At 34.8% G+C, this 57,671-nt stretch carries 53 protein-coding genes (2 of these 53 running past the window's edge); 43 read left to right on the forward strand and 10 right to left on the reverse strand.

The annotated features are described in order from the left end of the window. The 12 genes from gap to AC3B6G_RS05070 form a co-directional block, all read left to right on the forward strand. Window positions 1-901, forward strand: partial view of a type I glyceraldehyde-3-phosphate dehydrogenase gene (gap, locus tag AC3B6G_RS05015; RefSeq protein ID WP_489849306.1) — the 3' portion only. 110 nt of this gene lie to the left of the window's left edge; only the last 901 of its 1,011 coding nucleotides appear in the window; the start codon falls outside the window, past its left edge; its stop codon occupies window positions 899-901. 154 nt (window positions 902-1,055) lie between these two features. After that, window positions 1,056-2,270 carry a phosphoglycerate kinase gene (locus tag AC3B6G_RS05020; protein ID WP_489849307.1) on the forward strand — a complete coding sequence of 405 codons (1,215 nt, stop codon included), beginning with the start codon at window positions 1,056-1,058 and terminating at the stop codon, window positions 2,268-2,270. Window positions 2,271-2,388: 118 nt separating this feature from the next. Further along, a complete protein-coding gene (gene tpiA / locus AC3B6G_RS05025) occupies window positions 2,389-3,144 on the forward strand; it encodes a triose-phosphate isomerase (protein ID WP_489849308.1) in 756 nt (251 codons plus the stop codon). A gap of 197 nt (window positions 3,145-3,341) precedes the next feature. Next, a complete protein-coding gene (gene eno / locus AC3B6G_RS05030) occupies window positions 3,342-4,661 on the forward strand; it encodes a phosphopyruvate hydratase (protein WP_489849309.1) in 1,320 nt (439 codons plus the stop codon). Between the two features lie 78 nt (window positions 4,662-4,739). Continuing rightward, on the forward strand, window positions 4,740-6,026 hold the full coding sequence (locus AC3B6G_RS05035; RefSeq protein WP_489849310.1) for a ClC family H(+)/Cl(-) exchange transporter: 1,287 nt from the start codon (window positions 4,740-4,742) through the stop codon (window positions 6,024-6,026). 76 nt (window positions 6,027-6,102) lie between these two features. Then, window positions 6,103-6,339 (forward strand): preprotein translocase subunit SecG, encoded by a 237-nt coding sequence (gene secG, locus AC3B6G_RS05040; RefSeq protein ID WP_489849311.1) that lies wholly within the window; start codon window positions 6,103-6,105, stop codon window positions 6,337-6,339. A gap of 120 nt (window positions 6,340-6,459) precedes the next feature. Beyond that, window positions 6,460-8,811 carry a ribonuclease R gene (gene rnr, locus AC3B6G_RS05045; protein ID WP_489849312.1) on the forward strand — a complete coding sequence of 784 codons (2,352 nt, stop codon included), beginning with the start codon at window positions 6,460-6,462 and terminating at the stop codon, window positions 8,809-8,811. A gap of 18 nt (window positions 8,812-8,829) precedes the next feature. Then, the gene (gene smpB, locus AC3B6G_RS05050; RefSeq protein WP_489849313.1) at window positions 8,830-9,303 is read left to right on the forward strand and encodes an SsrA-binding protein SmpB; all 474 of its coding nucleotides are present in this window, start codon (window positions 8,830-8,832) and stop codon (window positions 9,301-9,303) included. A 62-nt stretch (window positions 9,304-9,365) separates the two neighbouring features. Then, the gene (locus tag AC3B6G_RS05055) at window positions 9,366-10,061 is read left to right on the forward strand and encodes a uracil-DNA glycosylase (RefSeq protein WP_489849314.1); all 696 of its coding nucleotides are present in this window, start codon (window positions 9,366-9,368) and stop codon (window positions 10,059-10,061) included. Window positions 10,062-10,088: 27 nt separating this feature from the next. Next, window positions 10,089-11,084, forward strand: a complete 996-nt coding sequence (gene pta / locus AC3B6G_RS05060) for a phosphate acetyltransferase (protein WP_489849315.1) — start codon at window positions 10,089-10,091, stop codon at window positions 11,082-11,084. Continuing rightward, window positions 11,084-11,560, forward strand: coding sequence for a tRNA (adenosine(37)-N6)-threonylcarbamoyltransferase complex ATPase subunit type 1 TsaE (tsaE, locus tag AC3B6G_RS05065; RefSeq protein WP_489849316.1), 477 nt, complete (start codon window positions 11,084-11,086; stop codon window positions 11,558-11,560). The genes pta and tsaE overlap by 1 nt, the downstream gene beginning before the upstream one ends. Beyond that, window positions 11,553-12,068, forward strand: coding sequence for a GNAT family N-acetyltransferase (locus AC3B6G_RS05070; protein ID WP_489849317.1), 516 nt, complete (start codon window positions 11,553-11,555; stop codon window positions 12,066-12,068). The genes tsaE and AC3B6G_RS05070 overlap by 8 nt, the downstream gene beginning before the upstream one ends. Window positions 12,069-12,096: 28 nt before the next feature. On the opposite strand, the gene AC3B6G_RS05075 is transcribed toward AC3B6G_RS05070, so the two are convergent. Beyond that, window positions 12,097-12,630, reverse strand: a complete 534-nt coding sequence (locus AC3B6G_RS05075; protein WP_489849318.1) for a 3'-5' exonuclease — start codon at window positions 12,628-12,630, stop codon at window positions 12,097-12,099. Window positions 12,631-12,737: 107 nt separating this feature from the next. Between AC3B6G_RS05075 and murB the strand changes: the two genes are divergently transcribed. Both murB and AC3B6G_RS05085 read left to right on the forward strand, forming a co-directional pair. After that, window positions 12,738-13,640 (forward strand): UDP-N-acetylmuramate dehydrogenase, encoded by a 903-nt coding sequence (murB, locus tag AC3B6G_RS05080; protein WP_489849319.1) that lies wholly within the window; start codon window positions 12,738-12,740, stop codon window positions 13,638-13,640. Window positions 13,641-13,658: 18 nt separating this feature from the next. Beyond that, the gene (locus tag AC3B6G_RS05085; protein WP_489849320.1) at window positions 13,659-15,683 is read left to right on the forward strand and encodes a Na+/H+ antiporter; all 2,025 of its coding nucleotides are present in this window, start codon (window positions 13,659-13,661) and stop codon (window positions 15,681-15,683) included. Window positions 15,684-15,697: 14 nt separating this feature from the next. Here the strand turns inward: AC3B6G_RS05085 and AC3B6G_RS05090 are convergent, their stop codons facing one another. Further along, window positions 15,698-16,366, reverse strand: a complete 669-nt coding sequence (locus AC3B6G_RS05090; RefSeq protein ID WP_489849321.1) for a DUF1361 domain-containing protein — start codon at window positions 16,364-16,366, stop codon at window positions 15,698-15,700. A 135-nt stretch (window positions 16,367-16,501) separates the two neighbouring features. Between AC3B6G_RS05090 and cdaA the strand changes: the two genes are divergently transcribed. The 8 genes from cdaA to AC3B6G_RS05130 all read left to right on the forward strand — a co-directional run bounded on the left by cdaA (window position 16,502) and on the right by AC3B6G_RS05130 (window position 26,388). Continuing rightward, the gene (cdaA, locus tag AC3B6G_RS05095) at window positions 16,502-17,362 is read left to right on the forward strand and encodes a diadenylate cyclase CdaA (protein ID WP_489849322.1); all 861 of its coding nucleotides are present in this window, start codon (window positions 16,502-16,504) and stop codon (window positions 17,360-17,362) included. Then, window positions 17,352-18,317 (forward strand): CdaR family protein, encoded by a 966-nt coding sequence (locus tag AC3B6G_RS05100; protein WP_489849323.1) that lies wholly within the window; start codon window positions 17,352-17,354, stop codon window positions 18,315-18,317. The genes cdaA and AC3B6G_RS05100 overlap by 11 nt, the downstream gene beginning before the upstream one ends. 20 nt (window positions 18,318-18,337) lie before the next feature. Continuing rightward, entirely contained in the window at window positions 18,338-19,690 is a 1,353-nt protein-coding gene (glmM, locus tag AC3B6G_RS05105) for a phosphoglucosamine mutase (protein ID WP_489849324.1), read from the forward strand. Window positions 19,691-19,902: 212 nt separating this feature from the next. Next, entirely contained in the window at window positions 19,903-21,726 is a 1,824-nt protein-coding gene (gene glmS, locus AC3B6G_RS05110) for a glutamine--fructose-6-phosphate transaminase (isomerizing) (protein ID WP_489849325.1), read from the forward strand. Between the two features lie 322 nt (window positions 21,727-22,048). Further along, the gene (locus tag AC3B6G_RS05115) at window positions 22,049-23,518 is read left to right on the forward strand and encodes a glycoside hydrolase family 73 protein (protein ID WP_489849326.1); all 1,470 of its coding nucleotides are present in this window, start codon (window positions 22,049-22,051) and stop codon (window positions 23,516-23,518) included. Between the two features lie 80 nt (window positions 23,519-23,598). Further along, window positions 23,599-24,732, forward strand: coding sequence for an ABC transporter ATP-binding protein (locus AC3B6G_RS05120; RefSeq protein ID WP_489849327.1), 1,134 nt, complete (start codon window positions 23,599-23,601; stop codon window positions 24,730-24,732). A 20-nt stretch (window positions 24,733-24,752) separates the two neighbouring features. Then, the gene (locus AC3B6G_RS05125; RefSeq protein WP_489849328.1) at window positions 24,753-25,067 is read left to right on the forward strand and encodes a hypothetical protein; all 315 of its coding nucleotides are present in this window, start codon (window positions 24,753-24,755) and stop codon (window positions 25,065-25,067) included. Window positions 25,068-25,272: 205 nt separating this feature from the next. After that, window positions 25,273-26,388: a cation:proton antiporter gene (locus tag AC3B6G_RS05130; protein WP_489849575.1), complete on the forward strand. Its 1,116-nt coding sequence runs from the start codon at window positions 25,273-25,275 to the stop codon at window positions 26,386-26,388. A 27-nt stretch (window positions 26,389-26,415) separates the two neighbouring features. Here AC3B6G_RS05130 and AC3B6G_RS05135 read toward each other — a convergent pair whose 3' ends face one another. Continuing rightward, window positions 26,416-28,461, reverse strand: a complete 2,046-nt coding sequence (locus tag AC3B6G_RS05135) for a KUP/HAK/KT family potassium transporter (RefSeq protein ID WP_489849329.1) — start codon at window positions 28,459-28,461, stop codon at window positions 26,416-26,418. A 180-nt stretch (window positions 28,462-28,641) separates the two neighbouring features. Between AC3B6G_RS05135 and AC3B6G_RS05140 the strand changes: the two genes are divergently transcribed. From AC3B6G_RS05140 to AC3B6G_RS05165, 6 genes are all read left to right on the forward strand, one after another. Continuing rightward, window positions 28,642-29,748 carry an SLC13 family permease gene (locus AC3B6G_RS05140; RefSeq protein WP_489849330.1) on the forward strand — a complete coding sequence of 369 codons (1,107 nt, stop codon included), beginning with the start codon at window positions 28,642-28,644 and terminating at the stop codon, window positions 29,746-29,748. Window positions 29,749-29,807: 59 nt separating this feature from the next. Further along, on the forward strand, window positions 29,808-30,593 hold the full coding sequence (locus AC3B6G_RS05145; protein ID WP_489849331.1) for a glucose-1-dehydrogenase: 786 nt from the start codon (window positions 29,808-29,810) through the stop codon (window positions 30,591-30,593). 89 nt (window positions 30,594-30,682) lie between these two features. Then, complete coding sequence (locus AC3B6G_RS05150) at window positions 30,683-31,327, forward strand: HAD family hydrolase (protein WP_489849332.1); 645 nt, start codon at window positions 30,683-30,685, stop codon at window positions 31,325-31,327. 111 nt (window positions 31,328-31,438) lie between these two features. Next, window positions 31,439-31,879, forward strand: a complete 441-nt coding sequence (locus tag AC3B6G_RS05155; RefSeq protein WP_489849333.1) for a CopY/TcrY family copper transport repressor — start codon at window positions 31,439-31,441, stop codon at window positions 31,877-31,879. A gap of 12 nt (window positions 31,880-31,891) precedes the next feature. Beyond that, window positions 31,892-32,038 carry a hypothetical protein gene (locus AC3B6G_RS05160; protein WP_489849334.1) on the forward strand — a complete coding sequence of 49 codons (147 nt, stop codon included), beginning with the start codon at window positions 31,892-31,894 and terminating at the stop codon, window positions 32,036-32,038. Between the two features lie 54 nt (window positions 32,039-32,092). Further along, window positions 32,093-34,156, forward strand: a complete 2,064-nt coding sequence (locus tag AC3B6G_RS05165; protein WP_489849576.1) for a heavy metal translocating P-type ATPase — start codon at window positions 32,093-32,095, stop codon at window positions 34,154-34,156. Between the two features lie 87 nt (window positions 34,157-34,243). Here the strand turns inward: AC3B6G_RS05165 and AC3B6G_RS05170 are convergent, their stop codons facing one another. Further along, window positions 34,244-34,465: a hypothetical protein gene (locus AC3B6G_RS05170; RefSeq protein WP_489849335.1), complete on the reverse strand. Its 222-nt coding sequence runs from the start codon at window positions 34,463-34,465 to the stop codon at window positions 34,244-34,246. Window positions 34,466-34,518: 53 nt separating this feature from the next. Then, window positions 34,519-35,925, reverse strand: a complete 1,407-nt coding sequence (locus AC3B6G_RS05175; protein WP_489849336.1) for an MFS transporter — start codon at window positions 35,923-35,925, stop codon at window positions 34,519-34,521. A gap of 147 nt (window positions 35,926-36,072) precedes the next feature. Here AC3B6G_RS05175 and AC3B6G_RS05180 point away from each other — a divergent pair, with 147 nt between their 5' ends. From AC3B6G_RS05180 to AC3B6G_RS05200, 5 genes are read left to right on the forward strand one after another with little or no spacing between them, the layout of a single operon-like run. Further along, window positions 36,073-39,177, forward strand: coding sequence for a type I restriction endonuclease subunit R (locus tag AC3B6G_RS05180; RefSeq protein WP_489849337.1), 3,105 nt, complete (start codon window positions 36,073-36,075; stop codon window positions 39,175-39,177). 13 nt (window positions 39,178-39,190) lie between these two features. Continuing rightward, window positions 39,191-40,804: a type I restriction-modification system subunit M gene (locus AC3B6G_RS05185; protein ID WP_489849338.1), complete on the forward strand. Its 1,614-nt coding sequence runs from the start codon at window positions 39,191-39,193 to the stop codon at window positions 40,802-40,804. Next, window positions 40,804-42,009, forward strand: coding sequence for a restriction endonuclease subunit S (locus AC3B6G_RS05190; RefSeq protein WP_489849339.1), 1,206 nt, complete (start codon window positions 40,804-40,806; stop codon window positions 42,007-42,009). The genes AC3B6G_RS05185 and AC3B6G_RS05190 overlap by 1 nt, the downstream gene beginning before the upstream one ends. Window positions 42,010-42,024: 15 nt before the next feature. Further along, window positions 42,025-42,699, forward strand: a complete 675-nt coding sequence (locus AC3B6G_RS05195; protein ID WP_489849340.1) for a hypothetical protein — start codon at window positions 42,025-42,027, stop codon at window positions 42,697-42,699. 15 nt (window positions 42,700-42,714) lie between these two features. Further along, complete coding sequence (locus AC3B6G_RS05200) at window positions 42,715-43,563, forward strand: GIY-YIG nuclease family protein (RefSeq protein WP_489849341.1); 849 nt, start codon at window positions 42,715-42,717, stop codon at window positions 43,561-43,563. Between the two features lie 77 nt (window positions 43,564-43,640). On the opposite strand, the gene AC3B6G_RS05205 is transcribed toward AC3B6G_RS05200, so the two are convergent. Further along, window positions 43,641-44,330: a helix-turn-helix domain-containing protein gene (locus AC3B6G_RS05205; RefSeq protein WP_489849342.1), complete on the reverse strand. Its 690-nt coding sequence runs from the start codon at window positions 44,328-44,330 to the stop codon at window positions 43,641-43,643. A gap of 248 nt (window positions 44,331-44,578) precedes the next feature. Between AC3B6G_RS05205 and AC3B6G_RS05210 the strand changes: the two genes are divergently transcribed. From AC3B6G_RS05210 to AC3B6G_RS05220, 3 genes are all read left to right on the forward strand, one after another. Next, window positions 44,579-45,181, forward strand: coding sequence for a hypothetical protein (locus tag AC3B6G_RS05210; protein WP_489849343.1), 603 nt, complete (start codon window positions 44,579-44,581; stop codon window positions 45,179-45,181). 17 nt (window positions 45,182-45,198) lie between these two features. Next, a complete protein-coding gene (locus AC3B6G_RS05215; RefSeq protein ID WP_489849344.1) occupies window positions 45,199-45,714 on the forward strand; it encodes a hypothetical protein in 516 nt (171 codons plus the stop codon). Window positions 45,715-45,856: 142 nt separating this feature from the next. Beyond that, window positions 45,857-46,159 carry a CHY zinc finger protein gene (locus AC3B6G_RS05220; RefSeq protein WP_489849345.1) on the forward strand — a complete coding sequence of 101 codons (303 nt, stop codon included), beginning with the start codon at window positions 45,857-45,859 and terminating at the stop codon, window positions 46,157-46,159. A gap of 98 nt (window positions 46,160-46,257) precedes the next feature. On the opposite strand, the gene AC3B6G_RS05225 is transcribed toward AC3B6G_RS05220, so the two are convergent. Beyond that, the gene (locus AC3B6G_RS05225; RefSeq protein WP_489849346.1) at window positions 46,258-46,680 is read right to left on the reverse strand and encodes a MarR family winged helix-turn-helix transcriptional regulator; all 423 of its coding nucleotides are present in this window, start codon (window positions 46,678-46,680) and stop codon (window positions 46,258-46,260) included. A 142-nt stretch (window positions 46,681-46,822) separates the two neighbouring features. On the opposite strand from AC3B6G_RS05225, the gene alsS reads away from it, so the two are divergent. Then, window positions 46,823-48,499 carry an acetolactate synthase AlsS gene (gene alsS, locus AC3B6G_RS05230; protein WP_489849347.1) on the forward strand — a complete coding sequence of 559 codons (1,677 nt, stop codon included), beginning with the start codon at window positions 46,823-46,825 and terminating at the stop codon, window positions 48,497-48,499. 258 nt (window positions 48,500-48,757) lie between these two features. Beyond that, window positions 48,758-50,407, forward strand: coding sequence for a peptide ABC transporter substrate-binding protein (locus tag AC3B6G_RS05235; RefSeq protein ID WP_489849348.1), 1,650 nt, complete (start codon window positions 48,758-48,760; stop codon window positions 50,405-50,407). Between the two features lie 40 nt (window positions 50,408-50,447). Here AC3B6G_RS05235 and AC3B6G_RS05240 read toward each other — a convergent pair whose 3' ends face one another. Further along, window positions 50,448-51,428 carry a ketopantoate reductase family protein gene (locus AC3B6G_RS05240; protein ID WP_489849349.1) on the reverse strand — a complete coding sequence of 327 codons (981 nt, stop codon included), beginning with the start codon at window positions 51,426-51,428 and terminating at the stop codon, window positions 50,448-50,450. A 118-nt stretch (window positions 51,429-51,546) separates the two neighbouring features. Beyond that, window positions 51,547-52,101 carry a cysteine hydrolase family protein gene (locus tag AC3B6G_RS05245; protein WP_489849350.1) on the reverse strand — a complete coding sequence of 185 codons (555 nt, stop codon included), beginning with the start codon at window positions 52,099-52,101 and terminating at the stop codon, window positions 51,547-51,549. Between the two features lie 387 nt (window positions 52,102-52,488). On the opposite strand from AC3B6G_RS05245, the gene nrdD reads away from it, so the two are divergent. From nrdD to AC3B6G_RS05270, 5 genes are all read left to right on the forward strand, one after another. Next, window positions 52,489-54,627 carry an anaerobic ribonucleoside-triphosphate reductase gene (nrdD, locus tag AC3B6G_RS05250; protein ID WP_489849351.1) on the forward strand — a complete coding sequence of 713 codons (2,139 nt, stop codon included), beginning with the start codon at window positions 52,489-52,491 and terminating at the stop codon, window positions 54,625-54,627. Continuing rightward, window positions 54,620-55,201 (forward strand): anaerobic ribonucleoside-triphosphate reductase activating protein, encoded by a 582-nt coding sequence (gene nrdG / locus AC3B6G_RS05255; protein WP_489849352.1) that lies wholly within the window; start codon window positions 54,620-54,622, stop codon window positions 55,199-55,201. The genes nrdD and nrdG overlap by 8 nt, the downstream gene beginning before the upstream one ends. Window positions 55,202-55,331: 130 nt before the next feature. Further along, a complete protein-coding gene (locus tag AC3B6G_RS05260) occupies window positions 55,332-55,769 on the forward strand; it encodes a LytTR family DNA-binding domain-containing protein (RefSeq protein WP_489849353.1) in 438 nt (145 codons plus the stop codon). After that, complete coding sequence (locus AC3B6G_RS05265; protein ID WP_489849354.1) at window positions 55,766-56,203, forward strand: DUF3021 domain-containing protein; 438 nt, start codon at window positions 55,766-55,768, stop codon at window positions 56,201-56,203. Before AC3B6G_RS05260 ends, AC3B6G_RS05265 begins: the two co-directional genes overlap by 4 nt. 19 nt (window positions 56,204-56,222) lie before the next feature. Continuing rightward, complete coding sequence (locus tag AC3B6G_RS05270; RefSeq protein ID WP_489849355.1) at window positions 56,223-56,750, forward strand: GNAT family N-acetyltransferase; 528 nt, start codon at window positions 56,223-56,225, stop codon at window positions 56,748-56,750. Window positions 56,751-56,787: 37 nt separating this feature from the next. Here AC3B6G_RS05270 and lepA read toward each other — a convergent pair whose 3' ends face one another. Next, on the reverse strand, window positions 56,788-57,671 hold the 3' end of the coding sequence (lepA, locus tag AC3B6G_RS05275) for a translation elongation factor 4 (protein ID WP_489849356.1). Its footprint extends 904 nt past the window's final position; the window shows 884 of its 1,788 coding nt (coding positions 905-1,788); the start codon falls outside the window, past its right edge — the gene reads right to left on this strand; its stop codon occupies window positions 56,788-56,790.

The following is a 57,671-nucleotide window of genomic DNA, read 5'->3' on the forward strand; positions in this document are numbered from 1 at the left end:
AACTACTCCTGCAATGTTAGCATACTTATTGAAGTATGATTCTACACATGGCAAGTATCCTGGTGAAGTTTCTTCTACTGACAACGGTATCGTTGTTGATGGTAAGGAATACCCTGTATACGCTGAACCAGATGCTTCAAAGATTCCATGGGTTAAGAATGATGGCGTTGACTTCGTTCTTGAATGTACTGGATTCTACACTTCAAAAGAAAAGTCAGAAGCTCATATCAAGGCCGGTGTAAAGCGTGTCTTAGTTTCAGCACCTGCTGGTAATGATGTTAAGACTGTTGTTCCTAACGTTAACTTGGACACTCTTGACCATGATGACGTTATCGTTTCCGCTGGTTCATGTACCACTAGTTGTTTAGCACCTATGGCTTACTGGATCAACGAAAAGTACGGTATTAAGGTCGGTAGTATGGTTACTGCCCACTCATACACTGCTACTCAAGCAACTCTTGATGGTCCTGTAAGCAAGAAGGTTCAAAACAACCGTGCTGCTGCTATCAATATTATTCCTCACTCTTCTGGTGCTGCTAAGGCTATTGGTTTAGTTGTTCCTGAATTAAACGGTAAGTTAACTGGTTACGCTTTACGTGTACCTACTCCAGATGGTTCAGTAACTCAATTAGACTTTGTTCCTAAGACTAAGATCGATGCTGAAGAATTAAACGATTACTTAAGAAGCAAAGAAAACGATGCCTTTGGTTACACCGATGATGAAGTTGTATCAACTGATATCCGTGACGATACTCATGGTTCATTATTAGAAACTGCCTTCACTAAGGTTATTTCTGGTGATGATGACGAACAAATCGTTCGTGTATTAGCATGGTACGATAATGAATACGGATTCACATGTAACATGGTTCGTACTTTATTACACTTCGCTAAACTATAAAATAAAGTTTAAACAAACAGAAAAAAGATGGGTTTCTTTCCCATCTTTTTTTGTATCATAATTACTGATATGCAAGGTGTATGCTTTGAGAAATAATGCTAAATGTTGTATATTAGTATTGTATTCAAAACAAAAACTTAAGGGGGATTCTAAATTGGCTAAATTAACTATTTCTGATTTAGATTTAAAAGATAAAAAAGTTTTAATGCGTGTCGACTTTAATGTCCCAATTAAAGACGGCGTAATTGGTGATGACAACCGTATCGTGGCTGCATTACCTTCAATCAAGTATGTAATTGAACATGATGGTAAAGCCATCTTGTTCTCACACTTAGGTCGTGTTAAGACCGAAGATGATAAGAAAGAACTTTCACTTCGTCCAGTTGCTGAACGTCTTTCAAATCTTCTTAACAAGCCTGTTACTTTTGTTCCTACGAACGAAGGAAAACAATTTGAAGACGCTATTAACAACATGAGTGATGGCGAAGTATTATTAGCTGAAAACACTCGTTTCCAAGATGTTATTGATGGCAAATACGTTAAACGTGAATCCGGTAACGATCCTAAATTAGGTGAATACTGGGCTTCATTAGGTGATGTATTTATTAATGATGCTTTCGGTACTGCTCATCGTTCCCACGCTTCTAATGTCGGTATTGCTACTGCCATGGAAAAAGCTGGTAAGCCTGCCGCTGCTGGTTTCTTAATGGTTAAGGAAATCAAGTACTTAGGTAATGCTGTTGATAATCCTAAACGTCCATTCGTTGCTATCTTAGGTGGTGCCAAAGTTTCTGATAAGATTGGTGTTATTGACCACTTATTAGGTAAAGCTGATAAGATTATCATTGGTGGTGGAATGACTTATACATTCTACGCTGCTAAGGGTATCAAGATTGGAAACTCTCTTGTTGAAAAAGACAAGATCGATGTTGCTAAGGAAATCTTAGCAAAGGGTGGCGACAAGATCGTCTTACCTGTTGATAACGTATGTGCACCTAAGTTCGATAACGATGCTAAGTCAGAAGTTGTCGAAGGTGACATTCCTGATGGTGAAATGGCCTTAGATATTGGCCCTAAGTCAATTGCTGAATTTGAAAACGTTCTTAAGACTGCTAAGACAGTTGTATGGAATGGACCTATGGGTGTGTTCGAATTAAGCAACTTTGCTAAGGGTACCCTTTCAATTGGTCGTTACCTTGGTGAATTAACTGATGCTACTACCATTGTTGGTGGTGGTGATTCAACTGCTGCTGTTAAGAAGCTTGGTGTTGCTGATAAGTTAAGCCATGTTTCTACTGGTGGTGGAGCTTCACTTCAATATCTTGAAGGAAACGTATTACCTGGTATTGCTTCATTAAGCGACAAGTAATCCTTACAAATTAGATAAGAAATTGCCAATGATTAATTTCATTGGCTTTTTTGTTTTCCAAAGGTTTTGGTTTATAGTAAAATGGTAATATTAGTCCTGAAGGAAAGGATGACTTAAATTGCCAAAAAGAACGCCAATTATTGCTGCTAATTGGAAAATGAACATGACACCTAAAGATGTGGCACCTTATGTAAAAGATTTAACTACTAATTTACCAAATAAATTGGACCGAGAAGTTGTAATTGCTGCCTCACCTCTTTTCTTGGAGCAATTAGTCCAGTTAACGGAGGGGTCTTGCGTCGATGTTGCTGCAGAAGATTGTTATTTTAAAGACTCTGGAGCATATACAGGAGCGATTAGCCCCAAATGTTTATCTCAAATTGGAATTAGATATGTTCTAGCTGGTCATTCAGAACGGAAAATGTACTTTCATGAAACAGATGAAACATTAAATAAAAAGGTTCATGCAATTTTAAGAAACAAAATGACACCAATCGTTTGTTGTGATGAAACTTTAATTCGTTCACAAGTTAGTCACAAGGGTGAATGGGTCGTTAGTCCAGTTATTAGTGCTTTAAAGGGAATCTCCATTAAAGAAGCTGAACATATTGTGATGGCTTATGAACCTACATGGGCGATTGGAACTGGAGAAAGTGCTAGTGCGGATGAGGCTGAAGAAGGATGCCGATTAATTAGAGCAACCATTAGTCATTTATACTCTCAAGAAATTGCTGAACGTGTGAGGGTTCTTTATGGTGGTAGTGTTTCTGATGATAACGTAAATGATTTAATGAATCAGCCTGATATCGATGGAGTTTTAGTTGGAACAGCTAGTTTAAATCCCAACAGTTTTTTAAAACTAATTAATTATTGATAAAAATATGGGTGGTTTATGCTGTATGTATTGGTTTTAAAATTAAAAAATGGTATTATAAAATAGTATTAATAAATGGGTAGTGGACGGATCCATACATAATCACTTATGATTATAAACTTCCGTTTAGGAAGACCGTTCAAGATACGTTAACCTTGATTCCTAAGGTAACAACTTTATATTAAGGAGAGAATCATATGTCAATTATTTCCGATATTTATGCTCGCGAAGTCTTAGACTCTCGTGGTAACCCAACTGTTGAAGTTGAACTTTATACTGAAGCCGGCGCATTTGGCCGTGGAATCGTACCTTCTGGTGCATCTACTGGTGAACACGAAGCTGTCGAACTACGTGATGGTGACAAGAACCGTTACATGGGTAAAGGTGTTACTAAAGCTGTTGACAATGTTAACAACATTATTGCTAAAGAAATTGTTGGTTACGATGTAACTGATCAAATGGCAATTGATAAAGCAATGATTAAACTTGACGGTACTCCAAACAAGGGTAAGTTAGGTGCAAACGCTATTTTAGGTGTTTCCTTAGCTGCTGCTCGTGCCGCTGCTGACGAATTAGGTGTTCCATTATACAACTACATTGGTGGTTTCTACGGTCACGTATTACCAACTCCAATGATGAACGTTATCAATGGTGGAAAGCATGCTAACAACAAGGTTGATTTCCAAGAATTTATGATCATGCCTGTTGGTGCCAAGTCTGTTAAACAAGCTATTCGTATGGGTTCAGAAACATTCCATAACTTAAAGAACATCCTTAACGAACGTGGATACTCCACTGCCGTTGGTGATGAAGGTGGATTTGCTCCTGACTTAAAGAACAATGAAGAACCATTTGAAATTTTAATTGAAGCGATCAAACGTGCTGGTTACAAGCCAGGTAAGGATATTTCTATTGCCTTTGACTGTGCTTCATCTGAATTCTACGATCCAGAAACTAAGAAGTACAACTTAAAGGGTGACGGCAAGTCATACACTGCTAGTGAATTCGTTAAGTTACTTGAAAGCTTAGTAGACAAGTACCCAATCGTTTCAATCGAAGATCCTTTGGATGAAAACGAATGGGATGACTGGAAAGAAGCTACTGCTGAATTAGGTAAGAAAGTACAACTTGTTGGTGATGACTTGTTCGTTACTAACCCTAAGTTCTTAGCTAAGGGTATCAAGATGGGTGTTGCTAACTCAATCTTAATCAAGCTTAACCAAATCGGTACTTTAACTGAAACTGTTGAAGCTGTTGAAGAAGCTAAAGAAGCAGGTTACACTGCTATTGTTTCTCACCGTTCTGGTGAAACTGAAGATACCACTATTGCTGATTTAGTTGTTGCATTGAACGCTGGTCAAATTAAGACTGGTTCAATGAGTCGTGGTGAAAGAATTGCTAAGTACAATCAATTAATGAGAATTGAAGATCAACTTGGTGATGTTGCTCAATACAAGGGTATTCATTCATTCTACAACTTATCAGACCAAGCTCGTGAAAACATCATGAACAAGTAATTTAATTTTTACGGTTCTGAAAAGGGGCGAATCATTTGATTCGTCTTTTTTTGTACATATGTAAAGGATGGGTTGATTTTGCGACGTGAGAAAGTTTTAATTATTTTGAATGGAATAATGGCTGGACTGATGACAGGGGTCGTAGTTAGTAGTTTTCGCTTGATTATTAGTTGGATTTTAAAGGGAATGGTGATGTTATACTCCATTGCACAGCATAATTCATTGGTGTTATGTTTGATTTTATTTATTAATTTATCAATTGCCTTCATCGTTAGTAAATTAATGAAACAAGAAAAAAATATTAACGGATCTGGAATTCCACAAGTTGAAGGCCAATTAATGCAAAAAATGAATTATCGCTTTTGGCCAGTATTATGGCGAAAATTTATTGGGGGAAGTTTAGCGATTGGAAGTGGTTTGTTTCTTGGTCGGGAAGGACCTTCAATTCAATTAGGCTCAACAACTGCCCAAGCTGTTTCAGCCTTATTTCATCATAACGAAAGCCAAGAACGATTGTTGATTGCTGGGGGAGCAGCAGCTGGTTTGGCTGCCGCTTTCAATGCTCCAATTGCTAGTACATTTTTTGTTTTAGAAGAAATTTATCATCGTTTTGAAACCAAAACGATTTTTATCACGCTTTCAGCAGCATTAAGTGCTAATTTTATTTCAACGGTTATTTTTGGTCAAGTTCCCGTATTGCATATTTTATTACCGCATGCTTTGCCACTTTCTCAATATCCTCACTTAATTCTTCTTGGAATTGGGCTTGGATTATTAGGTCGCCTTTATCAATTTGTTACTTTGAATGTTGGTGATTGGTATCAACGTTATTGCTCCTTTTTAGGGCATTATAAGTTGGTATTACCATTACTTTTAATCATTCCAATTGGAATGTGGCTTCCCCAAACCTTAGGGGGCGGAAATGGTTTAATCATTTCAGTAGCAAATACAATTCCTGGATTATCGTTGTTATTATGTTACTTTTTGATTCGATTCGTATTTTCAGCTCTTTCTTATGGAACGGGAACGCCAGGTGGAATCTTCTTACCAATTTTGACGTTAGGAGCATTGATTGGTGGATTGTACGGCCAAATAATGGTAACGATTGGTTGGTTACCAAAAATGTTTGTAATTAATTTGATCGTATTTGCAATGGCTGGGTATTTTGGTTGCATTAGTAAATCACCATTCACGGCAATTTTGTTGATTACTGAGATGGTTGGAACGATAGAACATTTAATGCCAATGGCAATCGTGACATTGGTAGCATATTTAACCGTTGATTTCTTAAACGGACGTCCTATTTATTTAGTAATGATGGAAAAACTGTTAGTTAAAACACCAATTTCATCACATAATCAATAGTTGGATAAATCATGTTACTTATGCTAAAATAATCATATAGATTTCAGCCTTTATTAGCTATTTAGGAGGCATAATTGTGTATAACTTTTTAATGTTATTGTTAATAATCGACAGTATTTTAATTACGATTGCTGTCTTAATGCAACCGGCAAAAACAGATGATGCAATGTCATCATTGACCGGTGGTGCTGATGATTTATTTAAAGGTTCAAAGCCACGTGGGTTTGATGCATTCATGCAAAAAACAACGATGGTGTTAGGAGTATTCTTCTTTGCCATTGCGATGGCATTAGTTTGGATCTCATCTCATTAAAAATTCATTCCTCCGCTCTCATAACGGGGGAATTTTTTTATAAACGGGAATAACTGCAAGAAATGAATTTAATGTTAAAATATAACTATTGAATAAAATAAAGATTGACGAGGAATAAAGTTGGAAGATAAAAATTTAAAAACAGAAGTTGAAGGCGTTTTAAAACAATATCCAGATAGCCCGCTTACAGTTGAAGAAATTGCCGATGTTTTAGGGTATCACGGTTCAAATGCATTTACTCTAATCGTTCAAGAATTGGCTAAATTGGAACGAGAAGGAGTTGCAATCGTGACGGATGAAAGTAAGTTCCGTTTGCATCCTAACAAGGTTCAATTACAAGGGACATTTCATGCTAACCCTAAAGGATTTGGTTTTATTGATTACGATGAAACTGCCCCAGATGCATTTATTGCTCCTGATTACACTTTGAACGCAATGAATGGTGATACAGTTGAATTTAAGGTGATTGGACCTTCTCAGAGTGCTGATAAGGGTCCACAAGGTAAAATCACTAAGATTATTGAACATAACTATACCCAAGTTGTTGGGGAGTTCGAAAAAACTGGTGATGATCAGGGTTACTATGGTCAAATTAAATTAAAAGATAAAAAATTAACTGGGAAACAATTTTACGTTACCGATGTTGGCTTGAAACCAACGCCGGGTGAAGTCGTTACCGCAGAAATTACTGAGTATCCAAATGAAGAACATCCTGATGCGATGGTCGGAATTGCGAAGGAAGTTATCGGAAGTGTTGATGATCCAGGAATTGATATTCTTCAGATCGTCTATGCTCATGATATTCCAGCCCAATTTCCAGAAGATGTAATGCAAGAAGCAGATGCAATTCCTGATCACGTTTTAGATGAAGAATTAAAAGGGCGTGAAGACGTTACTGATCAAAATTTAGTAACGATTGATGGTGAAGAATCTAAGGATTTAGATGATGCCGTTACTGCCTGGAAGTTACCAAATGGGAACTATCATTTAGGAGTGCATATTGCTGATGTTAGTCATTATGTTAAGCAGGGAAGTTCTTTAGACAAGGAAGCTTATCGTCGAGGAACCTCTGTTTACTTAACTGATCGAGTAATCCCAATGTTACCTAGACGATTATCGAACGGGATTTGTTCCTTAAATGAGGGTGAACTTCGACTTTGTATGAGTTGTGAAATGGAAATTAATCCCCAAGGTCATATTATTAAACATCGGATTCATCCTAGTTTCATGCGTTCTAAAGCTCGAATGACTTATACTGCCGTTAACAACATTTTGGAATCTCATGATAAAAAAACGATGGATGAATATAAAGAATTAGTTCCCATGTTTGAAACAATGGGCGAATTACACAAGATTCTTTACAAGCATCGTAAACGACGTGGAGCAATCGACTTTGATGATAATGAAGCAAAGATTATCGTTGATAAAACTGGGCACCCAATTGATATTCAATTGAGAGTTCGGGGATTAGCTGAACGAATGATTGAATCATTTATGTTAGCAGCTAATGAAACAGTTGCTAAACATTACTTTGATAAGCATGTCCCATTCTTATATCGGGTTCACGAAACACCTGATGCTGATCGAGTAAAGAAATTCTTTGAATTCTTAACGGCATTTGGAATTGATGTTAAGGGTGATCCTAGTAAATTGAAGCCTAAGATGCTTCAAGGAGTTTTGAAAAAGGTTGCTGGGAAACCGGAAGAAGCAGTCGTTTCCGTTATGTTACTACGGAGTTTAAAGCAGGCTCGTTATGCTGATCAATCCCTTGGTCACTTTGGTTTAGCTGCTGAATTCTATACCCACTTTACGTCACCAATTCGACGTTATCCAGATACTATGGTTCACAGAATGATTCATTACTACGAAGACCATGGAATTAATAAAGAAAGTAAAGCTAAATTTGGTGGAATCCTTGAAGAAATTGGGACCCATACTTCTAAGTGTGAACGTCGTGCAATTGATGCTGAACGGGATACTGATTCCATGAAGAAAGCTGAATACATGGCTGATCATATTGGTGAAGAATACGATGCAACGGTTAGTTCTGTAATGAAGTTTGGAATGTTCATTGAATTACCAAATACGGTTGAGGGACTTGTTCATATTAGTCGGATGAAAGATGATTATTATGAATATGTTGAAAAATACCTGGCTTTAGTAGGACAAAGAACTCATCGGACTTATCGAATTGGTCAATCTGTGCGGGTTAAAGTTGTGGGGGCTAGTGCTGCGCAAAGTGAAGTTGATTTTGAAATTGTAAATCCCCAAGATGCACCTAAGAGTCGGTTATTACCAGATCATCCACGACATAATAATAATCGTCGTGGTGGTAGGAATGGTAATAAGGGTCGGAATGGAAATCGAAACACGAACCGAAACCATGGGCACCGTAATAATGGCAATCATAGCCACAGTACTAATAATAATAATCGTAATCACGGTCATTCTAATTCAAACTCTAAACGTTAATTGGAGGTGTGTTGATTTATGGCTAAAAAGAAAACGAAACCAAATAACGATAATTTAATGGCTCAAAATCGTAAAGCTCGTCATGACTATACGATTGAAGATACCATGGAAGCAGGAATGGTTCTTAAAGGAACTGAAATTAAGTCGATTCGTGCCCGCCGAGTGAATTTAAAAGATGGCTTCGTTCAAATTCGAAATAATGAGGCTTACATGGAAAATGTTCACATTAGTGAATATGCCGAAGGAAATCAGTTCAATCATGATCCATTAAGAAATCGGAAGTTGTTATTACACAAGAAACAAATTCGCCGACTTGCTGAGGCAACTCAGACTAAAGGGGTTACAATCGTACCTCTTAAGATTTATCTTAAAAATGGATTTGCAAAGGTTTTAATTGGGATTGCCAGAGGTAAACATCAATATGACAAGCGTGAAACATTAAAACGTCGTGATCAACAACGTCAAGTTGAGCGAGTTATGAAACACTTCTAAAAAGCGATCCTGATTAATTCAGAATCGTTTTTTAGAACTTTAAATTAAAAGAAGGTTTAGTGATGAAACAGTTCATTCATAATGATTGGTGGGACGTTTTAAAGCCAGAATTTGAAAAAGCTTACTATCAACAATTACGTGTTTTTTTGGTTGAAGAATATAACCATTATCAAATTCATCCAGCAATGGATCATATTTTTGAAGCTTTTCAATTGACTCCATTTAATAAAGTGAAGGTAGTAATTTTAGGACAAGATCCTTATCATGAACCAAATCAAGCACAAGGATTAAGCTTTTCAGTTCGTCCAGGCGTCAGAATTCCACCTTCTTTACGTAATATTTATAAGGAGCTTCAGTCAGATGTGGGAGCAACACCGGTGAATCATGGTAGTTTGGTTACTTGGGCTCAACAAGGAGTATTATTGTTGAATTCTGTACTAACCGTTCGAAATGGCGCTGCTAATTCACATAAGGGAAAGGGATGGGAACAGTTAACAGACGCTGCTATCCATGCTTTATCTGAACGTTCAGAACCAGTAGTATTTATTTTATGGGGACGCCAAGCCAGAAATAAAATTAGCTTAATTGATACTAACACTAATGTTGTTATACAATCAGCACATCCCAGTCCATTATCTGCTTATCATGGTTTTTTTGGTTCGCGACCATTTTCTAAAACTAATGAAGCACTAAAAGCAATGGGTGAAGAACCAATAAATTGGCAATTACCAGCGCATGCGCCTACAATAAATGAGTGAAAATATAATTGAAAAGGGGTATTTAAAATGGATTTATTCGAAACTTTAAAGGAACAAGTTAAGGGTCATGGATTAAAAATTGTTTTTCCAGAAGGTACCGATGAAAGAGTATTGACTGCTGCAATTAAACTATCCCAAGACGAAATTGTGCATCCCATTGTTCTGGGCCCTAGTAAAGATATTAAACAATTAGCAAACAAGATTTCAATGCCACTAGAAAAAATTCAACTAATTGATCCAGCGACTTATCCTGACGATAAGAAAAAAGAAATGATTGATTCATTGGTTGAACGTCGTCATGGTAAAACAGACGAAGCAACTGCTGCCAAGTGGATTAATGATCCTAATTACTTTGGGACGATGTTGGTTTACATGGGATTAGCAGATGGGTTAGTTTCAGGAGCTGCCCATCCAACTGGTGACACGGTTCGTCCTGCTTTACAAATCATTAAAACTAAACCAGGAATTAATTTAGTTAGTGGTTGTTTTATCATGCAAAAAGGTGATCAACGTTACATTTTTGCAGATTGTGCAATTAACATTGAACTCGATGCTGCGGGAATGGCGGATGTCGCTATCAGTAGTGCTGAAACTGCTGAACTATTTGGAATTGAACCAAACGTTGCTATGCTAAGCTTTTCTACTAAGGGCTCAGCAAAGGGACCAATGGTTGAAAAGGTTCAAAAGGCAACGGAATTAGTTCGTGAAAAAGAACCTAATTTAAATGTAGATGGAGAATTACAATTTGATGCCGCGTTTGTTGCTAGTGTAGCAGCTAAAAAAGCACCTGAATCTACTGTTGCTGGTAAGGCTAATGTCTTTATTTTCCCAGAATTACAATCAGGGAATATTGGTTACAAGATTGCTCAAAGATTAGGTGGCTTTACAGCTGTTGGTCCAATTCTTCAAGGAATGAATAAACCTATTTCTGACCTTTCACGTGGTTGTAATGCAGATGATGTTTACAAAGTAACATTGATCAATGCAATCCAAGCTTTAAGAGATGCTGAGGATAAGGACTAATGATAACAAGACAAGTAACTGATCCTGAAGAAACAATGCAGATTGGTGAAAAATTAGCCACTTTTTTAAGACCAAAGGATGTTTTACTTCTTGATGGTGACTTAGGAGCAGGAAAGACTACTTTTACGAAGGGGCTCGCAAAGGGGCTTGGGATTAAAAGAAACGTCAAAAGTCCAACTTTTACGATTATTCGTGAGTATCAAAGTGGTCGTCTGCCCTTATATCACATGGATGCTTATCGACTCGATGATGGTAGTGGTGATGAACTCGGTCTTGATGAATATTTCAATGGTGATGGAGTTTCTGTTATTGAATGGTCCCAATTTGTTGCTGATGTCTTACCCAAAGATTATTTAAAAATCGATTTTAGACGTGATGATCAACGGGGGGATTCTTATCGAACCTTAAGTTTTGAAGGTCATGGAGAGCGTTTTAGTAAAATCGTTAAAGAATTGTTTGGTGATAGTAATGACTGATGAAGAAATCAGTTTCCAATTAGCTGAACCACGTGATGCACGCGGGGTTCTAAAATTAATGAAGCAATTGGTCAAGGAGTCAGATACGTTTACGGTCGATCCTGAATTAGGTTCACTAACTGTTGAACAGGAACGTCGGCAAATCATGTTGATCAATCAAACACGTGGAAATGTGATTTTATTAGCTAAATTAGGAGCAGAATTTATCGGTGTTGTGACCGTTCAAAGAATCAATGATAGTAGCCTAGGTGAATTAGGAGTTGCTGTTAAAAAAGAATTTTGGAACAACGGATTAGGAACGATCCTAGTTCAAGAGGCTCTTGATTGGGGAAAAAATTATAGTAATTTATCCCAAATTGTATTGACCGTTGAAAATAAAAATGTTTCAGCAATTCATGTTTATCATAAATGTGGTTTTGTCGATAATCGACGGAAAAGAATTATCAATGTCGATGGAAGCGCTCATTCTACAACAGAAATGTTGTATAAACTAAATAAAAACGATTAGGAGAATTGATTTTATCCTAATCGTTTTTTTAGACTAATCGAACAAATGGCTTAATTAATTCGTCACCAAATTTTTCATTTTCTTTAATTAAAATATTTGCACAAGCACGGCTGTCATCTAAGGCGTTATGGTGATGATGAAGGTCGACCCCTAAATAGTCACTAACAGTATTAAGTTTATAATTCGGTAATGAATCAAGTAATTCGCGACTAGTTTGAAGAGTATCTAGTGTTAAATAATGAGGGATAGGAAGATGGTATCGTTCTAATGATTTTTTTAAAACACTGTTATCAAAACGATTATTGTGTGCAACAACAAGTTGATTCTTTGTAAATAATGGTTTTATATGTTCCCAAACTTCAGGAAAAGTAGGAGATTCAACTACATCATCTTCATGAATGCCATGGACATTAACATTTCTCCAGAAAAATGGCACTTCAGGATTGATTAATGTATACAATTCATTTTTGATTTCATTATCCCGAACAATAGTTAATGCTAGTGAACAAGCACTTGCTCGTTTACTAGCTGCGGTTTCAAAATCAATTGCAGTAAAATTCATATTTTAAATTCCTTCCAAAATTCTTGTTACTTGTTACTATATTATCCAAGTAAAAAAGTAAAACGTGTTAAAATAATTATATAATAAAATGAACGAGGATGAACATTATGACGAATGATTTTATGACGCTAACGAAGGGAATAAACGTTAAACAGGACCAATCCCTTAATCAATACACCTACACTAAAACAGGTGGTAAAGCAGACTACTTGGCTTTTCCTGAATCTGCGGAAGAGGTCAGTAAGCTAGTTATTAGCGCCAATAAATTGAATTTACCTGTGATTGCATTAGGGAACGCTAGTAACTTAATCGTTAGTGATTTAGGCATCCGAGGTTTAGTTATTATGTTAACGAATCTAAAGCAAATTAAGGTTCAAGCTAATCAAATTACTGCTGATTCTGGGTTAGCCATCATTGATGTCGCTATTGCAGCTCAAAAGCATCAATTAACTGGAATTGAATTTGCGGCTGGAATTCCCGGAAGTGTTGGTGGTGCGATTTATATGAATGCCGGTGCTTACGGTGGTCAAACTGCTGATACAGTGTTAAGTGTCAAAATCGTTGATGAAGCAGGAACAATTAAAACGCTTGATCAAAACGAACTTGAGTTTGCTTATCGGCACAGTATCGTTCAAGAACATCGTTGGATCGTTATTTCAGCAACATTTGAATTGCAACCAGGGAATGCTAACCAAATTCAACAAAAAATGGATCATGTTAATGCTCAACGAATGTCAAAACAACCACTTGATTTTCCATCATGTGGAAGTGTTTTTAAACGCCCCGCTGGTCATTTTGCAGGGAAATTGATTCATGATGCAAATCTTCAAGGATATCGAAGTGGGGACGCGCAAGTATCTCTAAAGCACGCCGGATTCATTGTTAATTTAGGGCATGCAACTGCTCAAGATTATTTAAATGTGATTCACCATGTTCAAGAAGAGGTTTATAAAGATAGTCACGTTCATTTAGAAACAGAGGTTCGTTTTATTGGTCAAAAACAATCATAATAAAGAAAGGTTGAGAAGATGAGCGTCCTTTTAACAATTTTTGCGTTAGTGGTATCATTACTGACTTCTGATGTTATTAGTCGGTTACTACCAAGAGTTCCAGGGAGTTTAATCCAAATTTTAATGGGGTTAGTATTAGCCCTGTTCACTAATTTACAGGTTAATTTAGATCAAGAGTGGTTCCTGTTACTTTTTATTGCTCCATTGTTATTTAATGATGGTAAACGATTCCCAAAACAAGAATTGTGGGAGTTAAAACGTCCCATTTTTGAAAATGCAATTTTCTTGGTATTTATTACCATGTTCGTTGGGGGATTTTTGATTCATCTCTTGATTCCAGGAATGCCATTATCAGTTAGTTTTGCTTTAGCAGCAATCTTATCACCAACTGACCCAGTGGCCGTTCAATCAATTGCTAGTCGTTGTAATTTACCTAGTAATATTCTTCACTTAGTTAGTGGAGAAAGTTTGATTAACGATGCCAGTGGGCTAATTGGGTTTAAATATGCAGTTGCAGCTGCTGTATCTGGTCAATTTGTTTTAGGACCAGCGATTAAAGATTTCTTTTATATTAGTATTGTCGGATTAATTGCTGGGGCAATTTTGGTTTATATTTTCCTATCATTGCGAAAAATATTTTATCGATTAAATATGAAAGGTGTTGCTTTTAACACCGTTTTACAAATTATTGCACCGTTTTTAATTTACTTTTTAACTGAGCATTTTTTCCATGCTTCTGGAGTTATCGCAGTCGTTACTGCTGGAATAATCTATCACTTAAGAAATCATGCTTCAGATGTTTTGGAACCTGAAGTGACGCTAGTAACTGAAAAATCATGGGATGTTATTATTTACGTTTTAAATGGAATCATTTTTCTTCTATTAGGATATTCATTACCAAAAGCAACGTCCTCGATCATTAAAGAGATCAGTTTTCATGCCTTGGAGCCTATTTTTTATGCGATCATTACTTGGGTCATTTTATTCGTCATTCGTTTTCTTTGGATTTTATTCTATCAACGTTTTGGATCTCATGCCCAATTTTCAAAAAAGAATTTAAAAATCGATTTATTATCAGCATTTTCAGGAGTCCGAGGTGCAATCACGATGGTAGGAGTCCTTTCATTACCGTATACTACTCATGATGGGAGTCCATTTCCGTTAAGAGATTTAGTACTTTTTATTGCATCATTCGTGATCATTTGGAGTCTATTAGCGGCAATTGTTGCGATTCCACACTTAACTGATAATCCAATTGATTCTAACGATAATGAGGAGCAATATTCTTTTAATACGGCTTATTATTATGTTATTCAAAAAGTAATTCGTGAGTTACAAAGTGCAACATTATCAGAAGATGAAGTTAGTGTTAATTGGGTGATTTGGCATTATCAAATTCTGTTACATCGATTAAATGATCAATTAGAGGATGATTATTGGGTCAATAACCAATTTACGCTACAAAGGATTGCTTTAGATAGTGAGCGAAAAGAAGTTCAAAGGATGTTTCGCCAAAAAGAAATTTCTCGAGATGTTGCAGTTATTTTATCTCGAATCATTGATAAACGAGAAGCAGATGATTTAGCATTAGAGGGACGCAGTGATGGTAGAATTGATGCGTTGATTCGCTTTAAAAATGAATTGTGGGGGTTCCTTAATTCTGTGAAACATTGGTTGTTCGATCAAGAAGAACGTGAGTCAGCAATTCAAGAATTAAAGCATGGTGAAATTCAAATTTATAAAACAGCGATTAATTCAATTCAAGAATATTTAGAACGTGATGACATTAGTCAAAAAGATTTTGATGCTGATTCAGTTACCATGATTTTATTTTATTATCGATCTAGGGTTCAATTATTAGAGAGTGATGATAGTAGTCAGAATATGGATCATGACTATTATCGAGTTCAAATTAAATCTTTTGGGATGCAACGACGAAATATTCAGGATATGTTAGAATCAAATCAAATCAATTGGCAGGTTGCAAATCAACTTCGTCAAAAAATTAATTATCTTGAAACCAACATTATGAATAATGAATAAAAAGGATGTCACAATTATTTTGTGACATCCTTTTTGGAAGCTCGTGTTAAGTATATTAACCAGTAACAAGCGAATTGAACCATGATCATAATTACCACAAAGCTCATCATTTGTGGAGTCCACATCCTTAAAAGTGGATTGATAAAGAGACGCGGACTTAAAAATAGATAGATGGTATGAAGTCTTAAGAAACGACCGATAAAAATTCCAATTGCATTTAGGATTGTTATGATGATAATCATAAAGTAGCGAAATCCAATGCCATTTAGATGAACTTTCTGACAAACTGTATTAATAACTTGAAACATTGTTTGAAAACCAATCCAAGCACATGTTAAAGCACTAGTTAATAACATAAAAAAATTAGCCCACATGTTGATTGACCCACGAAGTAATCCAGTCGTTTGGTTGTAAGGATTTAATAATGATAGATGAAATAGATCTGTCAAAATATATGCGGCGTTTGGATAAAATAAAAGCCAAGCTATCAAGAATGGCCAAATTAACCAACTATCTTTAATAACATGATGATTGATTTGGAAGCTTAATTCAATGGGAATATAAGCTAAAAACGTATTTAATAATAGAAAGTGTAGAGGACCCAATTGAATCCACGGCGAATAACAAATGATGAACCAAATTATAAAGAAAATTCGAATTTGCCATTTTTTAGATGTTGTCAATCCAATCCCTCTCTCAAATAAAAATTAATTATCCTAATTTTAATCTAAAATAGAACTTTTTACCACCATTGCGAAATATCGAATCATTCTTATTCGTGATATAATAAAAAAGAATGAGTATTGGAGGAAGATATGATGAATTTTGATTGGGGAAACTTGTTTACCCTCGGCCATTTAAGTAGTTTATTAGATGTATTAGTTGTTTGGTTCATTACCTATGAACTAATTATTCTACTCAAAGGGACCAAAGCAGTTCAGCTTTTTCGTGGAATTATTTTAATCATTATCATCAAAATCGTCAGTTATTATCTTGGTTTAACGGCCGTATCTTGGTTGATGGATCAATTCATCAACTGGGGATTTATTGCGATTATTGTGATTTTTCAACCAGAAATTCGCCGTGGACTTGAACATTTAGGTCGTGGATCTTTAAGTTTGCATGCTAATAATGCTGACTTAGAAACAGAGTCAATGATCAAAGAAATAGATAAAGCAATTCAATATATGTCTAAACGGCGAATTGGAGCATTAATGACAATTCAAATGGAGACGGGATTAGAAGATTATATTGAAACTGGGATAAAAATCGATGCTCATATTTCAGGAGCACTATTGATAAATACTTTTATTCCTAACACTCCTTTACATGATGGTGCGGTAATTATTCGAAATAATCGATTAGCAGTCGCAGCAGCCTATTTACCATTATCCCAAAGTAACTTAATTCCTAAAGAATTAGGAACGCGGCATCGAGCAGCTGTAGGCATTTCAGAGGTTACTGATGCATTAACGATTGTTATCTCTGAAGAAACCGGTGAAGTATCGATCACCAAGAATAATGAATTGTTACGTGGGTTGACTCAAAAAGACTATTTAAAGTTCTTACGCGATCAATTACTTAGTAAAAAGACAGTGCGAAATAATATCTTTATGTCGATTGGGAATTGGATGGATAAACTATTCAAGAAACGAAAGGATGGAAATGATGAAAAGTAAATCATTTTTTAAATCCAAATTGTTTTTGTCGATATTATCATTAGTATTTGCACTTTTATTAGTGTCTTATGTTAATCAGGATAAATTGACACGAACGATTCAAAATAGTAGTCCTAAAACTAGTCAGTTAACTTCCAATAAAAGAGATCATGTTTCATCACCGCTTCAATTGAATGTTAATAATACTAAGTATTTTGTAACTGGATATCCTGATAAGGTAAATGTTCAACTAAGTGGACCTTCTGCATTAGTTACAACAACCGTTAATACCCAAAATTTTCGAACCTATGTTGATTTAACTCATTTAGGAGTTGGCCATCATCGGATTAGTATCAAAGAGACGGGAATTAATTCAGCTTTAAAATATAAAATCAGTCCCAGCTATATTAATGTAAATATTCAACCCCGGAGAACGAAGAGTTTTCCGGTTGATGTGAAATATGATAAAAGTTCAATTGCTGCTGGGTATAAGGCTGGAACAGCTACGCCTACCGATCAACGTGTAAAAGCAACTGGTGCTTTGCAAGATATTAATAAGATTACAAAAATTGTTGCTCGATTGAACTTACCTAGTGATGCGAAGAAAACGGTTAATTATCAAACGATTTTAGAAGCATTAGATTCTAAGGGTCGGACCGTAAACGTTATTTTAACGCCTGCAACGACAACGGTTAATTTACCAATTAGTAGTGATAATGGGAAAACAGTTCCATTAAAATTAGTTTCGACTAATAAAAATAGTGGAAAGACCTATAAACTTTCTTCTGATACAAAAGAAGTTCGTGTCTTTGGAAGTAAGAAACAATTAACTGATATTAATAAAGCGGTTTTAAATGTTGATGTTAGTTCAATTAAAAGCGAGACAACAAAGACATTAAAATTAGATGAAAATACTAATAAAGTTAGTGGCTTTAATCAAAATAAAGTAAAAGTACACATTAAAGTAAATAAATAAATTAGAATAGAGGAAAAATAATGAAATATTTTGGAACTGATGGAGTTCGTGGTGTTGCAAACAAGGAATTGACTCCTGAATTAGCTTTTCGTTGTGGTCGTGCTGGTGGGTACGTTTTAACAAAACATGCCGAAGATGGTAAACAACCCCAAGTACTAGTTGCACGTGACACCAGAATTTCTGGCCAAATGTTAGAAGAAGCGATTGTTGCTGGTCTTTTATCAGTTGGAATTGAAGTTCTTAAATTAGGAGTCGTAACTACACCGGGAGTTGCTTACTTGGTTAGGACCCAAGGTGCTGCTGCGGGAGTCATGATTACTGCTTCCCATAATCCAGCTGAATATAATGGGATCAAATTCTTTGGAAGTGATGGATACAAATTATCTGATGAAATGGAAGAAGAAATTGAAGCTATTTTGGAAGAACCTAAAGATACATTACCTCGCCCATCCGCTAAGGGATTAGGAGTTGTTGACGCTTTCCCTGAGGGAAGTCAAAAGTATCTTCATTTCTTAGGACAAACCATTCCAGATGACGTTAGTGGAATGCACATCTGTGTTGATGCAGCCAATGGAGCTACTAGTAATTTAGTATCTCAACTATATGCTGATTTAGGAATTAACTTTGAAACGATGGCAACCCAACCAAATGGAATTAACATTAATGATCATGTTGGAGCGGTTCATCCAGAACAACTTCAAAAGATGGTCGTTGAAAAGGGCGCTCAAGTTGGATTTGCATTTGATGGGGATGCTGATCGTTGTATTGCTGTTGATGAAAAGGGAAACATTGTTAATGGTGATAAGATCATGTTCATTTGTGGAAAGTTCATGTCTGAACATGGGCGTTTGAAACAAGATACGATTGTTACCACTGTTATGAGCAATCTTGGAATGTATAAAGCGATGGAAGCTAACCACATTAATGGAAAACAAACTAAGGTTGGGGATCGTTATGTGGTTGAGGAAATGAACCGTGGAGGTTATAACCTTGGTGGTGAACAATCTGGCCACGTTGTTTTCTTAGATTTCAACACTACTGGTGATGGAATGTTGACTAGTTTACAAGTTCTTCATGTTATGAAGGAAACTGGTAAGCCATTATCAGAATTGGCTGGTGAAATGAAGACGTATCCTCAATCATTGATCAATGTTAAGGTTAACGACAAGAAAACAGCTTTAGAGAATAAGTCAATTCAAGATGCCATTCATGAAGTTGAAACGAAAATGAACAATAACGGTCGTGTTTTAGTACGACCTAGCGGAACAGAACCATTAATTCGGGTAATGACTGAAGCTACGACTCAAGATGATGCTGATAAGTTTGCAAAAGAGATTGCTGATGTTGTTGAAACAGAATGTGGGATTAAATAATTTTAAGATTTAAAGGTAAAACCAATTTAATTGGCTTTACCTTTTTTCTTTGTTATAAAAGGATTATAATATGTATACCAATTTAGCTGATATTAATTGACAATCGGCCAAAAACCCTGTAAAGTATTATTGTTAAATCATTTGTGACATTGGACTATTGTCTATACCAATTTAAAATTTAAATCAAAACGATAGAAAAGGAAGATAAAAATATGTGTGGAATTGTTGGTGTAACTGGTAATACAGATGCAACTAAAATTTTAATTCATGGACTAGAAAAACTAGAATACCGTGGATATGATTCAGCTGGAATTTATGTAAATGATAATGATGGACATGATCATTTAGTTCGTCGAGTAGGAGCAATTTCTGAATTGAAGAAAGCAATCACTCCTGATGTTCAAGGAGTTGCTGGAATTGGTCATACCAGATGGGCTACTCATGGTGGAGTTACTCTTGAAAACTCCCATCCTCAATATTCTCAAGACAAGCGTTTCTACTTAGTTCACAATGGTGTGATTGAAAATTATCGTGAATTAAAAGCTGAATACCTTTCAGGGGTTACTTTTACTAGTCAAACTGATACTGAAGTTGTTGTTCAATTAGTTGATCATTTCGTTGTTAAAGAGGGTATGACAACTAAACAAGCCTTTCTTAAGACAATTTCTTTATTAAAGGATGGGGCTTCTTATGGTTTTGCATTAGTTGACCGTGAAGATCCAACTACGCTTTATGTTGCCAAGAACAAAAGCCCATTATTGGTTGGACTTGGTGATGGTTGTAACGTTGTTTGTTCTGATGCAGTTGCAATGTTAAACGTTACCCATAAATTCTTAGCATTAAAAGACGGTGAAGTGGTAACTGTTAAACCAGATTCTGTTAAAATTGAAGATCAACAAGGTAATGAAGTACAAAGAAAACCATTTACCATCAGTACAGATGCTTCCGCAGCCGATAAGGGAATTTATCCTTACTACATGATCAAGGAAATTAATGAACAACCTAATGTTTTAAGAAAACTTTCCGAAAAATACCTTAAGGCTAATAATCAAGGTGTGGATATTGATCCAAAATTAATTAAACAAATGCTTGATTCTGATCGAATTTACATCGTAGGGGCAGGAACTAGTTATCATGCTGGTTTAGTTGGAAAAGGAATTTTTGAAAAACTAGTTGGAATTCCTACTGATGTTGAAGTAGCTTCTGAATTTGCTTATGCTGATCCGATTTTATCAAAGAAGCCATTCTTTATTTTCTTGACTCAAAGTGGTGAAACTGCAGATAGTCGTGAAGTATTGGTAAACGTTAAGGAAAAGAACTTACCTGCCTTAACGATTACTAATGTCCCTAATTCCACATTATCACGTGAAGCTGACTTTACATTATTATTGGATGCTGGCCCTGAAATTTCCGTTGCTTCTACCAAGGCATATACAGCTCAAATCGCAATGGAAGCTATTTTAGCTAAGGCATTAGGTGAAGCTAAGGGCGATAAGAAGGCAAAAGAATTTGATTTAAGACAACAATTAGGGATTGCGGCTACTGGAATGCAAGCAATCATTGATGAAAAGGATGAAATTGATAAGTATTCTAAGAAATACTTTGTTAAATCGGTTAACGCCTTTTATATTGGTCGTGAATTAGATTACTATGTCTCTTTGGAAGCTGCTTTAAAGCTTAAGGAAATTTCATATATTCAAGCAGAAGGATTTGCTTCTGGTGAATTAAAGCATGGGACTATTGCTTTGATTGAAGATGGCACTCCTGTTGTCGGAATTATTACCCAAAAGAAGACAGCTGCATTGACTAGAAATAATCTTGAAGAAACGATGTCACGTGGTGCTAAAGCAATTACAATCGTTCGTGAAGGACTTGAAAAAGAGGGGGATGATTTCATTATCCCTGATATTGATGAATTATTGACACCTTTAGTTAGTGTTGTTCCTGCCCAATTAATGGCATATTACACTAGTTTGAATAAGGGATTGAACGTTGATCGTCCTCGTAACCTTGCTAAGAGTGTTACTGTTGAATAATTAATTCTAAAAATAAGCTGCAAAGGAATTTCTTTTTGTAGCTTATTTTTTTAGACTATTAATTTGAAAAAAGTTATAATTAAGAAGATGTAGTTTTTTGAAAGGAAAAGGGGGCATGACAATGAAATATACCAAAAAGAATAAGAATAATCGTAATCAAGCCCGTCGTGATGCTACCTGGGAAAAATACAAGGATCAACAAAATAAATTGAATGCAAATCGACGCGGTGTTAAATGGTAATAATTAAATGACCTAAATTAGAGGAATTAATTTAGGTTCTACATAAAACAATTGAAAATTAAATAAGGAGACTTTTTTGATATGAAACGTTTTTTATCAAAGATTGGATTAGTAGGTTTGACTGGTTCGGCGTTTTTGATCAGTACCATTTTTCTTACATATCGTGCTTCTGCAAGTACGCAAACTGATTTTATTCAAGAAGTTAAACCCACTGTGGAAAAAACAGCAAAGAAGTATAACTTATATGCTTCGTTAATGTTAGCTCAAGCTGCTCTAGAAAGTGACTTTGGTCAGAGCCAATTATCAACTCAAGGATACAATTATTTTGGGATTAAGGGAACGTATAATAATCAATCAATTACTTTGCCAACATCAGAATATGTAAACGGTAAAAAAGTAACAGTTGACGCTCAATTTAGAAAATACCCTAGCATTGCTGATTCATTCAATGATTATGCTCAACTTTTGAGGAATGGATTAGTGGGGAATAGTAGTTTTTATTCAGGATCATGGCGTGAAAATGCACATACGGTTTCAAATGCAGTGAATGCTTTAGTTGGAAAGTATGCAACTGATCCTGATTATGCAACTAGCATTATGCAGTTGATCAATACATATCATTTGAGTGATTTAGATAATGGGATTACTGTCGAAAGCAATAAGGTTGCTAATGATTCTGATAGTAGTAGTTCCAAGAGTAAGAGCAGTACATCAAATTTGAAGAGTAACTCTGTTGCCAATACTACTAAAAGTTCGAATGTCAGTTCTTCAGCTTCTGCTACTCCAAAAATTAAATTAGCTTATATTAAAAGTGGTAATGAACAAGAAGTAGCTTTGGCAAAAAGTTATCGCTCCCAAAAATTATATTCTAAGATTCCAGGAAGTACTGCTAAGGCAGTTAAGCCATTAAATTGGAGTGCTAAGACGATTAATTCTAAAAGGGTATTAATCGATATGTTTGCTCGCGATAAAACGAATAACGTCATTTGGTATCGAATTCATTCAGCTGGAAATAAATCCACAAAATATTGGGTAATGGCATCTGCATTAACGTTACCATCTTTTTATTATCAAACTCTTAATGGGAAATTAAATGCTAAACAAATTTCAAATTCTCAAGCATATACTCATATTTTATCCAAAAATCAAATTGCTGAACCATTGGCAAAGAGTTCTGCCGGGGCAACTAAGATTTATAAAGTTAATTTGTTAGCGATTGATAAAAACGATCCTAATAATAATTGGGTACGTTACACCAATGCTTCAGGTAAGAATTTATGGGTTCAATTAAATAAAAAACAAGCAATTCAGACTTTTCCAACTCAATTAAATAAAAAATTGAAACAAGATTATGCTAAGTATCAATTGTATACTCAAATTCCAAGTAGTAATACGGCAGAATCTGCAGTTGCATGGTCTTCTACTCAAGTAGCAACAATTAATCAGATTAAGGTAAAATCAATGGGAGTTCGCTTCTCCGACCGTAGTTTCTGGTATCAAATTGAGTTGAATAATCATAAATATTGGATTTCTGAGAAAGCACTACAGTAAAGCTTTATGTCATTGCTAATATTTGATATAATTACTGGTTGTAAGTTTAAAACCGATAATAAAATTTAGGAAGTATTAAAATGGCAGAAGAAAAATACAAAATTAAAGTTCAAAATGTAACTAAAGAGTATGATATGTTCAAGACTCGTTCTGATCAATTAAAGTCATTCTTTACGGGTTCTAAGAATATTCCTCATTTCTGGTCTTTAATGGGAATTTCGTTTACTGTTAAACCAGGAGAGACCCTTGGGATTATTGGTGTTAATGGTTCTGGGAAGTCAACAATTTCTAATATTATTTCTGGAATTATTCCCCAAACGACTGGTGAAGTTGATGTCCATGGTGATACCTCAATCGTTGCAATTGCAAATGGACTAAAGAAGAATTTAACTGGTCGTGAAAATATCCGTCTAAAATCCTTAATGCAAGGATTAACAAATGAACAAATCGATAAAATGATGGATGATATCATCGCATTTGCTGATATTGGTGATTTCGTTGATCAACCTGTTAAGAGTTATTCTAGTGGGATGAAATCACGATTAGGATTTTCAATTGCAGTCCATATTGATCCAGATATTTTAATCATTGATGAAGCTTTATCTGTTGGTGATGCTACGTTCTACCAAAAGTGTGTTGATAAAATTAGTGATTTTAAAAAACGTGGTAAAACAATCGTTTTCGTCAGTCATACTATGAAACAAGTGGAATTACTTTGTGATCGAGTTGCATGGATTAATTATGGTAAATTAAAGGCAATTGGCCCAACTAAAGAAATTTTGGCTGAATATGCTGATTTTATCAAGTGGTTTAAAGGACTTTCAAAGAAACAAAAGCATGCTTTCGAAATGAAGCAAAAGGAAATTAGAAAAAACTTTGATATTGATAAATATCAAAAAGAAGTTGCTGCAGACTACACTAAAGCTCATCCAGATACAAAGAACGTGAATAAAAAAATCCATCATTTATTTTATGGATCAGTTTTAAGTGAAAAAATGTCTGGAGTTAGTAAGTGTTTAACTGCTTTTGTCGGACTTCTAATCGTATTTACTTGTTTATTGAATGTTTCTGGTCACCACCTACACCATGTTTTAGCAAAACCTAGTAGTATTGTGAAACCGACTCATAAGTTAGTGGTTCCAGATAATAAATCTAAACATCATAAGCAAGTCTTTAAGTATAAGCCTAAGAAACATCATCACAAGAATAAGTAATCAGTGGGGAAGTGTTTTAATTGGCTTTAAAGAGTCATGAACGATTAACTTTAATTGAAGAAATTACCCGTCTTGATAATAGTAAATACTTGGAAATTAGTAATATGGTTCAAAATGGACGAGCAGAAATTGCGGCTCAAAAGGGTTTCATCAAGGAAGTTCGAATTATTCAATTGAATATTCCACATACTCCGTATGTTGAAAAGTATGAACATTATATTAATGAACATTACACAATGCCATCTGAAAATATGGATCATTTTGAAGAGTGGAAACGAACTCCTGAAATGGAAGCAGTTGTTCAAAAAATTTTAAATGAAAATCATATTGAATAAAAAAAGCGCTAACAGTTATAAACCGTTAGCGCTTTTTATTTTATGTGTCTGATATTCTCAGGATGGATTATGAAATATGTATATATTATAATAGCAAAAGAATTATCCTTATGCAAGCTAAAATATAAACTTTCTTTAAGAATAAAGGAGTGCAATAAAAATTAATATCTTATTAACAATAATTTTAATAATAATTTCAAATACTATTCTAGGAGAATTTAGTTTAAAAATCAAGTTTCCAGCTGTAATTGGCGAATTATTTTCAGGATTGATATTAGGTCCTGTTGGTTTGAATATAATTCACATGAATTCACAATTTAATTCTTTTTCTAATATTGGGGTTATTTTATTAATGTTTTTAGCTGGATTGAACAGTGATTTAAAATTACTCCGACGTTATTTAAAACCAAGTTTAATTGTTGCCATTTTTGGAATGCTAATGCCGATGATAATATTTTATTTGATTGGTATGCTTTATGGTTGGAAAACACCAGAAGCATTGTTTTTAGGGGTAATATTTGCGGCTACTTCAGTATCGATTTCCGTAGAGGTCCTTCGTGAAATGAAATCGTTGAATAGTGACGAGGGAGTTACGATTTTGGGAGCTGCTGTAGCAGATGATATTTTAACCGTTATTTTATTAAGTGTAATCATAACAGTAAGTGGCGCCCAATTAAAAGGTCAATTAACCAATAATTTAAATTTAGGAGTTATTATTGGATTACAAATTGGCTTTTTAGGATTGGTATTCATAATTGCTAAGTGGGGACTATCTTTTATGATTAAGTTAGTAAACCGTTTTAAATTCCCATATCGAATTTGTTTGTTAGCTTTAGCAGTGACATTGTTAGCATCAGAAGGGGCAGAATTAGTTGGGTTAAGTTCTATTACTGGTGCTTTTTTAGCTGGTTTGGCATTTAGTCGTTTTTCGGTCGCTACTAAGATTAATCAGGGAATTGGTGCATTAGGGTATTTAATTTTTATTCCTTTCTTCTTCACAAGTGTTGGACTTGCGATTCAACCGACAGGAATCTTAACCCAATTTAATTTATTTTTGTTACTAGTAGTTGCTGCTATTTTCACAAAATGGATTGGAGCAGGGTTTGGGGCTAAAATCACTCATTTTAATTTCATTTCGTCAACAACGATTGGTGCAGGAATGATATCGCGAGGTGAAGTAGCTTTAATTGTAGCTGAATTAGTCTATGGGAATCATTTACTAAATGCCGATCAATATTCCGCAATTGTCAGTGCAGTGGTTGTAACGACCATAATTTCCCCAATTTTACTACGATGGAGTATTAAAAAAGCGATTAACTAGTAATTATAGTTAATCGCTTTTCCTAAATTAAATTTTAACATTCCTTGTATCTCGAGAATGGATAGAGTGGTAAATCTTTCGTTGAACTAAATATTGATCATGTTGCATTGTAAAGAACAATGGTGATGACTCTTGAACGACATTACTAAACTCTAATCCATACCAACTAACTGGTGAACCAGTAATATTTTGTAAAAAGATTCTTCCAGAAATTAGTTGTTTGTCTAAAGTTGGAATTTCGGTATTTAAAGCTAAATCAGAAGGTTTTTCATTAATAATGATGAATTTAAAATCTCCAACGGTTCGATTCTTAATCGTTGAATATTTTTGAACTTGTTTATCAATTATTCCTTGTTCGATCAAGTGGTTAACGATTTGATGTAAGTAGGTACTAACGGAAAGTTGTTTCTTAAACCCTAAGTACAACTGAACATCAACGACGTTCTTGGTGTTAACCATATCAACTGTATAAGTACTTTCGTATGGTGAGTTTGATTCGTTTACAGTTACGAACCAATAAACTCTTGCTCGTTTAGGTTCCTTATCCAAGATTGAATACATGGTACTTCGTTTGATTTGATAATCAGACTTGATTCGAGTCATATATACCAAGTTAGAAGTGTACATTGGAACAGTATCATCGTGACTTAATTCATCTAATTGATTTCTAAAATCAAGCAATGAAACATATTCACTTTCTCGTTCATAATGATCACGGCGTTTATTACCAAAGTACCAAACGATCATAACACCTAAAATTGCCATCATTAGTAAGAAGGTAATGTACCCACCGTGAACGAATTTAACCAAGCTAGCTAATAAGAAGATCGTTTCGATCGTTCCAAAGAAGATGGCAATTGTAAGAGCAAAAACTCGTTTCATCTTGGTAGATAAATATTCAAACAAAAGCATTGTTGTCATCAACATGGTGACCGTAATTGCTAAACCATAAGCACCTTCCATTTTGTGAGAACTTCTGAAGTAGAAGACAACAAAGAAGGTCATTGCACATAGGATCCAGTTGACAGTTGAAATATAAATCTGACTTCGCACATTACTAGGATGTTTAACAATGAATCGAGGAACGAATTTTAATCCCATTGCTTCATCCACTAATGTGAACGATCCAGTAATTAACGCTTGAGAAGCAATAATTGCAGCTAAGGTAGCCAAAAGAATGGCAAGGGGTCGGATATTACTTGATAACATGGAATAGAATGGATTAATTCCAGTTGAATGAGCAAAAATAGGATTATTAATGTTTTTAATCACCCATGCTCCTTGGCCAAGATAATTTAAAATCAATGCAGTGTAAACTAATGGCCATGTCATGTAGATATTCTTTTTTCCAACATGTCCCATATCAGAATAAAGGGCTTCAGCACCAGTTGTTGCTAAGAATACACTTCCTAAAATGAAGATTCCAGCCTTATTGGTCGGACTTAATAAAACTTGGAAAGCGTATGTTGGTGATAACGCTTTTAAAACCAATGGATATTGAAGCAAATTAATGATTCCGGCAACAGCTAAGAAGCCGAACCATAACGTCATAACGGGTCCGAATGCTTGACCAATAAAACCAGTTCCGAATCGTTGAATCAAGAATAATGCGATTAACACACACGAAGTGATGATTAACACATCACTTTGCGAGTTGCTAAAATGAATTGAACCAATTGTTTGGTTTTTTAAACCTTCAATGGCTGAAGTAACAGTAACGGCTGGGGTCAAAGAACCATCAGCTAATAATGCTGCCCCACCAATTAAGGCTGGCCATACTAGCCATTTTCCGCGCTTTCGGACCAATGCATACAGGGCGAAGATTCCACCTTCGTGATTGTTATCAGCCTGCATGGTGATTAAAACGTACTTAATAGTAGTAATAATCATTAAAGTCCAAAAAATCAATGAAATTGAACCAATTATGTAATCAGGGGTAACGTCTTTCATTGTTCCTTGATCACCAATAATGGCATTCATTACATACAATGGAGAAGTTCCAATATCTCCATAAACAATTCCCAGGGCGATTAACATCCCGGCAAAGGTTATTTTGTTAAGCTTAGCTTTCATTTTTAAGCCTCCATAAATAAAAACAAATCTACTCTAGTTTACCATAATTAAAGCAGAATTGAGTGTATCACAACTAGTTCATTCATGGTAAAGTAGAGTAGTTTAAAAAATACGATTATGTTAAAGGTTTAATATGAAAAGATTATCACTAAATCAAATATAATGAAAGAGGAAATTATTTTGTCTAAGATATTTAAATTAATTTGGCAAGATCGACTATTAATGATTTCATTGGCTGTCTTAATAATTGTAAGTTGTTTTGTTATGCCAACGTTCCAAAGTATTGATTGGTCTACAATCGAAGCCTTAGCAACTTTAATGTTGGGGGTTGAATTAATGAATCATTTTCACCTTTTAGCTTGGGTCAGCCAAAGATTATTGCAAATTGTAAATAATACTCGGCAGGTAATTCAATTAATGGTGGGATTAGCCTTTTTTGCATCAATGATCCTTACGAATGATGTTTCGATCATTACGTTAGTTCCAATTTATTTAACAATGGCGAAAAGTCAGCATTTATCAGTTTGTTTGCCAGTAACATTAATTACGATTGCGGCTAATTTAGGAAGTTCTGCCATGCCATTTGGGAATCCGCAAAACTTATTTTTAGTTAATTATTATGACTATAGTTTTTTTAAAGTGGTTGTGATAATGGGTCCGGCAATGTTAATTGGTTTAGCAATTTTAGAATTGGTAACTTATTTTATTCCTAAAAAAAGTCTTCAAGCAAGTCAACTTACAAATGATCAAATTAAGTTGAACGTAAAACCTGTTTTATTGGTTTCAGGATTAATGATTTTAACTTTTTTAGCCATTTTTAAAATCATTCCGTTGATTTTAATGTTTATTATTATGCTTATCGCGGCAATGTTATTACATCGACAATCAATGGTTCATATTGATTATGGTTTGTTAGCAACTTTTATTTGTTTTTTCTTGATCGTCGGGGAATTAGGCCAAATGGATTGGGTCAACCAATTATTAAAAATAACGATGAATACTCATTGGCAACAATATGGGATGGGGGTCCTAGTAAGCCAATTTATTAGTAACGTCCCAGCAGCGGTGTTATTAGCTCATTTTACTAATAATGGAATCGCAATGCTAATGGGGACAAATGTTGGAGGATTAGGAACATTAGTCGCTTCATTAGCCAATCTATTAGCCTTTAAAGTTTTGATTCGGCATCGCCCAGAATTGATGAAACGGTTTTTAGGAACCTTCACGTTCTGGAATTGCAGCCTATTGTTAATCATGGTCGTTATTGGGGGCTTACTAATTCTTTGATTATTAAATGAATTGTGTGATAATATTGATAGAAACATTTACAAAGAGAGGTAACTAATATGTATGATGAACTAAAAGGAAAAGTTGCCGTAATTACTGGTGGCTCTAAGGGAATTGGAAAAGCAATTGCTAAGCGACTGGCTCAAGAACATATGTCAGTTGTTTTTAATTATAATTCTGATCGAAAGGGTGCTGAAGACGCCGCTAAGTTGATTCGTGACAATGGTGGACAAGCTGTTTCGCTTCAAGCTGACGTTTCCAAAGAAGAAGATGTGCACGCTTTATTAAAAGCTGCTCTCGATAATTTTGGTAAATTAGATCTTTGGATTAATAATGCTGGAATGGAAAAACAAGTTCCAACCCATGAATTAAGTTTAGAAAACTGGAACAAGGTCATTAATGTTAACTTAACTGGAACTTTCTTAGGTTCTCGTGAAGCTTTGAAGTACTTTATGGACAACAAAGTTCAAGGAAACATTATTAATATGTCTTCTGTCCATGACCAGATTCCATGGCCTACGTTTGCTGATTATGCCGCTTCTAAGGGTGGTACTAAGATGTTCACTGAAACGATTGCTTCAGAATATGCTAAATATGGAATTCGAGTTAATGGAATTGCTCCAGGTGCAATTAACACCCCAATCAATGCCAAGAAATTCGATGATCCTCAAGAATTAGCTGATACAACTGAAATGATTCCAATGAAAAAAATTGGAGATCCTGAAGATGTTGCAGCCGCAGCTGCGTGGTTAGCTTCCAATCAGTCTAAGTATGTCACTGGAGACACCCTTTATGTTGATGGTGGAATGACGCTCTATGCAGAATTTTCCGGTGGTAAGGGTTAGAAATTTAAAAATTAAATAAATTGAAATTATGGAGAGTCGAAACCGATTTTTGATTTCGACTCTTTTACTTTTTGGAAAGAAGGATAGAAATGATTAAAAATTATTGTTTTGATTTTGATTCGACATTGATCGATTCAAGTCAGGTAAATGTTTTATCAACTCAAGCTGCATATCGTAGAATGAATTGGCCAATTCCAGATGCTAAAACGGCAGAAAGTTACATTGGATTACCAATTGAAGTGTCATTTCCTAAAATGGCACCTAAGAATGCAACTCAACAAGAAATGATGAAATTGTACCAAATCTTTGAAGAAGAATATCATAAAATCGAAGAAGGAAATCTAAAGTTATTTAATGGCATTCCTGATGTTTTAAAGACGTTAAGTGATGAAGGAAAGAAATTGTTCGTTGTCTCTAGTAATCGAACGGATGTGATTGAGAAAAACCTTAAGGCGTTAGGAGTGATGAAATACTTTCAGGAAGTTGTTGGTTTTGATAAGATCAAGCATGCTAAACCAGCTCCTGATGGGGTCATTAAAGTTTTAAATGATTACGATTTAAAGGCTGATGAAACAATTATGATCGGGGATGCAACATTTGATTTGAAGATGGGTAAAAACGCCCATGTTCATACAGCAGGAGTTACTTGGGGAGCGCATCAAGTTGAGTCCTTAAAAGCTGTTCATCCGGATTACTTATTTAATAAGGTTCCTCAATTATTAACAATTAAATAATTAAAACCACCGTTCTGTAAAAAGAACGGTTTTTATTTGGTATTAAACATTTGAACTACAAGCGTAAACGATGTATGATAATAATTGTTAATTAACAAAGGGGCTTTTAAAATGAAAAATAACGTGACGGAACCAATTTCTCACTCGGAATGGGAAGTAATGCGAATTGTTTGGACATTAAAAAGTTGTACAAGTAGTCAGGTGATTAAAGTTCTTGACGCGAAACAAGATTGGAAACCTTCAACTGTTAAAACTTTACTTTCACGTTTAATTCAAAAGAATTTTATTAAAACCGACAAAGTGGGACGCGGTTTTATTTATAAGCCGAATATTATGGAATTGGAAGCTGTTAACAAAGCGGGTGAAGCCTTGTTCTCTGATATCTGTGCGAAAGATGTTGGGAAAGAATTGAGTAACATCATTGATAAATTTCCAATTACTAAAACGGACACGCAGAAGTTGATCGATCAGCTTCAAGCTAAGCTAGAATCTGAACCTGATGAAATCGATTGTTGTTGTTTAGGGGATACTAATTTAAAGATGGACTGTTAGGAGTTGAAAAACTTGGAAAAACCAACCTGTAGTCATATGGATGAAAATGGTAAATGCCATTGTGGGATGCCAGCGATGACTCCTAGTGAAAAGAGTGCAATGGTTGATAAAAGTAAATGTTGTGTTGATGGAAAATGTGCGATGAAGGGGGATAATTAAATGGACATGAAAAATATGAATCATGATGATATGAAAAACATGAATAATAAAGACATGAAGGGTATGAACATGAATGGTAATTCCGGTCATATGAAAATGAGCCATGGTAATATGGATGGCATGAATATGAGTGATGGCGGAATGATGATGATGCCGGGTGGTCATATGATGAATATGGGAAACTTAAAGCGAAAATTTTGGGTATCTCTTATTTTAATGATTCCCATTTTAATTATGTCACCAATGATGGGAATGCAGATGCCAGGACAAATCTTCTTTCCTGGTTCTGATTGGATCGTAGCCATCTTGGGAACTATTATCTTCTTTTATGGTGGACAACCATTCTTTAGTGGCGCTAAAGCTGAATTAGCATCTAAGCAACCAGCGATGATGTCTTTAATTTCAATGGGGATTACGGTTGCATATTTTTACAGTCTTTACTCTGTAATTGCGAACGATGTTTTTCATCAAATGGTCAGTAATTTCTTCTGGGAACTTTCAACATTGATCGTTATCATGTTGTTAGGACACAGAATTGAAATGCATTCCTTGATGAATGCTGGTTCTGCTTTAGATAAATTGGCTAAGTTATTACCTGATAATGCTCATTTAGTTAATTCAGATGGTAGTACCAAAGATGTTAAATTAGCTGATGTTAAAGAAGGCGACCACTTAATGGTCAAGGCTGGAGAACAAGTTCCAGCTGATGGTGATATTTTAAAGGGTCAAACCGACGTGAATGAATCATTAGTTACTGGAGAATCCCATAGTGTCAAAAAAGGTGTGGATGATAAAGTAATTGGTGGTTCTGTCAACGAAGATGGAACGATTACAATTAAGGTTACTGGAACTGGTAAGTCTGGTTATCTTTCTAAGGTCATGAAGATGGTTTCAGATGCTCAAAGCAATAAGTCTAAGACCGAAAATCTTGCGAACCGTGTTGCAGGATACTTGTTCTACGCTGCATTGATCGTTGCAATTGTTGCTTGGATTATATGGAGTTTGATCAATGGAGTGGCCTTTGCGACCGAAATTGCGGTTACTGTATTGATCATTGCTTGTCCTCATGCTTTAGGATTAGCGGTTCCATTGGTCGTTTCAAGAAGTACATCCATTGCCGCTACTCATGGACTATTAATTAGAAACCGGGATTCATTAGAAGGTTCCAAGAAGATTAAGTTTGCTTTAATGGACAAAACCGGAACATTGACTCAAGGTCAATTTAAGGTTAACCATTACGAAAGTTTCTCAAAAGACTTAAGTAACGACCAAGTTCTTCAATTGATTGCTAGTGTTGAGCAACCTTCTAGTCATCCTTTGGCAACTGGAATTGTTGGGAAGGCTAAAGCGACTGGTCTTAAATTATTAAATGTTGATAATGCCCAACAATTGACTGGTGTCGGAATTGAAGGCGAAGTTAACGGAACCACTTACCAAGTCGTAAGTAAGAGCTATTTAGAACAAAATAAAATTAGTTATGATGCTCAAAAATTCGATGATTTAGCAAGCCAAGGGAACTCAGTTAGTTTCTTAACTGCTAATAACCAAGCCCTAGGTATTATCGCTGAGGGAGACCAAGTTAAACCAGATTCGAAGGAAATGGTTGATTACTTGAAGAGAATTGGGATTACAACGGTAATGTTGACTGGTGATAATGAAAAGAGCGCATCTAAAATTGCTAAGACATTAGGTGTGGATAAGTTTGAAGCAAACTTAAAACCTGAGGATAAGCAATCAATTGTTTCTAAATATCAAAATAATGGTGAAGTGATGTTCATTGGTGATGGAATTAACGATGCCCCTAGTTTAGCAAAGGCTAACATGGGTGTTGCCATTGGTTCAGGAACTGATGTTGCCATTGATTCTGCTGATGTTGTTTTAGTTAATAGTGATCCTAAGAACGTCATTGACCTCTTGGAATTAACTCGAGCAACCGAAAATAAGATGATTGAAAACTTATGGTGGGGAGCTGGATACAATATCATTGCTTTACCACTTGCTGCTGGAATTCTTGGTGGAATTGGGTTCTTCTTACCACCAATGGTTGGAGCAATTGTGATGTCTTTAAGTACGGTTGTGGTTGCTGCGAATGCATTAACATTACACATTAAAGATTAATAATAAGATATCCACAGCCTGTGGATTATAAAAAAATAGCGTTCGATTTTTTAATCGAACGCTATTTTTGTTTTTTAAAATGATAAATTAAATTCTTTTTTCAAAGGTATATTTCTTACCACTGCCGTCATCGTTTTTATCGCTAACTTCGAATAAGAAATGTTCACCCTTTTCATCCTTAACCATTACTAGTTTGTCTGCAGTTTCACGACGTTGGTCAGTCGTGATTTGAGCAGTCCGAATTAGTTCCTTAGGATCAACATCTGAAGAAATGGCATTGCCAGGGTTAAAAAATACTTCATCTTCCATCTATAATCACTCCATCCTTTTAGCTAATTTAAGAATAGCGCAATTGTTAAAAATTATAAAGCGTTATGACCTAAGTTTTTATCAACAAAACTAGTTTCAATGATTGGATACAATGTTAATAAGGCTAAAAAGACAAATCCAAATTGGTAAGCAGTTGTTAAGTTCAAATGCAGATTTAAGATACTAACAACAACGGTAACGATGGAGACTCCTAGTCCCTGCGACATGGTTTGTGAAATTGCACAAAGGGTGTTCGCACTTGTTCGATCTTTGAAACTGATGTCTGACATTGAAACGGAGTTATAAGCAGTTAGCACAACTGAACGGCCCATTCCGTTAATGAATGCTAATAACATAATAATTAATGAAGGCGTTGAGGGATGAACAAAAGCGTATGCCAAAGTTGATATCATGATTACCATTGAAGCGGAAATGATGGTTCGCTTGTAATGAATCAGTCTAACTAATTGATTGGCGTACAATTTGGCAACAATGTTACCAATGAAAATAAAGAAGACATCAAAGGAGGCTTTGACTGGTGAGAACCCAAAAACGACTTGTAAATAAATCGTTAATAAATAAGGAATGGATCCTAACGTTAGCCATAGAACTGATCCACCAGTTTGAAAGATACGAAATGATGTAACGTGGAGTGATTTGATGGAAATCAATGGTTGTTTAACGTGGCTGAGATGATGACCAACCACAAAAACCATTGTGATTCCTACAACGACCATGATGGCAGCCATTGTCCATTTTGATTCCCCGTGAGTAGCGATTTCAGCACCAACAAGAACTAATCCAGAAGCTAAGGCGATTTCTAAAAAACCGACTAAATCAAAATGATTTTCGGGATGTTTTTCGTTTGCTGGAATCATTCGTTGACCTAAGAATAGTGCGATAATACCAATTGGTATATTAATGAAGAAAATCCAACGCCATGTTAGATATTTTACAATGAAACCACCCAATACTGGAGCAATCGCTGGAGCAATTAATGCGGGCCAAATCAGAAATGTAGTTGCCTGGAGCAATAAATGAGAGGGTGTTTTTTGAAGAACGATCAATCGAGATGTTGGAACCATCATTGAAGCAGCAATTCCTTGGATAATTCGCCAGACTAAGATAAATGTAAAGTTAGTGGCAATGGAATTACCTAACGAACTAATCGTAAAAACGGCAACGGCAATCGTCCAAATTGTCTTTTGCCCGAAGCGGTTAGCGAGCCAACCACTTAATGGAATAAAAATTGCCATAATAATGAAATATAGACTGACTAATAATGAAATATCAGCCGAATTAACGCCAAAATATTGGCTCATTTTAGGCAGAGCAGTTGTGACAATTGTTGAATCAATAAACTGCATGAATAGGCTTGCTGCCATTAAGAGTGAAAGCTTTTTGTTGATAGTGAAGAACTCCTTTTTGTATGTATTAATTATTATTATAGCGTAAAACATTAATTGATTCCTACCATCTCTTAATTGTTGTTTTTTGAATACCATTGACTACATATAATATTATATGTATATTTGAACTAATGTGCTTACGTACAATATTGTATGTATTTTATTGAACGGAAATAATAAAGTTAATGGGTGAAAACATTGGGAATAGAAAAAAGCGAATTAAGATTTGAAGATAAGCTATATGATTATCTTGCAAATATTGGTGGAACGAAACAGTGGCAACAAATGGATCATCTAAAAACAACTGATGATTTATGGAATAATTTTCGAAAAATTGTTTATCAGTTAAATCAAGATAAATTAACTCAACCACTAAGTAATTCTGAGTTCAATCAAGTAAAGAAGCAACTCCTGGAACAAACTAAAACCCCATACCATGCAGGTGTATTTTTGTATGGAGTTAACGGTAAATCACAGGTAGAGATTGATCGTGATGATGGTAAGCATGTTTTCCTAACTCTTTTTGACCAAGATCAAATTGGGGCTGGAAATACGATTTATCAAGTTGCCACCCAAATCGAATTAAAAGCAAAGCTACCAGGGAAGAAATCAAGACGTTTTGATACGACATTATTAATTAACGGGCTACCAATCATCCAAATTGAAGAAAAAGCAGATGGTCATAGTGCGAAGGAAGCTCTAAATCAAATGCATCAGTATCAAGATGAACGTCAGTATACTGATATCTTTTCAACGCTCCAAATCTTAGTTGCATTAACACCACATGATGCTCGTTACATGGCAAATACAACTTCTGAAGATTTTAATACTGATTTTGCATTTCAATGGAAGAAAAATGGTAGTAAGCAAGCACCAATTTTAGATTGGCGAGAATTTGCTGATCAATTTTTATCAATTCCAATGGCTCATCAGATGGCCACTAATTACATGATTTTAGATAATACGCCTAATCATCAAATGATAAAAGTGATGCGTTACTATCAAGTCTACGCAACACAAGCGATTATTCATGAATTGATTCATCATGATTTTGAAATGAATAATAAAAAAATTGGTTATATTTGGCATACCACTGGTTCTGGAAAAACAATCAGTTCTTTTAAGACGGCTTTCTTAGCTTCACGGTTACCAAACGTTGATAAAGTCATTTTCTTAGTTGACCGAATTGCTTTAACTAATCAAACAGCTGATGAATATAAAGCTTATGATCCAAATGCTGATGCTGATAATAAGGGTGGGATTGTTTCTGATACTGCTAATGTTCATGATTTAAAGATGAAATTAAATTCGAGTCAAAAGACCGATATTGTAGTGACTTCAACGCAAAAAATGTTCAAGTTAATTAAGAGTAGTAAGTTTACTGATGAAAAGAAACGAATCGTCTTTATTGTTGATGAAGCGCATCGTTCCACTAGTGGTGAAATGTTATCTGATATTAAGGATACTTTTCAGAATTCAGCATGGGTCGGTTACACTGGAACACCAAACTTTGATTCGAAAAATGGACCAACGACAGCTGACGTGTTCGGTAATCCGCTTCATCGATATGTAATTAGTGATGCAATTGCTGACCATAATGTTTTAGGATTTAAAGTTGATTTTAAAACAACAATTCCACAATCAGAATTACGGGAACACTTCTTACCCCAATATTTTCACGCCCGTTATCCAAAGTGGTCAGATGTTGATATTCAACATCGAATTGATAAATTAACGGCTGAAGATATGGATGATAGTGTTGCGCCTAGTGTCTATGACAATAATAAAAAACATGTTGAGTTAGTGGTTAAAGATGTTTTAGAACATTGGGATAGTCGATCTGTCCATGGAATGTACAATGCTTTATTTACGACTCATGTTGGTGGCAATAAGGCTTCAACACCAATGGCGATGATGTATTATGACGAATTTAAAAGGCAAATGGCAGCTGGGGGAACGCAACTCAAAGTGGCAATTACCTTTAGTCAAAACACTTCCAATAATGATTCTCAATTTGAAACGAACAAAGACTTATCACGTGCAATGAAAGAATATAATCAAGAATTCAAGACTAGTTTTGATGATGAAAGCGTGGCTGATTATGTTGCCGATGTGGTTAGTCGTTTAAACCGGACGGCATCGGATAAAAAGTACTTGGATTTAGTTATCGTTGTTGACCAACTCTTAACCGGCTTTGATGCACCAAAACTAAATACGTTATATGTAGATCGAACTTTACGTGGTGCTAACCTAATCCAAGCTTATTCTAGAACAAATCGGGTTCAGAATATGGAATTTAAACCCAATGGACGAATTATTAATTATCGTTGGCCTGCTAATAGTCGAAAGTTAATGAAACAAGCGTTAGCAGTTTATTCCAATCCAGATTCAGCTGACCGTCAGATGAGTGGTTTTATACCAGATGATGTTTTAGCTAAACCGTACGAAACCGTTGAGAATGAATTAGCACAAACAGTATCTAGATTAGCAGAATTGACGAATGATTTTGAAGAGGTTCCACCTAGTGAAAGTAAACAGGAAGAAGCCTATACCCAATTACGTAAATACAATGGTAAGATTGCGCAAATTAAACAATATGATGAATTTAATCCAGATAAAACAAGTGAATTCCTGCAAAGAATTGGGTTAGATGGTGACAAAGAAAGTCGGTTAACTGGTGGAATTGCTGATGATTTAAAGAAACATATTGCTAAAAATCACGATGTCGATGTTATCGATTTAAATTTAAAGATGGAACACGTTGATGAAGTGACCGTTAACTATGACTATCTTCATGAATTGATTGCTCAATACGCTAATAACATGAATGATGAAGATTCAGATCCAAAAGAAAATGAAAAACTAAGGGATCAAATCTATAAAGCATTAGATGCAATGGACGAAAAAGATCAAAAGTATGCGAATGAAATCCGTAGTTTCATGGAAAGTAATATGAAGGATGAAATTAAAGATTATCCATTAAAACCGGATCAAGTTGATAATTTGATTCATCAGCATATTAACAATTGGTCAACGAGTCAATTAAAGTCATTTATCAAAGATTGGGGTCTGGATAAATTCGAAGACAAGCAAGACATGCAGAAGTTAATTGACGACCATCAAGTTGGGAACAACGACGATTTAAAAACGGCTGGGATTTTAGCTAAAGCACTAAAATTTGGTCAGAATCATTACACTCGTGAAGGCAGTGTTGAGGTTCAATCATTAAAGAAGATTAAATACCATAACAAGATGATTATGGCATTTCAAAAACTAGCAGATAAGATTAAGAAACACGTTTAGAGGAGAACAAAAAATGGCAGAAAATAAAGCACAAGACATCACCAGCAAACTATGGAAAATGGCGAATAACTTACGGGGCAATATGGATCCCGCCGATTTTCAAACTTATATTTTAGGATTCATGTTTTATCGTTATTTATCTGAACATCAAGAACAATATTTAGTTGATAGTGATTTAATCACGGTTAAAGATGACCAGAGTATTAATGATGCTTACGCAGAAGAAGCACAAGGTGAGGATTTGGACGATTATCTTCAAGCAATTGCTGAACATTCTGGTTACGCAATCCGTCCAGAAGACACTTGGGCAACAATCGTAAATAAAGTCCAATCAGCAACGATTGCACCTGAAGATTTTCAAAATATGTTCGATCATTTCAATGAAAATGCGACCTTGAACCAAAGTGCTGAACGAGACTTTAGTAATGTTTTTAGTGACATGAACCTTGGTAATAGTCGCCTTGGTAACAATACTAACGAACGAGCTAAAGCATTAAGTAAAATCGTAAGTTTAGTTAATGAGTTTAATTACAATGATGACAATGGTCATGACATCTTGGGGGATGTTTATGAATACCTAATTGCCCAATTTGCTTCCAATTCTGGTAAGAAAGCGGGAGAATTTTACACTCCTCATGCTGTTTCGGAAGTCTTAGCTAAATTGGTAACGATTGGGTTACCTAATAATGATGAACGATTCGACGTTTATGATCCCGCAATGGGTTCCGGTTCACTATTATTGACGGTACAAGCCGAAGTGCCAAACGGTCAAGAAACCGGAAAAGTTCATTTTCATGGTCAAGAACTAAACACTACAACCTATAACTTGGCCAGAATGAATTTAATGATGCATGGAATCGAATACAATAACATGCAACTACGTAATGGGGACACACTAGCAAGTGATTGGCCAGACGGATTGGATAGTAACGGAATTGACCATCCACGAACGGTTGATGCGGTGGTTGAAAATCCACCTTACTCCGCTCATTGGGATAACGATGCGAATCGTCTAAAGGATCCACGTTTTAAGGAATACGGGGCTTTACCTCCAAAGAGTAAAGCTGATTATGCTTTTTTACTGCACGGTTTATATCATTTGAAACCAACTGGAACGATGGCGATCGTCTTACCTCATGGGGTCTTATTCCGTGGGGCGAAAGAAGGTAAGATTCGGGAAGCGTTATTAAAGAAGAACCAAATTGATGCAGTGATTGGATTACCAGAAAAGTTGTTCTACTCAACCAGTATCCCAACCGTTGTAATTGTTTTGAAGAAACAACGAGATAATCGGGATGTTTTATTCATCGATGCTAGTAAGCACTTTGAGAAGGGAAAGAATCAAAACGTTTTACGTCCAGAAGATATCAACAAGATTGTGGACACTTATCAAAAACGTGAAGATGTGGATAAGTATGCTCATGTGGCCTCAATGGATGAAATTGAAGAAAATGACTTTAATCTAAACATTCCAAGATATGTAGATACGTTTGAACCAGAACCAGAAATCGATATTGCAGCCGAAGAACAAAAGATTGCGGAAATTGATGAAGAATACGCCAAAGTTAAGGCTGAATTCGATAAGATGAAGGCTGATTTGGTGTGGACGGATAAGGGTGAGAAATAATGAGTGTGCCGAAGTTGAGGTTTAGAGAGTTTAGAGATGAATGGGAAAATAGTACATTATCAAATTATGGTAATGTATTAATGAATAAAAGAATTTTTAAAAATGAAACTTTTGATAAAGGGGATATTCCATTTTATAAAATTGGAACATTTGGTAAAAAAGCAACTTCTTTTATAACTAGAGAAAAATTTACTGAATATAAAAATAAATATCCATATCCAAGAGTAGGGGATATATTGATGTCAGCATCTGGAACATTGGGTAATACTGTTGTTTATGATGGAAAAGATTCTTATTATCAAGATTCTAATATTGTTTGGTTAAATAATGATAAAACTAAATTAGATAATTCTTTCTTATTACAATTTTATAAGAAGCATAAATGGTCAAATGTTGAAGGGAGTACTATAAAAAGGTTATATAACAAAGATATATTAAATACTAAGATAAATGTTCCTTCCTTATCTGAACAACAAAAAATTGGTTCATTCTTTCAAAAATTAGATCAACTAATTAATTTACAAACTAAGAAGATTGAACATTTGAAGCGATTGAAGCGTGGATATTTGCAGAAGATGTTTGTTAAGCATGGTGCGAAGGTACCAGAATTGAGGTTTGATGGATTTGATGGGGAGTGGAATGATAGAAAAGTTAAAGATTTACTTTTAATAGGTAAATCAGGAGGAACTCCCTCTACAAAAGAAAAGAAGTACTATAATGGGAAAATTCCATTTCTAAGTATATCAGACCTAACTACTTCAGATGGATATATAGAAGATACGGAAAAGCATATTTCTATAGAGGGTTTGAATAACTCAAGTTCATGGATAGTTCCCAAAGGCGCTTTAACAATATCTATGTACGCTTCAGTTGGTAAAGTAGCTTTATTTGAAAATGATATAGCAACATCACAAGCTTTTTTTAATATGATGTTTAACAGTGATATTGATACTAATTATATGTATTTCTTTTTTCAAAATGTTGAAGTTAATCATTTATGGAATAGACTTATATCTACAGGAACACAACAAAATTTAAATGCAAATAAAATAAATAATTTTAAATTGTTTATCCCAACGTTATTAGAACAAGAAAAAATTAGTGATTTTCTATTGAATCTAGACAAACAAATTAAATACTTTTCTAATAATTTAGAAAATATAATTAAAATAAAAAAAGGTTTTCTTCAAAAAATGTTTTTATAAAATGAGGGAACAGTAATGAAAAGTATAATAATAAGTTTAAAAGGATTAATAGTTAGTTTCTTTGAATCAGAAAAAATTGTTTATGTATCTACAGGCATTGTTATAGGATCAATAATTCCCATATATATAATTATGCTAAGTGTATTTAATTTAGATAAGAACGATTTATTTAAGTTAGTTAGTATATTAGTTGGTTTAATATCTTCAATAACGGCTCTTTATTTGGGGTTAAGGAAACCAAAACCTAATTTACAGAACGATTTGTATATTAATTATTATCGAATAAATCAAAATGGTATAGAGATATACAGTGCTGATAAAAAAGATATTAAGAATAGATTTGAATTTACTAATATATCTAAATGCACTTCATGGTTTAAATTATATAAAGTTATTCGTTATAATGCTTTTCAACTTAATAACTATTCAGAAGTTATATATGATTTAGTTAAAAATGTTGATATGTTACCAGGAACAGAAGAGTTTACTGATTTAAAAACAACAATGGTATTAAATGATAATAATCCCGTTAATACTATTGATATTAAATTTGAAACAATCGCTTCAATAAGAAAACATATTGAATATTATATAGACGAGAAAAATAATAAAATTCCAAAAACAGAGAATAATGCTAAACTTAAATTTATATTTAAAACAAATGTTGGATATAAAACAATTACTATATAGAAAAGAGATTACACAATGGTTCAACGCGTATTTGTCGTTCCCTCCGTCCAAGATGATCACATTTCTGTGTACTACAATGAATCAGCTAACATTTTCATTGTAACTGCACTGAAAGATGATATTAGTGAACTAAGTGATTTAGAAGAAGCGAATAAGCCGGGTATTTATGTACTTATGGGAAAGAAACGCCGTTATGTAGGCCAAGCTTCTGGTAAAATTATGAGTCGTTTAGAGTCTCATTACGTTAAAAAGCCGTGGTGGAATAAAGTTGTGTTCTTTGGTCGAACTGATGGGCATTTATCCAAAGATCAAACTGATTATTTAGAGCGAACTTTAATTGGTCGTGCTGTTAAGAGTAATTATGAAGTTGATAATAACAATCAGGGGAATACCAGTTATATGAATCGCTTAAATACTGCTACTGCAGAAAAACTACTAGCTGACGTTGACGGAATGTTTTCTTCTGTTTTGAATTTAAATTTATTTGAACCAGTTAATAAGTATAATCAAAAAGCTAATGATAAGGCTGAGGATTTAACGATTTATCCTGGTGAACATAATGTGGCTATCGTTGGTAATATTAGAATTGATGGTAAGACGAAGTCAAACTTATATCGAAAAGTTGTAGCTTATCTTGTTAAGAATTATCTAGATGAATTAACACCAATAATTACGAGTGATAAACCAACCATAAATGAATTTATTGGTATGAAACCAAATGTAACTGAAAAGGGAAATCATCTAGCCTATCCTATTAAAGGCACAAACTATTATGTATATACTTGTTTGAATGTAGATAGTATAAAAGAAGAATTCAATAAAATGCAAAACATGATTAATGCAAGATTAGATTATCAGTTTTAATGATGTTGGAACAAGTTGATAATTATAAAATTAAAATAACCCTTAAAGTCCACTACAAGAACTTTAAAGGTTATTTTTTAACTATAAAACTTGATATGATAACCAACCACGACGCCGATTAATGAAACTGATAAATTATCATTGACCTTACTATATTCTTTAAAATTATTCAGGTCAGCTGTGATGAATTTATCGGGTTTCTTAAGATTATCATTAACGAGAATCCAGGAACCATTATCGAAGTAAACTCTCCGAACTAATTTTGGGATGACCCCGTTTTTATTTCCGCGATATGCTCCAACATAAATAAGGTCACCATCTTTAACTTTGCAATTCTTATCAATGAGTAAGTTAGCGAACTCGGGAATTGTTGGCGCCATATCATCTCTTAAATATTCTTCTTCCTGTATTTGAGGATGTTGGTATTCAAAGACGAGATTTCTTTCGGCTTGCTGATTATCTAGAGCAATATCATCTTTCAACATGTCAAATGCCTTATCTTGCCACTCTAATTCCTCTTCTTCCGTTAGTTCATGATCATCCTCAGTCCCTAACAGGGTTTTGACATTTGTGTTGAAGATATTGGCTAATTTATTAAGTTTAGACATTTTGGGAATTCTTTTTCCCTGTGACCAGTTAGTGATCGTAGGTGGTGTGACGTCCACTAATTCTGCAAGTCGATTCTTTTTAAGCCGTGTTTTTTTTAGGAATAGGTTAAAATTATGAGCAAATTTAGTTTTACCTACTTTTTTGTGTTGTTTAACCATATTTATTCTCCTAAGTGTTAATATTTAACATTTATATAATTACTATTATCATACGCTTATTAGATTAAAAGTTAATTTTTTTGATTTAAATTAACACCTGAGGATGATTTTAATAATTTAAAATAAATTTAATGGCCTTTAAGCTTATGAAGTCAGTGAAATAATGAAACTGACATAATTTTAGGGGTATAGTTTTGGAAGATTTTGCGCTAATATAAAAATACAAATTAATTAAAGGGGCAATTTCTATGACATCTAAAAAGACGGTTTTATTTTTAAAGGATCTACCAGATTCAGACGAACAAATTGACTTATACTTTAATCATATCAATGTTAAAAATGGTAATGATGTTCGTGAATATAAAGCTGAGGATATTTTTACTGCAGCATTTGTTATTAGAGACATTGCTAACCTTCAAAGATTAAAGAATAATGTCGTCAGTATATACCGTTTTACAACAAGTGAATTTGATATTAATTTAGCTAGTGATGTAATTAATGAATTAGCAGAGCAAAATGATGATTCAAGACGAGTAAATGAATTTTTGACCCTGATTTATTTATTAATGTACAAAAAAGAAGTTACTAAAGAAAAATCCAATGAAAAGTTTGGAAAAGAAAAGGTATTATTAGGAATTTATGATTTATGGAGTGATAATGATATCCCTGCAAATCTAAATGAAAGCATTGAAAAGATGTCTGACCAAAGTTTTAAAGTTAAATTTGAAGAGGTTTCCGAATGGTTTACCAAGGACCTTCCTAACGATGGATCGATTCAAGATGATGGATTTCCATTTTCAGATGGAAATGACGATATGCCATTTATTGACGATGATGATTTGCCATTTTAATCGGAGGCTAAAATTGAATGCAAAGACAACCAGATCCATTATTTTTTCAAAAACCAATTCCGAAAAGCAGAATTAAGGTTCAAATCAATCCCAATCATGAAGTTCGGATTGTTGAAAATGGTGAAGAAATTCAATGTGATTTAGATCAGTTAACGACAACATCACTTTATGTTATGAATATTGGTGGCAAAGAGTTAATGGAAAATATACTAGATGTTTTTCGGTTCACTACCTCTGAATTTGATTTTAATTTAGTTGTATTCGTGATTGATTCCATGGCTGTAAAATTTAAAAAAGTGCCTTTGATCGATCAGTTTTTAACAACGATGTATTTTTTAATGCGAAATGAAGAGATACAAAAAGAAAAATATGGTAATCAATTCGGTAAAGAATACTTGCTAATTGCGTTATATGAAGTAATGACTAAACAACTTAGACCAATTGAAGCAAGTACCGATATTAAGTATTTATCCAGTGAAAAAATTTGCCAAAAGATGGAAAGGACGCTTAAATGGTTTCGAAATAAAGCCTAGTTTTAATTAGCTAAAATTATATTATTTTAAAATAAAATTTATGTTATTAATTAGTGTAAACATTGATACTATTTCGAATTTATGATGTATAATGATGGTGTTGAATTTAATGTCAACAATTTAATATAGAGGGGGAGAATGAATGAAGATTATTGGCCTCGGTGTTGATGGAAGCGGTAGGTGCATTCATTATCACAAACCATTTGATATTGCTGCGTTGGAGTGTGGGACTTGTCATCATTATTTTGCTTGTTATAAATGTCATGATGAGTTGATGGGACACGAATTCACTCCGATGAGTAAAGAGGGGACATATCCTGTAATGTGTGGACTTTGCGGGAAAAAGTTGACTTACGCCCAGTACCGGGAATGGTATTGTCCTTACTGTCAGCAAATGTTTAATCCCAATTGTGCATTACACACAGAAGTTTATTTTAAGGATTAACAACACATATACAATAAGGGTTTGAATCCGATGTGACGTCGGATTCTTTTTTGTAATTAAATACATATAAAAAGCCATCCTTAGTTTTTAGCGATGGCTTATTTTTTTTCAATAATGCTGGAGACTACTTTTTCAATTGAAGCAATGATGGGAGAGTTAGCATTAATCCCAGTTTGAGCGAACCGTTCCTTCCACCAATTACTCCGAATTGTTTGGACTTTTTCTAAAATGTGTTTTCCAGAACTGGTTAAGCTAACTTCCAATGCTTTTCCGGGACGTGGATGTTTAACGACCAAGTCTTGATCAGCAAGTTTTTTGATTTCTCTAGCTACCATGCCCTTATCAAGTACTAGTTGGCGAGCAATTTGGCTTTGATTGATTTCTTCGTGATCATTAACGGTTAATAAGATACAAGCAGCGGTTGGGTTTAATCCCAATTTGTTGAACTGGTTTCCAGTATCTTTATAGTATTGGCGATGTAAGATGGAAATATCCTGTGCTAAATATCCAAAATCAGTCATGATAGTCCTCCAAATGTTATGTGTTGACAATGCAACACTCATCAGTTTATAATTAACAACAATTCATCGTGTTGACAATGCAACACGATCTAAACACGTTAAATAGTATAGCACATTTCAAAGAAAAACGGAGGTAATCAAGATGACAGACCAAAAAATGACGGGTTCGAAAGCTCTAATTCAAAGTATGATCAACCAAGGGATTAAATATGTTTTTGGGATTCCAGGTGCAAAAGTCGATCAACTTTTTGAGGATTTACAACATAGTACGGATCCAAGAACGCCTCAATTAATTGTTACGCGGCATGAACAAAATGCAGCATTTATTGCAGCTGGAATTGGCCGTTTAACTGGGAAACCAGGTGTGGTCGCGGTTACCTCTGGTCCAGGAGTTTCTAATTTAGCAACAGCTTTAATGACAGCGACTGCTGAAGGAGATCCGGTGATTGCATTAGGTGGTCAAGTTCAACGTGATGATTTACTCCGTTTAACGCATCAGAGTATTCCAAGTGCTGATTTATTAAAACCAGCTACAAAGTCTAGCCAAGAAATAACCGATGCTAATAATATTTCGGAAGCATTTTCAAACGCCTATATGACGAGTCGTTCTCTAAAGAATGGAGCGACGTTCTTATCTTTGCCACAAGATTTATTAGGGAGCAAAGTTGAACGTCCAGTCATCAAATCACTACCGGAAATAACGAACGGAAGTGCTGATAGCGAACGCGTAAAACAAATCGCAGCTTTGTTAATGAATGCAAAGCGTCCCGTTATTTTGGCAGGGATGAGGGCATCAACAACGGCAGTTAGTGGAGCAATTCATCAGTTATTAAATCACTTTTCATTGCCCGTTGTTGAAACATTCCAAGGATCAGGAGTGATCTCTAGGGATTTAGAAGCAAATTATTTTGGCCGAGTTGGACTGTTTGATAATCAAATTGGGGATACTGTTTTGAAACAAAGTGATTTGGTCCTTGCAATTGGATATGACCCAATTGAATATGAAGCCAGAAATTGGCATCATGAAGGAACGAAGATTATCAATGTTGATACGGTAACACCAGAAATCAGTAACGATTATCAACCAGAAGTTGTCGTTAATGCAGATGTTGCGCAAACATTGAAAGAATTAGCGGCCTATATTCCGGAAGGAACTAGTTTGTCAGATGAAACTCGTGATGATCTTCATGAATTAAAACGGCATTTTGAAAAAGGGATTGAAGTGCCAGAAACTAACAATTCTGATGAGATTCATCCTCTCGCAATTATTGATGTTCTTCAACATGAAGTAAATGATGATACTACGATTACTGTTGATATGGGAAGTCATTATATTTGGATGGCCCGATACTTTAAGGTCTTTAAGCCGCGTCATTTAATCTTTAGTAATGGAATGCAAACATTGGGAGTTGCTTTACCATGGGCAATTGCTGCTGCTTTGACTAGACCTGACCAACATGTGGTTTCGATTGCTGGGGATGGGGGCTTCTTATTTTCAGGACAAGAAATGGAAACGGCAGTTCGTTTGAATTTGCCAATCATTCAAATCGTGTGGGTAGATGGTTACTATGATATGGTAAAATTCCAGGAGGTTGCCAAGTATGGTAAATCAGCTGGTGTTAAATTTGGTTACGTTGATAATGTAAAATATGCAGAAAGCTTTGGGGCGAAGGGTTTTCACGTTAAAAATATTGATGAATTTAAACAAGCATTCGCTGAGGCTAAGAAAACCTCAGGTCCTAGCTTGATTGAAGTCCCAATTGATTATCGTGATAACATTAAATTAAAGACAGATTTAATCGCAGACGAATTAAACTAGTTGACTTTTATTTCGAGTCCATATATAATTCAAGACAATAAATAAACGAAAAGGAGGAGTTACCATGTTAGGATCAAACGAACAATTCAATACATGTTGTTGTCAGTTAGCGCTAGGTGGTAACTCTTTTTCTGATACCCTAACTAATTGATGATAATTAGAGAGTGAATGTATCGTAAAGTGGAGCCATTACCTAGTGTGATTACTAGGTAGTGGCTCTTTTTGTTTGTTTAAATTAATTTTGAGGAGTGTATGAAGATGCATAAGCGAAGTTTAGTATCACTTGGATTGTTGACGATTGTTGCCGGATTGGTGTTAGCAGGGTGTGGAAATCAAAAAAATAATTCAGCAGCTAAGACGCAAACACTGAACTTAGCAGCCCCATCCCCACTTGATACAATTGATATCTCCAAGGCGACTGGTTATGGTCAAACAGGAAATGTATTCGAAAGTTTCTTTCGATTAGGTAAAAATGGTTCCATTACCCCAGGGTTAGCTAAGAGTAGCCATGTTAGTAAAGATGGGAAGACTTGGACGTTTAAATTAAGAGATGCTAAATGGAGTAATGGAGATCCAATCACTGCTCAAAACTTTGTTTATTCTTGGCGAAGAACCGTTACCCCAAGTACAAAAGCCCAATACGCTTACTTGTTCAATGGGGTAAAGAATGCAAAAGCGATTAATGATGGCAAACTAAATCCAGATCAATTAGGGATTAAAGCATTGGACACCCATACTGTTCAAGTTACTTTGAACAAACCAATTGCATACTTTAAGAATTTAATGACCTATCCATTGTTTGGACCAGAAAACGAAAAAGTGGTTAAAAAATATGGGAAACAATATGCTACGACTTCCAGTAAAATGGTTTACTCCGGACCATTTAAAATTGTTAAATGGAATGGGACTGGAAATACCTGGTCGTATGTGAAGAATAATAATTACTGGGATTCAAAAGTTGTTAAACTTAAGAAGATTAACTATAACGTGGTTGAAAATCCGACCACTAGTTTGAATTTATACAATACGAACAAAATTGATTTAACGCAATTGTCAACTGAACAACTAAAGAATTATCAAAATAGTTCCGATTTAAAGAATTATTCATATTCAATGACCATTTTCTTGAGATATAACTTTAAAGATGGTGATGCTGCTAAACGGAAAGCATTAAATAATCCTAATATTCGTCGCGCAATTTCACTTGCTGTTGACCGTGATCAATTATCAAAGAAAGTCTTAGGGTTGAAGTCTAAGATTACAACTGGGTTTATTCCCCATGGTTTAGCTAAGGATCCAAAGAGCGGAAAAGATTTTGCTGACGAACAAGCGGTCAAGAATACCACTAATTACAATCTAACTTTAGCTAAACAGCTTTGGAAGAAGGGGTTGAAGGAGATTGGAGATAAAACGGTTACTTTAAATATCCAAGCACCGAATGATAGCAATGATAATCCTTATAGTTCGGTCGTGACTCAATATCTTAAAGGAGTTCTAGAAAAGAACTTGAAGGGCTTTGATTTGAAGATCAGTCTCTTGCCTGGTAAGTCAATTACAGAAAATGAACAAAAGGGTAATTTTGATATTTCCCTTGATAGTTGGGGCGCTGATTTCAAAGATCCCGCAACGTTCATGCAAATTCCTCAAGCTGGAACTTCCTACAATACTGGTAAGTATAATAATTCAAAATATAATGAATTAGTTGATCGAGCTAGTGACCAAGATGCAAATAATCCAGCCAAAAGATGGAATGATTTCGTTGAAGCTGCTGAGATTTTGAATCAAGATCAAGGATTAACGCCATTGTTCCAAAATGACACATATTTCCTTCAACACTCCAATGTTAAGGGAATTATTCATAACAATGCCGGTCCACAATGGAACTATAAATATGCTTATATCAAGTAAATAAAAAAACGATTGGAAATTTATTTTCCAATCGTTTTTTCTATTCGTAATATTTTTTGAATCTTTCCTTGAATGGACGCATTTGTTCACAGAGATGAACTTCTCGAACGACAAATTCATGAGTTCGACAAGTATAATCATGTTCACGTCCGATTTTAGCAATGTACCCGTTAATATAATCAACTTCAGTTGGACGGCCCTTTGAGAAGTCTTGATACATTGAAGGATAATGATATTTAAATTGATGACATGTGGCGGGAATAGATGCCATTTGAGCTTGACGAGTTTCAATCATTTTAATTCCAGCTCGTTCACATGCGTCATAAGATTCATTGAAGAGTTGTCTAGCCATATCTTCGGCACCTTTGTATTGAATGAATTGGCCCATTTGAATTTCAAACATGGTACAAATAGTATTCATAACTGCATTGTAAACCACTTTGGACATACACATTCCCTTCCATTCAGGGCACATAACAGGGCCAAGTTTAGCGGCTTTTAAATCATTGAAGACTTGAGTTGTTGTTTCATCGGCAGGTTTGTTATTGTATGGAGCCATATGCATAACTTCACCATTTTCGGGACCCATGAAATCAACGTTAGCAGGGCCATCCATTCTGGTGGCAATCATGGCAGATGCACAAATCATTTTATTTGGATCGAAGCATTTAGCGATTTTTTCAAAATGACCCATTCCATTCATTGCTGAAAAAGCGTATTGATCTGAATGAAAAATTCCAGCCTTACTATCTCGTTCGAGTTCTTCAGCTAATTGCATTTGCTTTTTGAAAATGATCCAAACATCAGGATGTCCTTTATATTCTTCTGGATAGTAAATGTTGATTGGAACAATATGTCGATTTTCATGATCACGAGCAACGGAAACACCGCCTTGTTCACGAACTTTTTCAACATTAGGTTTCCAAGTATCAATGAAATCAACGTCGACACCAGCGTTTTCTTGTAACATGACTCCGTATCGATATCCCATTGCGCCAGCACCAATAATTCCGTATTTCATAATCATCAACTCCAATTTTGTTTTTTAAATTGATGTTAATTATACGCGGCATGAATTTTAATCTGCAAGAGAATGACGATTAATGTTTAACATGTCAAGATTAAAAACTTTAATCTTTTTATTCAACTACATTTGCACCAATAACGTTTTTAAAGTGGTTTAAGGCCCAATCTTGACCTTCTTGAGTTAATGTAGCAACTCCACTTTTATGGACTGTAATATCATAGCAGAGATTATAAGCACTAATGGCAGTGTGAAGGACACATATATCTGTACAAACGCCAGTTAATTCAATTTTTTTAATGTTACGTTCCCTAAGAAACATGTCTAAATCAGTTCCAGCAAAGGAGCTATACCTAGTTTTATCCATCATCTTTACTTTAGAAGAATTCTTGTGTTGGTCATACCAAGTTTGTAAGTCACCATATAATTGGCGTCCCCAGCTATTGCGAACGTTGTGTGATGGAAATAACTTACTTTCAGGATGATATGGGTCATTTGGGGTGTGCACATCTGTAGGTAAAATAACCCAATCACCATTCGCTAGTGTTTGATCAGCTAATTTGATGATGGAATCCATTAAATTCTGAGCAGATTTACCACAGGTCAATGCACCATTATCCGCTACAAAATCATTAGTATAGTCAATAATTAATAATGCTCTGTTAGTCATTTCTATCATTCCCCTTATTTGTTTTTATTAAAAATAGCATTTCTCGTTATAAAGTACAATTTTTAATTGAAAAAATAAAAAATTTTTCTCTTTTTTTAAAATAATTTGAAAACATTAACATGTCGCTATTTATCTGGTTAGATAGTACATGTTTAATTTTTGTAAGTGTTTTTTATTCATTTTAAAGATAAAGTAGTCACAAAACTATCAGGTTAGGAACGAAAGAGTGTTTATTAGTAACACAATATATAGTACTAGACTGTTATACCAATACCTATATATTGTGTTTTGCCATTTACTTTTAAAATTTTTCCGAATATAATAATCGTTGCTCGCAAAAAATAATTTTTAAAGTTACATATTTTAGAAAAAGGGATGACAATGATAATGGAACAATTTTCAAAGTCTAAAATGGTCGTAAAAGCAGATGGAGAACGGATGCCTTTTTATTCGTATAAAATTAATTTGGTATTAGATGCTTTAAAGGTTGATGATAATACTCGAAAAATAGTTAATAGGTCTGTATTAGATGCGGTTAACAAAGTTGATTCTGAGATTTCAGTTTCAATGATTAGAGCAGCTTTTATTATTGCTTTAACCAAAATGAAGAGACGAGACTTAGTAAAACGCTATAATCGATATCGTCTTAAAGATGTAGAAAAATGGCGTTCAGCAATTGATCCCAAACAAAAACTAGAGTCGCTATTTAATGGCGTTGGGACGATTGTCCATGAAAATGCGAATAAGGATAGTCGAGTGTTTAGTACGCGACGTGACTTAACAGCTGGCATGGTTGGAAAGTCAATGGGATTAAAAATGATGCCAGAAACAGTAGCTAAAGCCCACTTAAGAGGAGATATTCATTATCATGATTTAGATTATTCGCCCCTAACCGCAATGACAAATTGTTGCTTGATCAATTTCAAAGACATGTTAGCAAACGGTTTTCAAATTGGAAATGCGGATGTTGAATCTCCTAAATCCATTCAAACTGCAACTGCTCAAATGTCTCAAATCATTGCTAATGTAGCATCTAGTCAATATGGTGGGTGTTCATCAAATCGAACTGATGAGGTCTTGGCACCATATGCAGAAAAGAACTATCGTAAACATTTATTGGAAGCCAAAGTATGGATAGCACCTGACAAGCAGGTTGAATATGCAAAGCAAAAGACAATTAAAGATATTTATGATGCGATGCAAGCATTAGAATATGAAGTTAACACTTTATTTTCATCAAATGGACAAACCCCGTTCACCACAATCGGATTTGGTTTAGGAACCAGTTGGATTGAACGTGCAATTCAAAAAGCAATCCTGGAAGTCCGGATTAAAGGATTAGGTTCACAGCATCGAACTGCAATTTTTCCTAAATTGATTTTTACATTAAAACGCCATTTGAATTTACAGCCGGGGGATCCAAATTATGATGTTAAAAAATTAGCGGTTGAATGTGCAACGAAACGAATGTATCCCGATATTTTAATGTATGACAAAATTATTGATATTACGGGGAGTTTTAAATGTCCAATGGGATGCCGTAGCTTTTTGCAAGGATGGTGTGACGAAAAGGGAAATGAAGTGAACGATGGGCGGATGAATTTAGGAGTTGTCACGATTAATTTACCAAGAATTGCGATTGAGTCTCATGGAAATAAGGATATTTTCTGGGAAATTATGAATGATAGAGTTCATTTAGCGAAAAAAGCGTTGTTAAATCGAATTCAACGATGTAAGGAAGCTAAACCTGAAAATGCTCCCATCTTGTATTTAAATGGAGCCTTTGGACGTTTGAATCCCGATGATGACGTTGATAAATTATTCAATAATCGTCGGGCGACGATTTCTTTGGGATATATTGGACTATATGAAGTCGGGACTACTTTTTATGGTCCTAAATGGGAGAATAATCAAGACGCACACGCTTTTACAGTTAAAATTGTTAAGTATTTGCATGATTATTGTTTAAAGTGGGAACAAGAATATGGATACCATTTTAGTGTTTACTCCACTCCTGCTGAATCTTTAACAGATACATTTTGTGAAGATGACATAGCTAGATTTGGAAAGATTAAAGATATTACTGACAAAGAATACTATACCAATAGTTTTCATTATGACGTTCGAAAAAATCCAACGCCATTTGAAAAACTAACTTTTGAAAAAGCATATCCCCCATATGCAGCAGGCGGTTTTATTCATTATTGTGAATATCCAAATCTGAAACAAAATCCTGCTGCACTTGAGGCTGTTTGGGATTGGGCATATGACCAAGTTGGCTATTTAGGAACGAATGCTTCAATTGATCATTGTTATGAATGTGGATATGATGGTGAATTTAAAGCAACCGCAAAGGGATTTGTTTGTCCGGAATGTGGTAATCATAATCCAGAAACTTGTGATGTCGTTAAAAGAACTTGCGGCTATCTTGGTAATCCAATGAAACGACCAATGGTACATGGAAGACATAGGGAAATTGCTTCTCGAGTTAAAAATATTAGTCAAAAGGAAGTTAATCATGAATAGAAGAGTGAGAAAGCCTAATGATCCCCAACCAAAAGAATGGCTTGCTTCGCAACATAGTTTGCAATACATTGCGGATTATAAGCCTTTTAATATGGTTGATGGTGAGGGAGTTCGCTGCAGTTTATATGTTTCAGGCTGTTTGTTTAATTGTCCCGGTTGTTATAATCGGGTCGCTCAGAATTTTCATTATGGAAGACCATACACCCAAGAGCTGGAAGATCGGATAATTCAAGATATGCGGAATAGTTACGTTCAGGGATTAACGTTACTAGGTGGAGAACCATTTTTAAACACGCAAGTTTGTTTACGACTTTGTCGAAGAGTTCGTAAAGAATTTGGGCATACCAAGGATATTTGGTCGTGGACCGGCTATACTTGGGATGAAATGATGAAAGAATCAATGGATAAACTTAAATTATTAAATATGATAGATATTTTAGTTGATGGACGATTCATGGAAGATAAAAAAGATTTGACCCTCCAATTTCGAGGAAGTTCCAATCAACGAATTATTGATGTTCAAAAATCATTAGATGCAAATGAAGTTATTATTTGGGATAAGTTAGTTCATTAAAAAGGAGGACGCTTTTTGCGAGTGTCCTCCTTTTCTGCCGTTCATGAACAATTTAATACCGATAATTTACTGAAGGTCATAAAATCATCATTTCCGATTATAATAGTGATTGTTAAGTTGAAAGGGGATGATGGTAATCAAAATAAATTTTTCGATTGATCCAGAACAATCTGAACATGTGGATTTCTATCTGCATAAAATGACGGAAAGAATTCAAGGGATTGCGAACCAACTTCAAATTGATGATGATCATATTTGGGGATATGACGACAATGAAATTACGCCGTTGAATGATGAAGATATCATTCGTTTTGTTACTGATAATGGTCAAGTTGCAATTGAAACGACGACTCATAAATTTCACACGAAGGAACGGATTTATAAATGGGCTGCTAAATTACCGCGCGATTTTATCCAAATTTCAAGTAGTGAAATTATTAATTTTAAATTTGTTGATCATTTAGAATTGATGGGGAACGGCAGTATTAAGATGTTACTAACGAATGGAAGTTATTCATTTGTTTCAAGACGTTTTTTACCAAAAATCAGAAAGAGGTTGGGAATATGATAATAAAAGAAATGTTTCGGAGTGCCTTTTTAGGAGTGACGATTGGATTAGTTAGTTCATTGTGTTTCTGTTACACTTACGGTGTCAATTATCAACCATCTTCGCCAGCCTTTACTGCTCATTTTTCAAACACTAACAATGCAATGGTGGTTTCAATGATTCTTTGGATGCTTATTGGAATTGCTAGCTATTTTTCAAGCTTAATTTTTAAAATTGAAAAATGGAGTTTATTAAAAAGGACGATTCTTCACGGGATTAGTATTTATATCGAAGTATTATTAATTGGAATTTGTGCAGGATGGTTCACTTTAGATAATGTTGCTACCTTTGGATTCACTTTTTTCTTTTTATTGATTTATGTTGTTATCTGGATTATTATGATGATTCATTATCGTTACGAAATTCATCAGATCAACAATGCCTTGCATAAATAATATATAATCGGATAAAGGAGTGATTAATATTAAAATTGATGTTAAAGAAGTAACTTTATCCGATGTGAATAAATTACAACATTTAAGTAGAACAACTTTTGCGGATACATTTGGCAATGATAATACTGAGGCAGATTTGAATTCATATCTTGATGAAGCCTATAATCTACAGCAACTAACGGCAGAATTGAATAATCCTGATTCTAAATTTTATTTTGTAACAGTAAATGATGAAATTGCTGGTTATTTAAAATTAAATGTGGGAACCGCCCAAAGTGAACCGGAAGGGGCTATGACCTTAGAAGTTCAACGAATTTATATTTTATCGGATTTTAAACGAAGAGGGTTAGGAACGATATTAATAAAATACGCAATTGATCAAGCAAAAGCATTAAATAAAACGGTAATTTGGTTAGGGGTTTGGGAACATAATCAACCGGCATTAAAATTTTATAAAAAAATGGGATTTAAAGAATTTAGTGATCACATTTTTCAAGTTGGTAATGATAAGCAACGTGATATTTTAATGAAAAAAAGTTTGAATTAAAAAATCAGTTAACGAAAAAATCGCTAACTGATTTTTATTATTCTAGATTCAATAGATTATTGAAAACACTTTGTGGTAATTTAATATCACTATGAGCAGCTTGACGTTTATTAACACTTTGTCTTCTAAGCAATGCTTGTTTCTTGGAAATACTATGTTGTTCGCCGTTAACAGCAGCATTTTTGCGTAATGGTGGGATGTCAACACGTGCAATAACGCGTCCTTCCATCACTGCTTGAGCAGGCATTGGATATAGTTTTTTAGGAACCGTGTATTTTAATTTATGCACTAATTCTTGTGCTTGTTTAGCTGCATCAACTCGATGGGTGATAAAGGTCAACGCATCAATTTTTGAATAATTGATTTGAACTTCTATTTTTACGACATCGGAAATGTCGTACCCATCTAGTTTTGTTGATAATGTTGCGTATCCATGTGAAACAGATTTTAATTTGTTGAAAAAATCATATGCAATTTCAGATAATGGAATTCGATAGACTAATTCAACGAGTTTTTGTTGATTTTGCATGTTAATAAATTGACCTTTATGAGCATCTGTTAACTTCATGACATCGTTTAAAACATCATTTGTTGTTGTGATGACAGCATTTGCCATAGGTTCTTTAACGGTTTTGATTTGTTCAAAACTTGGAAACTGGGTGGGATTTTCTACGATGATCGATTTATTATTTTTAAGTGTTACACGATAGGTAACGTTTGGGGCTGTGGTGATAACCTCAATATTGAATTCATCCTTGAGACGTTCACGAATAATTTGTAAATGGAAGATTCCCAGGAAGCCACCTCTAAATCCGGGACCCAATGCATCTGATACTTCTGGAATTAATTGAAGTGAGGAATCATTCAATGAGAGCTTATTAAGTGTCTCACTTAATTCATGATAATCACCTTCAGGGTAAA

The sequence above is a fragment of the Nicoliella sp. ESL1149 genome (assembly GCF_058107265.1).

Coding starts and splice junctions, on each gene's coding strand:
- eno (WP_489849309.1), top strand. CDS start 3,342: ATGTCAATTATTTCCGATATTTATGCTCGCGAAGTCTTAGACTCTCGT.
- smpB (WP_489849313.1), top strand. CDS start 8,830: ATGGCTAAAAAGAAAACGAAACCAAATAACGATAATTTAATGGCTCAA.
- AC3B6G_RS05055 (WP_489849314.1), top strand. CDS start 9,366: ATGAAACAGTTCATTCATAATGATTGGTGGGACGTTTTAAAGCCAGAA.
- pta (WP_489849315.1), top strand. CDS start 10,089: ATGGATTTATTCGAAACTTTAAAGGAACAAGTTAAGGGTCATGGATTA.
- tsaE (WP_489849316.1), top strand. CDS start 11,084: ATGATAACAAGACAAGTAACTGATCCTGAAGAAACAATGCAGATTGGT.
- AC3B6G_RS05070 (WP_489849317.1), top strand. CDS start 11,553: ATGACTGATGAAGAAATCAGTTTCCAATTAGCTGAACCACGTGATGCA.
- AC3B6G_RS05075 (WP_489849318.1), bottom strand. CDS start 12,630: ATGAATTTTACTGCAATTGATTTTGAAACCGCAGCTAGTAAACGAGCA.
- murB (WP_489849319.1), top strand. CDS start 12,738: ATGACGAATGATTTTATGACGCTAACGAAGGGAATAAACGTTAAACAG.
- AC3B6G_RS05085 (WP_489849320.1), top strand. CDS start 13,659: ATGAGCGTCCTTTTAACAATTTTTGCGTTAGTGGTATCATTACTGACT.
- cdaA (WP_489849322.1), top strand. CDS start 16,502: ATGAATTTTGATTGGGGAAACTTGTTTACCCTCGGCCATTTAAGTAGT.
- AC3B6G_RS05100 (WP_489849323.1), top strand. CDS start 17,352: ATGAAAAGTAAATCATTTTTTAAATCCAAATTGTTTTTGTCGATATTA.
- glmM (WP_489849324.1), top strand. CDS start 18,338: ATGAAATATTTTGGAACTGATGGAGTTCGTGGTGTTGCAAACAAGGAA.
- glmS (WP_489849325.1), top strand. CDS start 19,903: ATGTGTGGAATTGTTGGTGTAACTGGTAATACAGATGCAACTAAAATT.
- AC3B6G_RS05115 (WP_489849326.1), top strand. CDS start 22,049: ATGAAACGTTTTTTATCAAAGATTGGATTAGTAGGTTTGACTGGTTCG.
- AC3B6G_RS05120 (WP_489849327.1), top strand. CDS start 23,599: ATGGCAGAAGAAAAATACAAAATTAAAGTTCAAAATGTAACTAAAGAG.
- AC3B6G_RS05135 (WP_489849329.1), bottom strand. CDS start 28,461: ATGAAAGCTAAGCTTAACAAAATAACCTTTGCCGGGATGTTAATCGCC.
- AC3B6G_RS05145 (WP_489849331.1), top strand. CDS start 29,808: ATGTATGATGAACTAAAAGGAAAAGTTGCCGTAATTACTGGTGGCTCT.
- AC3B6G_RS05150 (WP_489849332.1), top strand. CDS start 30,683: ATGATTAAAAATTATTGTTTTGATTTTGATTCGACATTGATCGATTCA.
- AC3B6G_RS05155 (WP_489849333.1), top strand. CDS start 31,439: ATGAAAAATAACGTGACGGAACCAATTTCTCACTCGGAATGGGAAGTA.
- AC3B6G_RS05165 (WP_489849576.1), top strand. CDS start 32,093: ATGAAGGGTATGAACATGAATGGTAATTCCGGTCATATGAAAATGAGC.
- AC3B6G_RS05170 (WP_489849335.1), bottom strand. CDS start 34,465: ATGGAAGATGAAGTATTTTTTAACCCTGGCAATGCCATTTCTTCAGAT.
- AC3B6G_RS05175 (WP_489849336.1), bottom strand. CDS start 35,925: ATGTTTTACGCTATAATAATAATTAATACATACAAAAAGGAGTTCTTC.
- AC3B6G_RS05185 (WP_489849338.1), top strand. CDS start 39,191: ATGGCAGAAAATAAAGCACAAGACATCACCAGCAAACTATGGAAAATG.
- AC3B6G_RS05190 (WP_489849339.1), top strand. CDS start 40,804: ATGAGTGTGCCGAAGTTGAGGTTTAGAGAGTTTAGAGATGAATGGGAA.
- AC3B6G_RS05195 (WP_489849340.1), top strand. CDS start 42,025: ATGAAAAGTATAATAATAAGTTTAAAAGGATTAATAGTTAGTTTCTTT.
- AC3B6G_RS05200 (WP_489849341.1), top strand. CDS start 42,715: ATGGTTCAACGCGTATTTGTCGTTCCCTCCGTCCAAGATGATCACATT.
- AC3B6G_RS05205 (WP_489849342.1), bottom strand. CDS start 44,330: ATGGTTAAACAACACAAAAAAGTAGGTAAAACTAAATTTGCTCATAAT.
- AC3B6G_RS05210 (WP_489849343.1), top strand. CDS start 44,579: ATGACATCTAAAAAGACGGTTTTATTTTTAAAGGATCTACCAGATTCA.
- AC3B6G_RS05215 (WP_489849344.1), top strand. CDS start 45,199: ATGCAAAGACAACCAGATCCATTATTTTTTCAAAAACCAATTCCGAAA.
- AC3B6G_RS05220 (WP_489849345.1), top strand. CDS start 45,857: ATGAAGATTATTGGCCTCGGTGTTGATGGAAGCGGTAGGTGCATTCAT.
- AC3B6G_RS05225 (WP_489849346.1), bottom strand. CDS start 46,680: ATGACTGATTTTGGATATTTAGCACAGGATATTTCCATCTTACATCGC.
- alsS (WP_489849347.1), top strand. CDS start 46,823: ATGACAGACCAAAAAATGACGGGTTCGAAAGCTCTAATTCAAAGTATG.
- AC3B6G_RS05235 (WP_489849348.1), top strand. CDS start 48,758: ATGCATAAGCGAAGTTTAGTATCACTTGGATTGTTGACGATTGTTGCC.
- AC3B6G_RS05240 (WP_489849349.1), bottom strand. CDS start 51,428: ATGAAATACGGAATTATTGGTGCTGGCGCAATGGGATATCGATACGGA.
- AC3B6G_RS05245 (WP_489849350.1), bottom strand. CDS start 52,101: ATGACTAACAGAGCATTATTAATTATTGACTATACTAATGATTTTGTA.
- nrdD (WP_489849351.1), top strand. CDS start 52,489: ATGGAACAATTTTCAAAGTCTAAAATGGTCGTAAAAGCAGATGGAGAA.
- nrdG (WP_489849352.1), top strand. CDS start 54,620: ATGAATAGAAGAGTGAGAAAGCCTAATGATCCCCAACCAAAAGAATGG.
- AC3B6G_RS05260 (WP_489849353.1), top strand. CDS start 55,332: ATGGTAATCAAAATAAATTTTTCGATTGATCCAGAACAATCTGAACAT.
- AC3B6G_RS05265 (WP_489849354.1), top strand. CDS start 55,766: ATGATAATAAAAGAAATGTTTCGGAGTGCCTTTTTAGGAGTGACGATT.